The organism is Kitasatospora sp. NPDC048296, from assembly GCF_043201815.1.
Lineage (GTDB): Bacteria > Actinomycetota > Actinomycetes > Streptomycetales > Streptomycetaceae > Kitasatospora.
Genome location: NZ_JBICZB010000017.1, coordinates 1 through 57051, shown reverse-complemented (window position 1 = coordinate 57051; position 57051 = coordinate 1). Strand labels below are relative to the sequence as shown.

The 57051-nt window shown below is 72.3% G+C and carries 49 protein-coding genes and 6 pseudogenes (1 of these 55 only partly in view); 24 read left to right on the top strand and 31 right to left on the bottom strand.

What is annotated here, in order from left to right:
* From ACGF12_RS13315 to ACGF12_RS13300, 4 genes are all read left to right on the top strand, one after another.
* On the top strand, nt 1-2950 hold the 3' portion of the coding sequence (locus ACGF12_RS13315; RefSeq protein ID WP_393028413.1) for a HAMP domain-containing protein. It extends 617 nt beyond the left edge of the window; only the last 2950 of its 3567 coding nucleotides appear in the window; its start codon lies beyond the left edge, outside the window; the stop codon is at nt 2948-2950.
* Nucleotides 2951-2969: 19 nt separating this feature from the next.
* Nucleotides 2970-5228: a SpoIIE family protein phosphatase gene (locus ACGF12_RS13310; RefSeq protein ID WP_393028412.1), complete on the top strand. Its 2259-nt coding sequence runs from the start codon at nt 2970-2972 to the stop codon at nt 5226-5228.
* 224 nt (nt 5229-5452) lie between these two features.
* The gene (locus tag ACGF12_RS13305; protein ID WP_393028411.1) at nt 5453-5890 is read left to right on the top strand and encodes an ATP-binding protein; all 438 of its coding nucleotides are present in this window, start codon (nt 5453-5455) and stop codon (nt 5888-5890) included.
* Between the two features lie 116 nt (nt 5891-6006).
* Nucleotides 6007-6930 (top strand): SigB/SigF/SigG family RNA polymerase sigma factor, encoded by a 924-nt coding sequence (locus tag ACGF12_RS13300; RefSeq protein ID WP_393028410.1) that lies wholly within the window; start codon nt 6007-6009, stop codon nt 6928-6930.
* 63 nt (nt 6931-6993) lie between these two features.
* Here the strand turns inward: ACGF12_RS13300 and ACGF12_RS13295 are convergent, their stop codons facing one another.
* A complete protein-coding gene (locus ACGF12_RS13295; RefSeq protein ID WP_393028409.1) occupies nt 6994-7452 on the bottom strand; it encodes a hypothetical protein in 459 nt (152 codons plus the stop codon).
* Nucleotides 7453-7571: 119 nt separating this feature from the next.
* Nucleotides 7572-8150: pseudogene (locus tag ACGF12_RS13290) on the bottom strand (zinc-binding dehydrogenase); the annotation flags it as partial.
* On the opposite strand from ACGF12_RS13290, the pseudogene ACGF12_RS13285 reads away from it, so the two are divergent.
* A pseudogene (locus tag ACGF12_RS13285) lies at nt 8125-8196 on the top strand (hypothetical protein); the annotation flags it as partial. The pseudogenes ACGF12_RS13290 and ACGF12_RS13285 overlap by 26 nt on opposite strands.
* Nucleotides 8197-8273: 77 nt before the next feature.
* Here the strand turns inward: ACGF12_RS13285 and ACGF12_RS13280 are convergent.
* Nucleotides 8274-8612 (bottom strand): annotated as a pseudogene (locus tag ACGF12_RS13280) (alcohol dehydrogenase catalytic domain-containing protein); the annotation flags it as partial.
* Nucleotides 8613-8720: 108 nt separating this feature from the next.
* On the opposite strand from ACGF12_RS13280, the gene ACGF12_RS13275 reads away from it, so the two are divergent.
* Entirely contained in the window at nt 8721-9362 is a 642-nt protein-coding gene (locus ACGF12_RS13275; protein WP_393028408.1) for a TetR/AcrR family transcriptional regulator, read from the top strand.
* A 116-nt stretch (nt 9363-9478) separates the two neighbouring features.
* Here ACGF12_RS13275 and ACGF12_RS13270 read toward each other — a convergent pair whose 3' ends face one another.
* Nucleotides 9479-10417, bottom strand: a complete 939-nt coding sequence (locus tag ACGF12_RS13270; protein ID WP_393028407.1) for a hypothetical protein — start codon at nt 10415-10417, stop codon at nt 9479-9481.
* A gap of 286 nt (nt 10418-10703) precedes the next feature.
* Here ACGF12_RS13270 and ACGF12_RS13265 point away from each other — a divergent pair, with 286 nt between their 5' ends.
* Both ACGF12_RS13265 and ACGF12_RS13260 read left to right on the top strand, forming a co-directional pair.
* Nucleotides 10704-11432 carry a dienelactone hydrolase family protein gene (locus ACGF12_RS13265; protein WP_393028406.1) on the top strand — a complete coding sequence of 243 codons (729 nt, stop codon included), beginning with the start codon at nt 10704-10706 and terminating at the stop codon, nt 11430-11432.
* Nucleotides 11433-11538: 106 nt separating this feature from the next.
* On the top strand, nt 11539-11895 hold the full coding sequence (locus ACGF12_RS13260; RefSeq protein WP_393028405.1) for a hypothetical protein: 357 nt from the start codon (nt 11539-11541) through the stop codon (nt 11893-11895).
* 15 nt (nt 11896-11910) lie between these two features.
* On the opposite strand, the gene ACGF12_RS13255 is transcribed toward ACGF12_RS13260, so the two are convergent.
* Entirely contained in the window at nt 11911-12441 is a 531-nt protein-coding gene (locus tag ACGF12_RS13255; RefSeq protein ID WP_393028404.1) for a GNAT family N-acetyltransferase, read from the bottom strand.
* Here ACGF12_RS13255 and ACGF12_RS13250 point away from each other — a divergent pair.
* The 4 genes and pseudogenes from ACGF12_RS13250 to ACGF12_RS13235 form a co-directional block, all read left to right on the top strand.
* Nucleotides 12440-13081 (top strand): annotated as a pseudogene (locus ACGF12_RS13250) (FAD-dependent oxidoreductase); the annotation flags it as partial. The gene ACGF12_RS13255 and the pseudogene ACGF12_RS13250 sit on opposite strands and share 2 nt — an antisense overlap.
* 458 nt (nt 13082-13539) lie before the next feature.
* Nucleotides 13540-13740 (top strand): FAD-dependent oxidoreductase, encoded by a 201-nt coding sequence (locus ACGF12_RS13245; protein ID WP_393028464.1) that lies wholly within the window; start codon nt 13540-13542, stop codon nt 13738-13740.
* A gap of 189 nt (nt 13741-13929) precedes the next feature.
* Nucleotides 13930-15477 (top strand): long-chain fatty acid--CoA ligase, encoded by a 1548-nt coding sequence (locus ACGF12_RS13240; RefSeq protein ID WP_393028403.1) that lies wholly within the window; start codon nt 13930-13932, stop codon nt 15475-15477.
* Between the two features lie 258 nt (nt 15478-15735).
* Entirely contained in the window at nt 15736-17184 is a 1449-nt protein-coding gene (locus ACGF12_RS13235; protein ID WP_393028402.1) for a multicopper oxidase family protein, read from the top strand.
* Between the two features lie 4 nt (nt 17185-17188).
* Here ACGF12_RS13235 and ACGF12_RS13230 read toward each other — a convergent pair whose 3' ends face one another.
* Complete coding sequence (locus tag ACGF12_RS13230; RefSeq protein WP_393028401.1) at nt 17189-18202, bottom strand: 2-dehydropantoate 2-reductase; 1014 nt, start codon at nt 18200-18202, stop codon at nt 17189-17191.
* A gap of 25 nt (nt 18203-18227) precedes the next feature.
* Nucleotides 18228-19061: a class II aldolase/adducin family protein gene (locus ACGF12_RS13225; RefSeq protein ID WP_393028400.1), complete on the bottom strand. Its 834-nt coding sequence runs from the start codon at nt 19059-19061 to the stop codon at nt 18228-18230.
* 79 nt (nt 19062-19140) lie between these two features.
* Between ACGF12_RS13225 and ACGF12_RS13220 the strand changes: the two genes are divergently transcribed.
* From ACGF12_RS13220 to ACGF12_RS13200, 5 genes are all read left to right on the top strand, one after another.
* Complete coding sequence (locus tag ACGF12_RS13220) at nt 19141-19758, top strand: TetR/AcrR family transcriptional regulator (RefSeq protein ID WP_393028399.1); 618 nt, start codon at nt 19141-19143, stop codon at nt 19756-19758.
* Nucleotides 19759-20044: 286 nt separating this feature from the next.
* Nucleotides 20045-22651, top strand: a complete 2607-nt coding sequence (locus ACGF12_RS13215; RefSeq protein ID WP_393028463.1) for a TIM-barrel domain-containing protein — start codon at nt 20045-20047, stop codon at nt 22649-22651.
* A gap of 73 nt (nt 22652-22724) precedes the next feature.
* The gene (locus ACGF12_RS13210) at nt 22725-24968 is read left to right on the top strand and encodes an RICIN domain-containing protein (RefSeq protein ID WP_393028398.1); all 2244 of its coding nucleotides are present in this window, start codon (nt 22725-22727) and stop codon (nt 24966-24968) included.
* Nucleotides 24969-25382: 414 nt separating this feature from the next.
* Entirely contained in the window at nt 25383-26141 is a 759-nt protein-coding gene (locus ACGF12_RS13205) for a DeoR/GlpR family DNA-binding transcription regulator (protein WP_393028397.1), read from the top strand.
* Nucleotides 26142-26366: 225 nt separating this feature from the next.
* Nucleotides 26367-28181 (top strand): alkaline phosphatase family protein, encoded by a 1815-nt coding sequence (locus tag ACGF12_RS13200; protein WP_393028396.1) that lies wholly within the window; start codon nt 26367-26369, stop codon nt 28179-28181.
* A 231-nt stretch (nt 28182-28412) separates the two neighbouring features.
* Here ACGF12_RS13200 and ACGF12_RS13195 read toward each other — a convergent pair whose 3' ends face one another.
* From ACGF12_RS13195 to ACGF12_RS13180, 4 genes are all read right to left on the bottom strand, one after another.
* The gene (locus ACGF12_RS13195; RefSeq protein WP_393028395.1) at nt 28413-29600 is read right to left on the bottom strand and encodes a ferritin-like protein; all 1188 of its coding nucleotides are present in this window, start codon (nt 29598-29600) and stop codon (nt 28413-28415) included.
* Entirely contained in the window at nt 29597-31573 is a 1977-nt protein-coding gene (locus tag ACGF12_RS13190; protein WP_393028394.1) for a GMC oxidoreductase, read from the bottom strand. The genes ACGF12_RS13195 and ACGF12_RS13190 overlap by 4 nt, the downstream gene beginning before the upstream one ends.
* Nucleotides 31570-32205 carry a hypothetical protein gene (locus ACGF12_RS13185; protein WP_393028393.1) on the bottom strand — a complete coding sequence of 212 codons (636 nt, stop codon included), beginning with the start codon at nt 32203-32205 and terminating at the stop codon, nt 31570-31572. The genes ACGF12_RS13190 and ACGF12_RS13185 overlap by 4 nt, the downstream gene beginning before the upstream one ends.
* A 325-nt stretch (nt 32206-32530) precedes the next feature.
* Nucleotides 32531-32908 carry a winged helix-turn-helix transcriptional regulator gene (locus ACGF12_RS13180; RefSeq protein ID WP_393028392.1) on the bottom strand — a complete coding sequence of 126 codons (378 nt, stop codon included), beginning with the start codon at nt 32906-32908 and terminating at the stop codon, nt 32531-32533.
* A gap of 141 nt (nt 32909-33049) precedes the next feature.
* Here ACGF12_RS13180 and ACGF12_RS13175 point away from each other — a divergent pair, with 141 nt between their 5' ends.
* From ACGF12_RS13175 to ACGF12_RS13165, 3 genes are read left to right on the top strand one after another with little or no spacing between them, the layout of a single operon-like run.
* Entirely contained in the window at nt 33050-34018 is a 969-nt protein-coding gene (locus tag ACGF12_RS13175; RefSeq protein ID WP_393028391.1) for an NADP-dependent oxidoreductase, read from the top strand.
* A 30-nt stretch (nt 34019-34048) separates the two neighbouring features.
* Nucleotides 34049-34369 (top strand): NIPSNAP family protein, encoded by a 321-nt coding sequence (locus tag ACGF12_RS13170; protein ID WP_393028390.1) that lies wholly within the window; start codon nt 34049-34051, stop codon nt 34367-34369.
* 48 nt (nt 34370-34417) lie between these two features.
* Nucleotides 34418-34864 carry a heme-binding protein gene (locus ACGF12_RS13165; protein ID WP_393028389.1) on the top strand — a complete coding sequence of 149 codons (447 nt, stop codon included), beginning with the start codon at nt 34418-34420 and terminating at the stop codon, nt 34862-34864.
* 316 nt (nt 34865-35180) lie between these two features.
* Here ACGF12_RS13165 and ACGF12_RS13160 read toward each other — a convergent pair whose 3' ends face one another.
* Nucleotides 35181-36239 (bottom strand): PP2C family protein-serine/threonine phosphatase, encoded by a 1059-nt coding sequence (locus ACGF12_RS13160; RefSeq protein ID WP_393028388.1) that lies wholly within the window; start codon nt 36237-36239, stop codon nt 35181-35183.
* 703 nt (nt 36240-36942) lie between these two features.
* Nucleotides 36943-37527 carry a L,D-transpeptidase family protein gene (locus ACGF12_RS13155; protein ID WP_393028387.1) on the bottom strand — a complete coding sequence of 195 codons (585 nt, stop codon included), beginning with the start codon at nt 37525-37527 and terminating at the stop codon, nt 36943-36945.
* 645 nt (nt 37528-38172) lie between these two features.
* Between ACGF12_RS13155 and ACGF12_RS13150 the strand changes: the two genes are divergently transcribed.
* Both ACGF12_RS13150 and ACGF12_RS13145 read left to right on the top strand, forming a co-directional pair.
* On the top strand, nt 38173-38679 hold the full coding sequence (locus ACGF12_RS13150) for a DUF664 domain-containing protein (protein ID WP_393028386.1): 507 nt from the start codon (nt 38173-38175) through the stop codon (nt 38677-38679).
* Nucleotides 38680-38937: 258 nt separating this feature from the next.
* Nucleotides 38938-39045, top strand: a pseudogene (locus tag ACGF12_RS13145) (pirin family protein); the annotation flags it as partial.
* A 152-nt stretch (nt 39046-39197) separates the two neighbouring features.
* Here the strand turns inward: ACGF12_RS13145 and ACGF12_RS13140 are convergent.
* The 17 genes and pseudogenes from ACGF12_RS13140 to ACGF12_RS13060 all read right to left on the bottom strand — a co-directional run bounded on the left by ACGF12_RS13140 (nt 39198) and on the right by ACGF12_RS13060 (nt 53812).
* Entirely contained in the window at nt 39198-41192 is a 1995-nt protein-coding gene (locus tag ACGF12_RS13140; RefSeq protein ID WP_393028385.1) for an ABC transporter ATP-binding protein, read from the bottom strand.
* Between the two features lie 100 nt (nt 41193-41292).
* Nucleotides 41293-41781 carry an NUDIX domain-containing protein gene (locus ACGF12_RS13135; RefSeq protein WP_393028384.1) on the bottom strand — a complete coding sequence of 163 codons (489 nt, stop codon included), beginning with the start codon at nt 41779-41781 and terminating at the stop codon, nt 41293-41295.
* 50 nt (nt 41782-41831) lie between these two features.
* Entirely contained in the window at nt 41832-42311 is a 480-nt protein-coding gene (locus ACGF12_RS13130) for a GNAT family N-acetyltransferase (protein ID WP_393028383.1), read from the bottom strand.
* Between the two features lie 65 nt (nt 42312-42376).
* Complete coding sequence (locus ACGF12_RS13125) at nt 42377-42961, bottom strand: kinase (RefSeq protein WP_393028382.1); 585 nt, start codon at nt 42959-42961, stop codon at nt 42377-42379.
* Nucleotides 42958-43398 carry an NUDIX domain-containing protein gene (locus ACGF12_RS13120; RefSeq protein WP_393028381.1) on the bottom strand — a complete coding sequence of 147 codons (441 nt, stop codon included), beginning with the start codon at nt 43396-43398 and terminating at the stop codon, nt 42958-42960. The genes ACGF12_RS13125 and ACGF12_RS13120 overlap by 4 nt, the downstream gene beginning before the upstream one ends.
* Nucleotides 43399-43904: 506 nt before the next feature.
* Nucleotides 43905-44093 carry a hypothetical protein gene (locus ACGF12_RS13115; protein WP_393028380.1) on the bottom strand — a complete coding sequence of 63 codons (189 nt, stop codon included), beginning with the start codon at nt 44091-44093 and terminating at the stop codon, nt 43905-43907.
* A 121-nt stretch (nt 44094-44214) separates the two neighbouring features.
* The gene (locus ACGF12_RS13110; protein WP_393028379.1) at nt 44215-44370 is read right to left on the bottom strand and encodes a hypothetical protein; all 156 of its coding nucleotides are present in this window, start codon (nt 44368-44370) and stop codon (nt 44215-44217) included.
* Nucleotides 44371-44706: 336 nt separating this feature from the next.
* Nucleotides 44707-44901 carry a hypothetical protein gene (locus tag ACGF12_RS13105; protein WP_393028378.1) on the bottom strand — a complete coding sequence of 65 codons (195 nt, stop codon included), beginning with the start codon at nt 44899-44901 and terminating at the stop codon, nt 44707-44709.
* Between the two features lie 95 nt (nt 44902-44996).
* Nucleotides 44997-45752, bottom strand: coding sequence for a serine/threonine-protein kinase (locus ACGF12_RS13100; RefSeq protein ID WP_393028377.1), 756 nt, complete (start codon nt 45750-45752; stop codon nt 44997-44999).
* Nucleotides 45753-45886: 134 nt separating this feature from the next.
* Nucleotides 45887-47146, bottom strand: coding sequence for a sensor histidine kinase (locus ACGF12_RS13095; protein WP_393028376.1), 1260 nt, complete (start codon nt 47144-47146; stop codon nt 45887-45889).
* A complete protein-coding gene (locus ACGF12_RS13090) occupies nt 47143-47823 on the bottom strand; it encodes a response regulator transcription factor (protein ID WP_393028375.1) in 681 nt (226 codons plus the stop codon). Before ACGF12_RS13090 ends, ACGF12_RS13095 begins: the two co-directional genes overlap by 4 nt.
* Nucleotides 47824-47944: 121 nt before the next feature.
* Complete coding sequence (locus tag ACGF12_RS13085) at nt 47945-49480, bottom strand: protein kinase (RefSeq protein ID WP_393028374.1); 1536 nt, start codon at nt 49478-49480, stop codon at nt 47945-47947.
* 393 nt (nt 49481-49873) lie between these two features.
* Nucleotides 49874-50464, bottom strand: coding sequence for a glycosyltransferase (locus tag ACGF12_RS13080; protein WP_393028373.1), 591 nt, complete (start codon nt 50462-50464; stop codon nt 49874-49876).
* Between the two features lie 474 nt (nt 50465-50938).
* A complete protein-coding gene (locus ACGF12_RS13075; RefSeq protein WP_393028372.1) occupies nt 50939-51400 on the bottom strand; it encodes a 5'/3'-nucleotidase SurE in 462 nt (153 codons plus the stop codon).
* A 58-nt stretch (nt 51401-51458) separates the two neighbouring features.
* Nucleotides 51459-52454, bottom strand: a pseudogene (gene moaA, locus ACGF12_RS13070) (GTP 3',8-cyclase MoaA); the annotation flags it as partial.
* Between the two features lie 40 nt (nt 52455-52494).
* Nucleotides 52495-52941 (bottom strand): deoxynucleoside kinase, encoded by a 447-nt coding sequence (locus ACGF12_RS13065; protein ID WP_393028371.1) that lies wholly within the window; start codon nt 52939-52941, stop codon nt 52495-52497.
* Nucleotides 52942-53176: 235 nt separating this feature from the next.
* The gene (locus ACGF12_RS13060) at nt 53177-53812 is read right to left on the bottom strand and encodes an NAD(P)-dependent oxidoreductase (protein ID WP_393028370.1); all 636 of its coding nucleotides are present in this window, start codon (nt 53810-53812) and stop codon (nt 53177-53179) included.
* A 91-nt stretch (nt 53813-53903) separates the two neighbouring features.
* Here ACGF12_RS13060 and ACGF12_RS13055 point away from each other — a divergent pair, with 91 nt between their 5' ends.
* A complete protein-coding gene (locus tag ACGF12_RS13055; protein ID WP_393028369.1) occupies nt 53904-54560 on the top strand; it encodes a TetR/AcrR family transcriptional regulator in 657 nt (218 codons plus the stop codon).
* 22 nt (nt 54561-54582) lie between these two features.
* Here the strand turns inward: ACGF12_RS13055 and ACGF12_RS13050 are convergent, their stop codons facing one another.
* Nucleotides 54583-55074: an Lrp/AsnC family transcriptional regulator gene (locus ACGF12_RS13050; protein ID WP_393028368.1), complete on the bottom strand. Its 492-nt coding sequence runs from the start codon at nt 55072-55074 to the stop codon at nt 54583-54585.
* Nucleotides 55075-55235: 161 nt separating this feature from the next.
* Between ACGF12_RS13050 and ACGF12_RS13045 the strand changes: the two genes are divergently transcribed.
* Nucleotides 55236-56915, top strand: coding sequence for a histidine decarboxylase (locus tag ACGF12_RS13045; RefSeq protein ID WP_393028367.1), 1680 nt, complete (start codon nt 55236-55238; stop codon nt 56913-56915).
* Nucleotides 56916-57051: the final 136 nt, after the last annotated feature.

The following is a 57051-nucleotide window of genomic DNA, read 5'->3' as shown; positions in this document are numbered from 1 at the left end:
CTCCAACCTCACCGGCCAGGTCCGCTCGATGTCCGAGGTGGCGACGGCCGTCGCCCGGGGCGACCTCTCCCGGAAGATCACCGTGGAGGCGAAGGGCGAGGTGGCGGCCCTCGCCGACGCGATCAACACCATGGTGGACACCCTGTCGGCCTTCGCCGACGAGGTGACCCGGGTGGCCCGGGAGGTCGGCACCGAGGGCATCCTGGGCGGCCAGGCCCGGGTGCCGAACGTCGCCGGGACGTGGAAGGACCTCACCGACCACGTCAACTCCATGGCGGGCAACCTGACCAGCCAGGTGCGCAACATCGCCCAGGTGACCACGGCGGTCGCCGAGGGCGACCTCACCCGCAAGATTGACGTGGACGCGCGCGGGGAGATCCTTCAGCTGAAGACGACCATCAACACCATGGTGGACCAGCTGGGTTCCTTCGCGGCCGAGGTCACCCGGGTCGCGTTGGAGGTGGGCAGCGAGGGTCGCCTCGGCGGCCAGGCCCGGGTCGAGGGCGTGTCCGGCACCTGGAAGCGCCTCACCGAGAACGTCAACGAGCTGGCCGGCAACCTCACCCGGCAGGTCCGGGCGATCGCCGAGGTCACCAGCGCGGTCGCGGCCGGCGACCTGACCCGGTCGATCAGCGTGGACGCCTCCGGCGAGGTCGCCGACCTCAAGGACAACATCAACGCCATGGTCGAGTCGCTGCGCGAGACCACCCTGGCCAACCAGGAACAGGACTGGCTGAAGACCAACCTGGCCCGGTTCTCCGCCGCGATCCAGGCCCGGCGGGACATCCAGGCCGTCGCCGAGATGATCACCGACGAGCTCACCCCGCTGATCGGGGCCCAGTACGGCGCGTTCTTCCTCGCCGAGGAGGGCGACGGCGGCCCCGAGCTGGCCCTGATCAGCGCCTACGGCCGTCCCGCCGGGCAGGAGCTCCGGGTGCGGCTGGGGGAGTCCCTGGTCGGCCAGGCCGCCCGCAGCCGGCGGATCATCACCGTCGACGACCTGCCGCCCGGCTACGCCGTCATCGGCTCCGGCGCCGGAGCCGTCGAGACCCGCTCGCTCGTCGTCCTGCCCGTCATGCTGGAGGAATGGCTGCTCGGCGTCATGGAGTTCGCCTCCGTCCACTCGTTCACCCAGGTCCACCGCGACTTCCTGGAACGCTTCGCCGAGACCTGCGGCGTCAACATCGGCACCCTGCTCGCCAACGCCCGCACCGACGAACTGCTCGCCGAATCCCGTCGGCTCACCGCCGAATTCCAGGCACAGTCCGAGGAGTTGCAGGCCGGGCAGGAAGAACTACGGCGCTCCAACGCGGAGTTGGAGGACAAGGCCGCCCTGCTCGCCCAGCGCAACCGGGACATCGAGGCCAAGAACCTGGAGATCGAGCAGGCCCGCCAGGAACTGGAGGAACGCGCCCGGCAGTTGAGCCTCGCCTCGATGTACAAGTCCGAGTTCCTGGCCAACATGAGTCACGAACTGCGCACCCCGCTCAACAGCCTGCTCGTCCTCGCCCAACTGCTCGCCCAGAACTCCGGCGGCAACCTCACCCCCAAACAGGTCGAGTACGCAGGCGTCATCCACTCGGCCGGCACCGACCTGCTCCAGCTCATCAACGACATCCTGGACCTCTCCAAGGTCGAGGCCGGGAAGATGGAGACGGCTCCCGAGCCCTTCCCCGTACGGAAGCTGCTGGAGTACGTCGAATCCGCCTTCCGGCCGCTGGCCGACCAGAAGGGCCTGGCCTTCGAGGCGGTCGTCGACCGGAACGTCCCGGAACGGATCGTCACCGACCAGGCGCGGCTGCGCCAGGTGCTGCGCAACCTGCTGTCCAACGCGGTCAAGTTCACCGACACCGGGCGGGTCGAGCTGCGGATCGAGCGCGTCGAGGCCCCGAACCTGCCGCCCGAACTCGGCCGGGCGGACGCGGCGGTGGCCTTCCACGTCGAGGACACCGGCATCGGCATCGACCCCGACCAGCTGGACGCCGTCTTCGGTGCCTTCCAACAGGCCGACGGCTCCACCGCGCGGCGCTTCGGCGGCACCGGCCTCGGCCTGTCGATCAGCCGGGAGCTCGCCCGGCTGCTCGGCGGCACCCTCACCGTCCACTCCACCGCCGGGCAGGGCAGCCGATTCACCCTCCACCTGCCGCTCGCCGGGCCCGAACGCCCGGACGGCGCGGCCGAGACCGAGCTCGCCGTGCTGGTCGTCGAGCCCGACGCGCCGGCCCTGCTCACCCTGCTCACCCGGGCCGCCGTGGCCGCCTCGGGCAGCCCCCTCCCGGCCGCGCGGGTGACCAGTGCCGGGGACGCCGCGGAACTGCGCGCCGCGCTGGCCGAGGGCCCGTACCGCTGCGCCGTGCTCGACCTGGCGGGCTCCGCCGAGCTCGCCCCCGTACTGCTGGACGCCCTGGCGGACGGCCCCCCGGTCCTCGGGTACCGGTCCGGCCACACGCCCGGTTCGATCGCCGGGGTGGAGACCACCCGCGGCCTGGACGACCTGAGCGAGCGCGTCGTCCACCTGCTGGGCGGCCGCCGCCCCCACCCCGACCCGGGCACCGGGCAGGCGGGCGCGGCGCTCGCCGGACGGACCGCGCTGATCGTCGACGACGACGTCCGCAACGTCTTCGCGCTCGCCGCGGCCCTGGAACAGCACGGCCTGACCGTCCTGCACGCCGCCGACGGCGCCGCCGGACTCGGCCTGCTGCGGGCCCACCCGGAGACCGACCTCGTCCTGATGGACGTGATGATGCCCGGTCTGGACGGCTACGCCGCGATCGCCGCCATCCGGGCCGACGAGCGCTTCGCCCGCCTGCCGGTCATCGCCGTCACCGCCAAGGCCATGCCCGGGGACCAGGACAAGAGCCTCGCCGCCGGAGCCGACGACCACATCACCAAGCCGGTCGACACCACCCACCTGCTCGACCGGATCCGGTACTGGCTGGACACCTCATGACCGACCGGCTGGACCCCTCATGACCGGCGCGGACGAGCCGTCGGACGGCACCGCCCGCGCCCTCGCGGCGACCGTCCGCCGACTCCAGCGGGACGCCGAGCGGATGCGGGCGGAGGCCCGGGCGCGCTCCACCGTCGACCTCGCCACCGGCATCCTCGCCGAACGCCTGGGGGTGGTCCCCGCCGAGGCCGCCGCCCGCCTCGGCCGACTCGCCCGGGACGCGGGCGTCCCGGTGGTGGCCCTGGCCGCCGACCTCGTCGCCCTCCCCGACGACACCGTCCAGCCGCTCGCCGGGGCGCCGTGCTCCGGGACCGCCGTGACACCCGCCCTGGCCGCCCTGCCCGACCTGCAGCAGGCCGTCGACGCCGTCCTGGAGCAGACGGGGGAGGTGCTCGGCGTCCGGTCCGTGGCCGTGTGGCAACGGCTGCCCGGGGGCGCCCTGGCGCTGGCCGCGCACGCCGGCCTGTCCGCGGACGACGCGGCCGCGTGGAGCAGGGTGCCGCCGGGTGTCCCGACCCCGGCCCAGCGGGTCGTCGCGGGCGGTGCGGACCTGTGGCCGGGCGACCCGGGGGCGGAGGCGCCGTCGATCGGCGCCGGAGCGGACCGGGCCGTCCTCCCGCTGCTCGACGGCGGCCGTCGGCGCGGCGCGCTGGAGGTCCTGCAAGCCGCCCCCGCCGCCCCGCTCGGTCCCTCCCAGCGCCGCCAGCTGTACGCCCTCGCCGACCTCTGCGCGACCCTGCTGGGCACCCCGCCGGCCCCGGCCGCACCCGAGGCCGCCGCCGACCTCCTGGACGGGCTGCTCACCCCCGCGCTCCTGCTGGAACCGGTGCTGCGGGACGGGCAGGTGGTCGACTTCACGGTGGTCCGGGCGGCCGCGCGCTTCGAGGACCCGCTCGGCCGCCCCCCGGAGGCGTTGGAGGGCGGCTCGCTGCTGGAGAGTTACCCGGCCGCGGTCGGCGGCGGTCTGCTCGAACAGCTGGTGCGGGTGCACCGGACCGGCTCGCCGCTGCCCGCCGAACGCATGCGGCTGGTCTTCCGCGAGGGCGAACGCGCCCTGCCCGCCACCGTCCTGCTCGCCGCCGCCCCGCTGGGCGACCGGCTGCTGCTCGGGTGGCGGCTGGAGACCGATCGGGCCGACGAGGCCGAACAGACCGCTCTCCTCGGCCACGCCCAGCGGCTGGCCAGGGTCGCCGGTTTCGAGGAGTTCCCGCAGAGCCACCGGATCCTGTGGAGCGCCGGCCTGTACGAGCTGTTCGGCCTGCCGCCCGGCACCCCGCCCGTGCCGCTGGCCGGGCTCGTCGCGCACGCCCACCAGGACGACGTCCCCGCCGTACGGCGCCTGGTGAGCACCGTCCGGCACGGGCACCGGGCCTCCTCCGCGGTCTTCCGGCTGGCCCGCCCGGACGGCACCCTGCGGCACACCCGGGTGATCGCGGAACCGGTCCTCGACAGCGCGGGCCGGCTCACCGCGATCCGCGGCGCCTACCACGACGTCTCCGCCCAGCACTGGACCGAGGTCGCGCTCGGCGCCACCCGGGCCCGCCTGGCCGACAGCGAGCAGGAGTCGGCCGAGCGCGCCCAGCTGGCGCTGCGGCTCCAGCAGGCCATCCTGCCCGCCGCGCCGCCGCCGCTGGGCGTCACCGGCCTGCACGCGGCCGTGCGCTACCGCCCGGCCGCCCAGCGCGACCGGGTCGGCGGCGACTGGTACGACGTGCTGCCGCTGCCCGACAAACGGGTGCTGCTGGCCGTCGGCGACGTGGCCGGCCACGGTGTCGAGGCGGCCACCGGGATGGTGGCGCTGCGGCACGCCCTGCGCGGCCTCGCCGTCACCGGGGCGGGCCCGGCGCGGCTGCTGGAGTGGGCGAACACGGTGGCCCTGCGCGAGCCCGGCCAGGTCACCGCCACCGCCGTCTGCGTCCTGCTGGACCCGGTCGGCGGCGCGCTGCGCTGGGCCCGGGCCGGGCACCTGCCGCCGATCCGGCTCGGCCCGGACGGCGCCGAGGTGCTGGCGCTGCCGCACGGCATTCTGCTCGGCGCCCTGGACGACGCCCAGTACGAGGAACGCACCGCCCGGCTGGCCCCCGAGGACGTCCTGCTGCTGTACACCGACGGCCTGGTCGAACGCCGGGACCGCCCGGTCGAGGAGTCCGTCGACCAGCTGATCCGCGACGCCGGCGCCCCCGGCCCGGACCTGGAGGGCTACCTCGACCGGCTCCTGGAACTCAGCCCCGCCGACACCGACGACGACACCTGTCTGATCGCCGTCCAGACCGGGTGACCGCCCGGCGTGTCGGACCGGGCGGCTCGGGTAGGCGCGACTTAGCGAGGGCCGACAGCGGGACGGAGGGACGGAAGGGATCCCCGACGATGCCGCCGAGGTGACAGACGGCACCGCGCTCATGGATCGCACCGCTCACGGTCCGTACAGCTCACGGACCGCACCGCTCACCGACCGCACCGCTCACCGACCGCACGGCGAGCATGGAGACCAGGGAGCGAGGGATGCGCACGACCACGGCCGGGGCACGGTTCCCCACCACGGGACCGCCCCCGACCCTGCCCTGGGCACGGTGGCTGCCGCTCTCGGCACGGGCCGGAGTCGCCGCCGAGGCGCGCGCCTTCACCGCCGACTTCCTGGCCGGGGTGCCGGACCCGTTCGTGGTCGCCGACGCCGTCCTGGTGGTCTCCGAACTCGTCGGCAACGCCCTCCGCCACGCCGGCGAACCCGGCGCCCTGTTGCTGGTCAGAGGCCCCGGACGGGTGCGGATCGAGGTCAGCGACTCCAGCCCGAGGCCGCCGCTGCCCAGGCCCCCGCACGGCCCCGACGAACGCGGGGGCCTCGGCCTGTACCTGCTCGACCGGCTCGCCCTGCGCTGGGGCTGGCGACCGCTGGGGCCCGGCAAGACCGTCTGGTGCGAGCTGCGACTCCCGGAGGGCTGAGCCCCCGGTGTCCGCGGGCCCCTGGCGGGTAGGTACACCACAGGGCGGCCGGTGTACCGGCCGACCGCTCCCGCACCCTCCCCCCCGGGTGCCGCCCGCACGGGCAGGAGAAGCACGTGACCACCCCTCCCAGCAGAGTCCACCTCGCCGACCGGGAGGCGGCCGCACCGCCCCGCCAGCCGTCCGACCTCCCGCCCCGCCCCAGCGCCGCGGAGCTGCGGGTGATGGGCAAGGCGGAGGCACGCGAACTCAGCGACGCGCTCTTCCAGCGCCTGGGCGGTCTGGTCCGCGAGACCCACGCCTACAGCTACGTGCGCGGCACGATCATCGAACTCAACATGCCGCTGGTCCGCTTCATCGCGGCCCGCTTCCGGCACCGCGCCGAGGACATGGAGGACATCCTCCAGGCCGGCACGATCGGCCTGATCAAGGCCGTCGACGGCTACGACCCCGGCCGCGGCGTCGAGTTCGTCACCTACGCCGTCCCCACCATCGCCGGGGAGGTCAAGCGCTTCTTCCGGGACACCTCCTGGCCCGTTCGGGTGCCCCGCAGCATGCAGGAACTGCACCTGACCGTCGCCCGCGGTTCGGACCGCCTGGAGCAGCGACTCGGCCGCCTCCCGCACCCGGAGGAGATCGCGGAGGACCTCCACATCACCCTCGAACAGGTCACGGAGGGACTGGTCGCCGGCCAGGTCTACCGATCCGATTCCCTGGACGCACTACGGGAGGGCGACACCGACGAGACCGGCAGCGCGATGCTGGACCGGCTCGGCCACTGCGACCCCGGCATCGAACTCGCCGAGTTCCGCACCGCCGTCCGCCCGCTGCTCGCCGAACTGCCGCCACGCGAGCAGACCGTCCTCAAACTGCGTTTCTGGGACGGCTGGACCCAGTCCCAGATCGCCCGGCGGGTCGGTGTCTCCCAGATGCAGGTCTCCCGCATGCTCGCCACCACCCTGTCCCGGCTGCGCCGGCAGCTGGAGGACCGGGAGGCACCCGGCTGGCGGGACCCCTCGGAGGAAGCGGGACCGGCCTGACGCCGCCGGACCCCGTGGCGCCGGACCCCGGTCACCGTCGGCCGGCTCCGCAAGGGCGCGTGGCTACCCGGGTTCGGCGACGGCATGCCCGAGCCGCAGCCGTACCGCCAGCTGCGGCCCCTGCCGCTCCCGGCCCTCCTCGCACGCCGAGCAGAGGTCGCCGATCGTGCGCAGCATCGCCTCGACGTCCGCGGGGGTGCCGAGCAGCTCCGCGGTGATCTCGCCCGGCAGTACGGTCCGGCCCTCCAGCGGCGTGAGGCTGTGCACGTCGAAGGCCTGCGAGGCGCTCACCGCAGGGCCCGGCACGGGGATCGCCGAAACGCCGTCGGGCCGCGACTCGGCCACCGTCCAGATGCCCTCCGGGGTAAGGGTGGGGGGCGAGTCCCACACGTTGCCGATCCGGGTGAGCCCGCGTCCGGTGTGGGTCGGGAAGACGCCTTCGAGCAGGTCGAGGACGGCCTCCGCGACCTCGCGCGCGCCGTCGTGGAGGCGCACCAGCACGTGGCCGGCGGAAAGCGGCAAGCCCATCGGTTCCTCCGCCGATCGCTCCAACCCGTTCGGAGACCAGGTACGCACGGTGCACCGGCCGCCGCATCCTCAGCCGTGCCGCGCGCCGTGGGCGGCAGAGGGCCGTCGCGCGGCTACGGGACGATGACGACCTTGCCCGCGACGGTGCGGGATTCGGCCAGCGCGAGCGCCGCGGCGGCGTCGTTGAGCGGGAACTCGGCGGCGACCTGTGCGGTGAGCACGCCGTCGGCCAGCAGCGTCAGCACCCGGGTGAGGTCCTCGCGCAGTCGGGCGCGGAAGACGTCCGGGCGGCGGCGCTTGCCCGCCCAGAAGTTGTAGAAGTGCGCGGCCCTGCCGTTGGGCAGCGTGTTCCACAGCGCCAGCCAGGCGAACAGCTTCAGCACCGGGAGCCGTGAGTTGCCGTCCTCGTCCTTCGTGGCGGCGGTGCCGTAGGACACCAGCACCCCGCGGTTGCGCAGGAGTCGCCACGAATCCTTCAGCCCGGCGCCGCCGACGTGGTCGAACACCGCGTCCACGCCGTGCGGCGCGAGCTCCCGGATCCGCCGGTACACGTCCGGGTCGCGGTAGTCGACCGGGGTCGCGCCGAGCTCGCGCACCGTGTCGTGGTGCCGGGCCGACGCCGTGCCGATCACCGTGATCCCGGCGTGCCGGGCCAGCTGCACGAGCGTGGACCCGACGCCGCCGTTGGCGCCGAGCACCACGATCGTCCCGCCATCGGGCACCGCGGCGATCCGGTGCAGCATCTGCCAGGCCGTGACCCCGTTGACCACCAGGGTCTCGGCGGCGGCCGCCGTCACGCCGTCGGGCACGGCCACCAGGTCCGCGGCGTCGAGCAGCAGGAGGCTGGCCCACGCTCCGGTCTTGGTGACGGCGGCGAAGCGGCGTCCGATCAGCGCGGCGTCCACCCCCGGGCCGACGGTGACCACCGTGCCGACCACGTCGTACCCAGGCACGAAGGGGAAGGGCGGCTGGTCGTAGTACTTGCCGCGGCGCATCTGCTGCTCGGCGAAGGACACGCCGGTCGCGTCCATCCGCAGCACGACCTGGCCCGCGGCGGGGAGCGGGAGTTCGCGGGTGCGGAGCTGCAGGCCGCTGACGTCGACGGCGCCCGGCAGGACGACCTCGGTGGCGTGGGTGACGGCGGTGCAGTTCATGACGTACTCCGTTTCGGAAGGTTGCGGCTACGTCCGTAAAGTTACAGCCGTAACTCTACGGCGCACAAGAGCCTTGTGCCCGTAAGTTCTCGAATGTAAGTTCACGGCATGGACGACGAGCCGACCACGACACCGACCCGCCCCCGCAACCGCCGTGGGGAAGGCGCCAGGCTGCGCGAGGAGATCGTGACCGCAGCGGTGGAACTGCTGGACGAGACCGGCAACGAAGGTGCCATCACGCTGCGGTCCGTCGCCCGCCGCGTCGGGATCGCCGCGCCCTCGATCTACCGCCACTTCCCGGATCAACCGGCCATCATGCTGGCCGTGGTGAAGCAGGCGTTCGACCAACTGGAGGCGCAGCTGCGCGCCTCCGTGGACGCCGCCGGCGAGGACCCCCGGCGGCGCCTGGTCGCCCTCTGCCACGCCTACCTGGGGTTCGCCCAGGACCATCCCGAGCGCTACCGCACCATGTTCGGCGGCCTCTGGATGCCCGCACTGCAGGGCACCTCCGTGACGGCAGACGACATGGAGACCCTCGGCGACGCGTGTCTGGGCCTGATCTCCGAGGCGCTGGACGACTGCGTCACCGCCGGCTTGGCCGTCAGCTTCGACGTGTCCGCGGACGCGGTCGCACTGTGGCTGGGCCTGCACGGGCTGGCGCACCAGCGGGCCGTGACGGTCGCCTTCCCGTGGCCGCCGGACATCGCCGACCGCATCATCACCGCGCTGGCGCACCTCAAGGCCGAATGAGCCGGGCCGGGTGCGGCCGCGTCTCCCGATCGCCGCCGTACCCGCCGCCGCTCGGCCCCGGGGACGACGGAAGCGCGGGCCCGATCCGCTCGGACCCGCGCTTCAGCTCGACCCGATCAGCCGTGCGTGACGCACTTGTTGGCGCTGTTGGACCACAGGCCCTGGAGGTCGAAGGTGCCGGTGCTCAGGGTGACGTAGGCGTCGAGGTTCTGGCACTCGTCGCCGATCTCGCCGCCGCCGCCGTTCCAGCCGATGCTGGGCCAGAAGTCGGTGACGGTCTCGGCGTACTCGTGGGTCTCGGTGGACTCGATGCCGGAGAGCAGGCGGCCGTCGGTGAAGGTGGTGCAGGCACCGGCGCCGTTGTCGGGGATGTACGGCAGGTTGGTGTAGGCCAGGGTGCCGTAGGAGCTGCTGGTCTTGTCGTGCCAGGCGCAGAAGCCGGAGTTGGGGAAGCCGTCCGGGTGGGTGCCGGTGGCGGAGACGACCACGTACTGGGCGTTGAGGTTGGGCGCCTGGGTGGTGTTGCCGAAGTGGGCGGCGGCCTTGCCGGCCTCGGCGGCGATCTGGGTGGCGGTCGCGCTGGCGGGCGCGGCGGCGGAGTTGTCGAACCAGACGCCGGCCAGCGGGGAGGAGGCCGGGTGCTGGACGTGGACGCCCTTGGTGCCGCAGGTGGTGGTGCCCCTGGCGACGCCCTCGCAGTACTGGTTGAGGATGGTGCCCCAGGTGTCCTGGCTGCCGTAGAGGCCCTTGAACATGTTCTGCATGTCCGGGGCGACCCCGGCCGGGTCGGATGACCACTGCGAGCCCCAGAAGACCAGGTACACCTTCGGGGTGGGGGACACCACGCCCTGGGTGGCGCTGGAGCGCACCGACAGGGTGTTGTTGGTGGTCGCGGCCGACCGCTGGGCGGTGCCGGGGTGGAGCGGCTTGAGCCCGTAGTGGGCTGCGGCCGGGGCGGGTTGCGCCGAGGCTCCGGTGGCCAGCGTGGTGGTGCCGAAAGCGGCCAGGGCCAGCGCGGTGAGGGTGTGGGCGGCGGCCTTGAACGGCTTGCGCATGCGTCTGCTCCCGAGTGTGAGGGTGTGGGAGGTTTGTCCGTGCATTGTTTGAGCGCCGACACCTCACCAGCTCGGCCGCCGGCCGGTCCAGATGTCGGACACGGCGGGGGGAAGCCTTTGCCGTGGTCATACCAAGTCCTTGTCAGGGGACTTGAGGACGTGGGGACTTGGGGAGCCGGGGGGAGCCCGTGGGCCGGGGACGCCCCGGCCACCGGACTCCGGCGGGCCCGACGGATGGCACTACGATGCGCAGCGGCACGTTCCGGCCTATCCACGGGGGTTTTTGATGACGGGTCAGTGGCAGGAGCTGGGCACGCCCGGCGGGATCGAGGCGTATGTGCACCGCCCGGCGGGCGAGGCGCGCGGCGCGGTGGTGGTCTGCTCCGAGCTGTACGGGGTCAACGCGTATCTCCGGGGCGTCTGCGCCGAGTTGGCGGGCCTCGGCTACGTGGCGGTGGCGCCGGACTTCTACTGGCGCAACGCCCGCCGCACCGAGCTCGGGTACAGCGCCGAGGAGCGCGAAGCTGGTCTGGTGCTGATGCGCGCCCTGGACCGCGACGAACTGGTCGCCGACGCCGCCGAGGCGCTGGCCGCGGCCCGGGGCATGGCCGACGGGCACGGGGTGGCGTTCCTCGGGACGAGCATGGGCGGGCACATCGCCGTGCGCGCGGCCACCGAGCTGCGCTTCGAGCTGGCAGCGGTGTTCTACCCGGGCTGGCTGCTCAACTCCGGTTTTCCACTGGTCGGTCCGGTGCCGCCGCTGGAGACGGCCGAGCGGATCGCCGCCAACGGCGTGCACCTGCTGGGCTTCTGCGGCGAGCTGGACCACATCCTCCCGCAGGAGGAGTGGCAGGAGGCCGAGCGGCGGTTGACCGAGGCGAAGGTCGAGCACGAGCTGGTCACGTACCCGGGCGCCCGGCACGGCTTCGCGGCCGACCGCCCGGAGGACCACGACGCCGACGCGACGGCCGACGCCTGGCGGCGGGTGCACGAGGCGCTGGCCCGTCACCTGTAGGCCGGGGCCCGCGGAGCGGAGCAGCGGTGGACAAGCTGCTCCGCTCCATGGGCACGGGCGCGTGCGCGCGCTACGCTTCCCCGGCACGCGTCGACGGGGGATGACGATGGATGAGCGGTACACCGAGCCCAAGTACGCCACCGCGCTCAGAGCCGGTCTGGAACTGGTCGGCTGGATCGGGCTGCCGATCGCGCTCTGGCCGCACTCGATCCTGCTGGCGATCGGTGTGGACGTCCTGCTGATCGGCGTCCCGGCCGTCCTGCAGACCCCGGGCGACAAGTCGGGCACGGTCATCGCGGTGCCCGGCTGGGTCACCATCGTGATGGTGCTCGCCGAACTCGCCGGCGCCGTGACCGCCGCCTGGCTGCTGTTCCCGACCTGGGCGGCGGTGCTCGTCGGCCTGCTCGCGCTGACCTGCTGCGGCACCGAACTGCCGCGCTGGCGCCGCCTGCTGGCCGCCTGACGGGCGCGTTCGACGTCAGGCCCGGTCCGGGGCCCGGAAGTCCGGGTAGCCCAGGATGAACAGCCGCTCGGAGGGGTTGAGGCGGTAGGGGACGGTCTTGCCGGTGTCCGTGAAGCCGAGCCTGCGGTAGAAGGCCAGCGCCCGCCGGTTGTCCTCGTGCACGCCCAGTGTCAACCAGCGGACGTCGGTGTGCTCCCGGGCGTGGCGGATGCACTCGCGCATCAGCTCGGCGGCCGGGCCGGCGGGGCCGCGGTACTCGGGGGAGACGTAGACCGAGTGGACGTGGACGTGGTTGGGGATGTCCGGGAGCGGCTCGACTCCGGCGGTCCCGACCCAGTCCCCGGCCTCGTCGACGGCGACGAAGGTGGCGCACTCCGCGGCGGTGGCCTCGACGGCGGCCCGCTGCTGCCAGGCGTCGTCGGGGAGGGCGAGGGTGTCGTCGTAGGAGGAGCTGAAGGCCTTAGGCGAGTCGAGCAGCGCCTCCAGCTTGATCGAGCGCAGTTCCCGGTGCTCCGCGCCGGTCATCCGGCGTATCGCGTAGTACATGATCCGACTTTCGCACAGCCGGGGGCCTTGTCGCCGGGCCGGACCGGTGGCCGCTGGCGGTGACGGCGGTGACAGTTGTCACGTGGTTCCGGCCACAAAGATCACTGACCCGCGGTCAGGCGGGCGCGAAAGACTGGACGCCTACCGAGCAGGGGGAGAGGCAAGGATGAAGGCATTGGTGGCCGGAGCCGGGATCGGCGGGCTCTGCCTCGCGCACGGGCTGCTGGGGGCCGGCGTCGACGTACGCGTCCTCGAACGGGAGGACGACCCGCACAGCCGCTACCAGGGCTTCCGGATCGCCCTGAACGAGCACGGCCTGGCCGCCCTGCGCGCCTGCCTGCCGGAGCGGCTGCACACGCTGCTGGAGGCCGTCACCGGGCCGATGGCGGGGGAGCGGCTGGTGCTCGACCAGCGGCTCCGGGAGCTCCGCAGGCTCGGGGCGGTGGACGAGGGGGTCGCCACCGACCGGCACGTGCTGCGCCAGCTGCTGCTGGCCGGGCTCGGCGACCGCGTCGAGTTCGGCAAGCCGGTGGTCGGCTACGAGGAACGGGCGGACGGGACGGTCGAGGCACACCTCGGCGACGGCGGCAGCGCCGTCGGCGACCTGCTGGTGGGCGCGGACGGCGTGGGCTCGGCGGTGCGCCGCCGGCTGCTGCCCGCGGCCGAGGTGGTCACCGTCCCCGGCAACGCCGTCCTCGGGCGCACCCCGCTCACCGAGCGGTTCGCCGCGCTGGTGCCGGGCTTCGGCACCGTCGTGCACGGTTCCGGCGTGAGCATGCTGCTCGGCCGGATGGAGTTCCGCCGGCCGCCGCGGCGCGCGGCCGCCGAGCTCGCGCCCGACGTCCGACTCCCCGACACCGGGAGCTACTTGCGCTGGGTGGTGATGCTCCCCGGCCCCGCCGCGGTCGAGCCGGAGGGCTGGGAGGCCGTTCGCGGTGAACTGCTCGCCCTGCTGGACGGCTGGCACCCCGACCTCGTCGACCTGGTACGCGGCGCCGATGTCGTCAACAGCTCGCCCCTGACGGTCCGTTACGCCAAACCCGACCGCACTGGGACGGCATCCGCGGGGTCACCCTGCTCGGGGACGCGATCCACCCGATGCCGCCGAGCGGCGGCCAGGGCGCCAACACGGCCCTGCGTGACGCCGCGCTGCTCACCCGCTCGCTCGCCGCCGTCCAGCGGGGCGAGGCCGAACTCCCTTCCGCTGTCGAGGAGTACGAGCGGCGGATGCTCGACTACGGCTTCGCCGCCGTCGCCGAGAGCCTGGAGCGCCTCCCGGACTTCACGCCGACGCGCTAGCGGACGCGAGGCGCGGCAGCTGGGGCGGAGTTCGTGCGGGCGCGATCTCCGGCCGGGCACTGGTCGTGGTTCACCCGGGCGGCGATGATGACGCGAGTCCATCGACGTGTGACCCCCGCCCGCCCCGGGCCGGGCCGCAGGAGCGCCACCCCCGCGGCCGGGACCGGATCCACACCTTCGGAAGGCACCATGCTGAACCTGTCGGTCCTGCTTGAGGATTCCGCCCGCACGTACCAGAACCGCGAGGCCCTGGTCCTCGGTTCGACGCGGCTCACCTATGCCGAGGTCGAAGCGGCCGCGAACCAGGTCGCCAACCTGCTGGTGGAACGGGGGATCCGGCCCGGCGACCGGGTGGCGCTGAGCTGTCCGAACGTGCCGCAGTTCCCGATCGTCTACTACGGCATCCTCAAGACCGGCGCGGTGGTCGTCCCGCTCAACATCCTGCTCAAGTCCCGGGAGGTGGCCTACCACCTGCGCGACGCCGAGGTGAAGGCCTACTTCTGCCACAAGGGGACGCCGGGCCTGGCCGTCGGTGAGGAGGGCTGGAAGGCGTGGAACGAGGTCGACACCTGCGAGGACTTCTTCCTGATCACCGCCGATCCGGCCGCGCCCTCGCCGATCAGGGGCGCCGAGACCCTGGGCGCGGCGCTCGCCGGGAAGCCCCCGGTCTTCGACCCGGTCGCCACCGAGGCGACCGACACCGCCGTGATCCTCTACACCTCGGGCACCACCGGCCAGCCCAAGGGCGCCGAACTCTCCCACGCCAACACGATGATGAACGTGATGGCGTGCAACCGGATGTTCCGGAGCGCACCGGCCACCGACAGCCACGTCCTGTGCCTGCCGCTGTTCCACACCTTCGGCGCCACCATCCAGATGCACACCGGCTTCTCGACGGCGGCCACCCTCCACCTGATGCCGCGCTTCGACGCGGAGCAGGTCGTGCGGCTGATGAGCACCGAGGAGATCACCTTCTTCGCCGGTGTCCCGACCATGTGGTGGGGCCTGCTGGGTGCCCTCACCGACGCCGTCGACGTGGAGCGGATCGCCCGCAACCTGCGGATCGGGATCTCCGGCGGCGCCCCGCTGCCGGTGGAGATCATCAGCCAGGTCAAGGAGCGGCTCCACGTCCGGATCCTGGAGGGCTACGGCCTCTCCGAGACCTCGCCGGTGGTGACCTTCTCCGATCCGGACCGCGAGCCGCGCCCCGGCTCGGTCGGCGCCCCGGTCTGGGGCGTGGCGGTCAAGCTGATCAACGCCGACTGGTCGGAGGTCACCGGCACCGGCGCGGTCGGTGAACTCGCGGTCAAGGGCCACGGCGTGATGAAGGGCTACTACAACCGGCCCGAGGCCACCGGTGAGGCGATCAGGGACGGCTGGTTCCGCACCGGTGACCTGGCCCGGAGGGACGAGGACGGCTTCTACTACATCGTCGACCGGGTCAAGGACATGATCATCCGGGGCGGCTTCAACGTGTACCCGCGCGAGATCGAGGAGGTGCTGATGACCCACCCCGCGATCAGCCTGACCGCCGTCGTCGGCGTGCCCCAGGACCGTTACGGCGAGGAGGTCAAGGCCTTCGTCATCCTGAAGCCCGGCGCCGAGGCCACCCCCGAGGAGCTGATCGCCTGGGGCCGGGAGCAGATGGCCGGTCACAAGTACCCGCGCATCGTGGAGATCGTCGAGCAGCTGCCGATGACGGCCACCGGCAAGATCCTCAAGCGTGAACTCAAGTGACGGGCCGTCTCCTGCCGGTGCGGTGTGCCTTCCGGAGGGGCTTGCCCATGTGATTTAGATTGCCCGGACATGAGCGAAAATGTCGGAATCAGCCGTCGATCGGTGCTCAAGGCGATCCCCGCAGCGGTCCTCATGGGGGCCTCGTGCGGAATCCTCGAGCACCGACGCGCGGTCGCGGCGACGGCCAGGACGCGACCGCCGTTCCCGCAGCCCGTCGACGTACGGACCCCGCGAGCGGCGCCCGGCCGGGCGTCCGAGGTGCTCGAGCAGACGCTTGACGTGCGCTTCACGGACCTCTCCGTCCCCGGCTACGGGCCGGTCACCACCCGCACCTACAACGGGGCGATCCCGGGGCCGACCCTGCGGCTGCGCGGCGGGGACACCCTGCGGCTGACCCAGGTCAACGGCCTACCGCCGAACCAGCCCTACGACGGCGACCACAACCGGCCGCACGACCCCAACAGCTTCAACCTGCACACCCACGGCCTGCACGTCTCCCCGTCCGGGGACGCCGACAACGTCCTGCGCGCCTTCGCGCCGCGTACGGCCGACGAGGTCGACGCCGGCGCCCCGGAGCCGCAGTACGTGACCACCATCGACATCCCGGCCGACCACCCGGCCGGCACCTACTGGTACCACCCGCACCTGCACGGGGCCACCGCCGTACAGGTCGTCGGCGGGATGGCCGGGGTCCTGATCGTCGAGGGCGACGTCGACGAGGTGCCCGAGATCAAGGCGGCCGCCGACCTCGTCGTCTGCGTCAACGAGCTCAGACTCAAGGACGGCAAGGTCCCCGACTTCACCTCGGGCAACGCGCTGGCCGCCGTTCCGGCCACGCTCACCGTCAACGGCGAGGTCAACCCCACCATCGCGCTGCGCCCGGGCGAGGTGCAGCGCTGGCGGCTGGTGGCCGCGACCGCGTTCACCGCGCTGGGGCTGCGGCTCGCCGGCGACGGGAAGTCCCTCACCTTCCACCAGATCGCGCAGGACGGCGTGACCTTCCCGGCCGTGGTCGCCACCGACACGGTGAGCCTGGCCATGGGCAACCGCGCCGACGTCCTGGTCCGGGGCGGCGAACCCGGCACCTACGAGCTGCGGGCCGACGGGGTGTCGAAGCCGCTGCTGACGGTCGAGGTGGCGGGGGAGCCCGTCGAACCGCCGATGGGGCTGCCGACCGCGCTGCCGCCCGGCAGGCCCTTCCTCGCCGAGGGCGACCTCACCGACCCTGACGCCGACCGCGAGGTGGTCTTCCACGTCGACCAGGGCGTCTTCGGCGGGTCCTTTCCCAGCGCCTACCGCGTGCTGGGCACCCGGGCGACGCCCGCGGCCGACCCCGACGGCGACCAGACCCGGGACCCGGCGTACGGCCTGTTCGACCCCGGCTACGTCAACCACACCCTGCCGCTCGACACCGTCGAACGCTGGACCGTCCGCACCGACGAGACCAGGCCCGCCTTCAACCACCCCTTCCACCTGCACACCAACCACGTCCTGGTCACCCACCGCAACGGCGAACGGCTCGACCCGCCGGTCTGGCAGGACACCATCGGGCTGGCCGGCGGCCAGCCCGGCGACGAGGTCACCTTCCTGGTCAAGTACGAGGACTTCACCGGTCGTACGGTCGCCCACTGCCACCAGCTGCAGCACGAGGACCTCGGCATGATGCAGACCGTCGAGTACGTCGCGCCCCGGCTGCCCGGCCGGTAGGGCCTCAGCCCCCGAGCTCGGCCAGCAGCTCCCGGCCCGACCACGGCCGCGCGCCGCCCGGACCGGCCCGCTCGGCCTCGCGGACCAGCGCGACCAACCGGGCGTTGGCCGGGGCCGACAGGCCGTGCCGCCCGGCCAGCGCGATCACCTCGCCCTGGAGCGAGTCGATCTCGGTCGGGCGGCCGCGCTGCAGGTCCTCCCACATGGACGAGCGGGCCCGGGCGTCGATCCGCAGGCCGGCGGCGGCCAGCCTGCGGAACAGCGCGTCGGGCAGCCCGAGCACCAGGGGCGTCCAGCGCGGCGGGACCGGGCCGAGCCGGGCGGGCGCGATGCCCGCAGCCCGGAAGGCGGCCAGCGCCTCCCGCTGGCACCGGGCCAGGCAGGCTCGGTACGCCCGGGCGCCGAGCTGCTCGCGCAGCGGCAGCCCGGACAGCGCGTTCACCGCGTTGTTGAGGTTCATCAGCAGCTTCGCGGCCTGCACCGCCGGCATGTCCGGGCGCAGCGTCAGGTTGAGCCCCCCGGCCCGGGCCGCCGCCGCGAACGGGCGGGCCGCCGGGGCGTCCTCGACCATCAGCGCACCGCCGCTGCCCTGGTGGACGGCGGCCGTTCCGCTGCGCACCACGTTGTACGGGACCATCCCGGCGAGCACCCGGTGGCCCGGCAGCTCCGCCCGCAGCACCTCGGCGTTGTGCAGGCCGTTCTGGAAGCTGATCACCACCGCACCGGGCGCCAGGTGTTCGGCCAGCTCGCGGGCGGCGAGCCGGGTGTCGGCGGACTTGACGGTCACCAGCACGTAGTCGGCCCGCTCGGCGCCGGCCGCGTCGGTGGCCGTGGTCAGCTCCCGTACCCGGCGGCGGGCGTCGCCGGGGCCGGTCAGCGTCAGCCCGTCCCGTTCGACGGCCGCCATCGCGGCCGGCCGGCCGATCAGGGTGACCTCGGCGACGGCTGCCAGCATGCCCCCGAGGTGGCAGCCGATGCTGCCGGCGCCGAAGACCGCGATCCGCGGTTCCTGGTTCATCCGTGGCGTCCCAGCGCTGACCCGGTCAGCCGACCAGGTCGGGGTCGCTCGCGCTGATCTGCTCGAACAGCGGCTGCGCCTGGAACCAGCCGGCCAGGTGGCTGCCGACCTGGCCGCGGGTGATCAGCGCGGTCTCCCGGTCGATGAGTTTCGGGGTGCCGGCCGCCATCGCGAGCAGCTGGGCCTGGCAGGAGCGCTCCATGGTGACGAACCACCAGACCGCCTCGGCGACCGTCTGGCCGACCGTCAGCAGTCCGTGATTCTGCAGGATCACCGCCTTGTGGGCGCCGAGCGCGGTCGCGATCCGCTTGCCCTCGTCGACCTCGTTCACCACGCCGCGGTAATCGCTGTACAGCCCGTGGTCCTCGAAGAAGGCGCAGGCGTCCTGGGTCAGCGGGTCCAGCGGGATGCCGAGGCTGGAGAAGGCCTTCCCGTGCAGCGAGTGGGCGTGGGCGGCCGCGATCGCGTCCGGGCGGGCCGCGTGCACCTGGGAGTGGATCACGAACGCGGCCCGGTTCACCGGCCGGTTGCCGTGCAGCAGGGTGCCCTCGTGGTCGACCAGGATCAGGTCCGAGGCCTTGATCATGCTGAACGGCATGCCGAAGGGGTTCACCCAGAAGCGGTCGGGGTGCTCGGGGTCGCGCACGGTGATGTGCCCGGCCACCCCCTCGGAGAAGCCGAATCGGCCGAACAGCCGGAATCCGGCAGCGAGTTGTTCCTTGCGGTAGTGGCGTTCCTGCTCGACCGAATCGAAGCCGGGCGGCAGCGGCAGGGTGACGCCGGCCGGCAGCGGTCCGACGACGGCGGCGAGTGAGGCGGGCAGCGGGGTGCCGGCCCCCGAGGGCGTGGGGATGCTCATGGCCCCAGAAGATACAATGATGTATCCGATACGCCAATGCATCCGATTGGCGTTTTTCGAGTGAACCGGGACGCCTTCGATGCCCAAGGGTGAGACCAAACGACGCCCGCGCACCCGCGCGGCCCTGCTCCAGGCAGCACTGGAGACCTTTGCCGAGTACGGGTTCCGCGCCGCCGCCATCGAGCAGATCTGTGAGCGGGCCGGCTACACCCGTGGCGCGTTCTACTCCAACTTCAGCAGCAAGGAGGAGCTCTTCCTCGCGCTGTTCGACGCCCACAGCGAACGGGTCGTCCGGCAGATGACCGAACTGGTCGACTCGATCGACGCCGAGGGCCTCACCGTGCAGGCGCTGGCCGACGTGCTCTGCGAGATCGAACCAGCCGAACGCGACTGGTACCTGGTCACCACCGAGTTCACCCTGCACGCCATCCGCGACCGACAGGCCGCCTGGGTGCTCGCCCAGCACGATGCCCGGCTGCGCGCCCAACTCGCCCGCGCCCTCACCGACCACCTGGCCCGGGCCGGCCGCACCCTCACCGTGGACGCTGACGAACTCGCCCGCCTGCTGATCGCGATCCGAGAGGGCGGCCTGGCCCAGAGCTACGTCGAGCCGGACCAGTTGCCCCCCGGCCGGCTCGAACAGCGCTTCCTGGAACCGCTGTTGACGGCGCTCACCACGGAGTTCCGGACGCCCTGACGAGTCGGCTCGGCCGGGTCGGTCGGAAGGGGTCGGCGCCGTCGGCCCCGGCGTCGGGGAGCCTGAGTGCTGTGTGAAGCTGTGTAATTCAGTTCAGTAACAAGCATGTTCGGACAGCATCCTGCGCTGTAGTGTGCATGCTTAACCATTGAGTGAGCAGAAGTGAACTGGTAGGGTCCTGCGCCGCACACCGCCCCGCCCTTCCCTGAATGGTGGCATGCCCATGCTCATTGTCAGGCGCTTACGCCCACCCCGCCCCCGAGCCATCCTGGTCGCCGTGGTCGCCATGCTGTGCGGCCTGCTCGGCACCGCCCCCGTCGTCCACGCCGCGACACCCCCGAGCGGCGCGCTCTCGACCGCCCATCGGGCCGTCACCTGGCAGTCCCCGACCTATCCGAGCGGCTCGGTCCCCGATCCCAAGCACTGCCCGAGCGCCGCCGCCGACCCGCAGGGCAAGGTCTGCGACCGCTTCAACCTCACCGTCGACGTCCCCGCCGGGTACTGGAAGGACAACCCCGACGGCGGCGTCCCGGTCTCCATCAGCTGGCCCGACCCGGCCATGGAGTTCGACCTCTACGTCTACGACAGCACCGGCCGGAAGGTCGCCGAGGACTCCTCGGGCGCCGACCCCGCCACCGCCGTGATCCCCGATGCCTCCGGGACCTACCAGGTCCTGGTCGTGCCCTACAACGTCACCAACTCCTCCTACACGGCCACCGCCCTGCTGACCCAGCCCACCACGGTCGGCGACGCCACCGGCATCGCCCGCGACGGCGACGGCTACCTGATCCAGGCCGGCACCGCCAAGGCCCGGGTCGACTTCACCACCGAGGACACCTTCCGCCTGCAGTTCGCCCCGGACGGCACCTTCACCGCCCCGCCCGTCGGAGAGATGATCGCGACCGCCCCGCCCGTGCTGAAGACCGTCCGGCAGAGCGACGAGGGCGACTACTGGGCGATCAGCTCCGAGCACCTGACGCTGCGCGCCTACAAGCACCCGCTGCGCTTCGCGCTCTACGCCGAGGGTGACAGCAAGCCCGTCTGGCAGGAGACCCGCGGCCTGACCTGGACCCAGGACGCGACGGCCCAGACCCTGGCCCGCGGACCGCAGGAGCAGTTCTACGGCGCCGGCGAGCAGAACGGCTCGTTCTCGCACCGCGGCCGGACCGTCCACGCCGCCAACGACTACAACTGGAACGAGGGCGGCTTCAACAACTCCCAGCCCTTCTTCCTCTCCTCGGCCGGCTACGGCGTCTTCCGGCACACCTACGCCCCCGGCACCTACACCTTCGGCGACCCGGTCACCACCGCCGAGCGCGAACGCCGCTTCGACGGCTACTACTTCTACGGCCCGGACCTGAAGAAGGTCATCAGCGCCTACACCGACCTGGTCGGCAAGCCCTTCATGCCGCCGGTCTACGGCCTGGAACCGGGCGACTCCGACTGCTACCTGCACAACGCCAACCGCGGCGAGCGGCACACCCTGGACGCCCTCAAGGTCGCCGACGGCTACACCGCCAACCAGGACCCGCTGGGCTGGATGCTGGTCAACGACGGCTACGGCTGCGGCTACGAGAACCTCCAGCAGACCGGCCAGGGGCTGCGCGACCAGCACGCCCAGCTGGGCCTGTGGACCTCGACCGGCCTGCCCAACCAGAACGAGGAGGTCAAGGCAGGGGTCCGGGTGCGCAAGCTGGACGTCGCCTGGGTCGGTCCCGGCTACAAGTTCGCCCTCGACGGCTGCCAGAAGGCGTACGACGGCATCCGGCAGAACAGCGACGCCCGCGGCTTCGTCTGGCTGCCGGTCTCCTGGGCCGGCGCCCAGCGCTGCGGCGTGCTGTGGAGCGGCGACCAGAAGGGCACGTACGACTACGTCCGCTGGCAGATCCCCACCTACGCCGGGGCCACCATGTCCGGCATCGCGTACGACACCGGGGACGTCGGCGGCATCTTCGGCAGCGACCCCAAGGTGGAGACCCGGGACCTGGAGTGGAAGACCTTCATCCCGACCATCATGACCATGGACGGCTGGGCCGCCACCGACAAGCAGCCCTGGCGCGCCGGCGAACCGTACACCTCGATCAACCGGCGCTACCTGCAGCTGAAGGAGCGGCTGCTGCCCTACCTGTACACGCTCGCCGCCCAGGCCCACCAGAGCGGCGTCGGCGCGGTGCGGCCGCTGGTCCTGGAGTACCCGGACGACCCCAACACCTGGGGTGACGCGGCCAAGTACGAGTTCCTGAGCGGCAAGGACTTCCTGGTCGCCCCGGTCTACGACGACTCCGCCACCCGCAACGGCATCTACCTGCCCAAGGGCACCTGGGTGGACTACTGGACGGGCAAGACCTACCAGGGTCCGACCACGCTCAACGGCTACCAGGCGCCGCTGGACACCCTGCCGCTCTTCGTCCGGGCCGGTGCCGTCGTGCCGATGTGGCCCCAGGGCACGCTCTCCTGGCAGACCCGCGACACCACCCGGCTCGACTACGACATCTACGCCCAGGGCTCGTCCTCCTACACCCTGTACGAGGACGACGGCACCACCCGCGGCCATGAGCAGGGCGCGTCCGCCACCCAGGACGTCACGGTCCGTTCGGTGGGCCGGGGCCACGGCATGACCACCGTCGAGGTCGGGCCGAGCGTCGGAGACTACACCGGCAAACCGGCCGCCCGCGCCTACGAGTTCACCGTGCACACCGGCGCCGGGCCCGGCGCGGTGCTGCTCGACCACCGGCCGCTGGACGGCTTCGGCTCCCAGGCGGAGCTGGACACGGCCGGCTCGGGCTGGTGGTACGACGCGGCCGCCGGCGTGGTGCACGTGAAGACGCCGCAGCAGTCCACCGGCAGCGCCTTCTCGCTGCAGCTGGCCGGCGCCGGCCCCATCGCCGGCTGAGACCGCCCACTCACACGGGGGACGGGGGCCGGCGTCCCCGTCCCCGCTCGCCCGACCACCCCTGGAGGAGCACGTGTTCCCTCGCCCACCCCGGCGCGCCCCCCGAAGACTCGCCGTCGCGCTGACGGCGGCGCTCGCCCTGCTGGCTCCCGCCTCCGCCGCCCTGCCCGCCGCGGCCTCGCCGTCGGCCGACCCCGCCGGCGCGGCCTACACCGTCACCGTCGGGGCGCCCGTCCCGTACACCCACCCGACCGACACCCCGGCCGTCCCGTACCTCGACAAGGACGGCGGCTTCTGGTTCCAGCAGTCCGCCGCGCTCTACGGCAAGACCGACCCGCGGTACTGGGACTTCTTCACCGGCACCGACTTCGACACCGCCACCCGGTCCGCCGCCGTGAGCGACGCCGTCAACCCGGCCGACCCCACCGACCGGAACAACGACACCACCGCCCGCTGCAACAACAGCCCCACCGGGCGCGAGGCGACCTCCGCCGGGGCCGGCAGCGGGTACGCGCAGAAGAACTACTGCGACCTGTCCGGCGTCTGGGTCGACCCGGACACCGGCGACTGGTACGGGCTGGTGCACAACGAGTTCACCCCGCAGCCCTTCGGCGACGGGCTCCACTACGACGCCATCGACTACGCGGTCTCCACCGACCAGGGCCGGACCTGGACGATCAAGGACCACGCCATCACCTCGCCGTACAGCACCCAGCGCGGCGACAACGGCCAGTTCCCCAACGAGACGTACTACTACGGCGACGGCGACCAGCGGCTGCTGACCGACACCGCCTCCGGGTACTTCTACGTCTTCTACGGCTCCCGGGTCGTCGACAAGAGCAGCGGCTGGAAGGCCTTCTACTCGCACGTGGCCCGCGCACCGATCTCGGCGAAGATGGCGCCCGGCTCCTGGCAGAAGTGGTACGACGGCTCCTGGTCCGAGCCCGGCGCCGGCGGACGGGAGAGCAATTTGGTGCCGGTCGACTCCAGCAACAGCACCGGCTACACCCCGGCCGCGGACGAGTACGACCCGGCCAACCCGGGGACGTCGGCCCAGCAGATCGCGGCCGGGACGATGCCGCCGACCTCGCCGCTGTTCGTCATGGACGTCACCTACGACGCCGACCTCGGGCTGTACATCGGCGAGCCGCAGGCCGTCGACCAGAGCGGCAACGCGCCCCAGCAGTACTACGCCACCGCGGACCTCGCCACCCAGAAGTGGTTCCCGCTCGGCGACACCGGCGGCTACCACACCGCCTCCTGGTACCGCTGGTTCCTCGACGGCGCCAACCGGACCAGCTCCGCGATCGTGGGCCGGACCTTCCGCAGCTACTGCGCGTTCGGCTGCTCCGGCGGCTCCTCCGGCGAGTACGTGAACGTCACCATCGACCCCGCCACGCCCGTGACGCCCCCCGTCGACGTGAGCCGGGCCTACCGGATCGCCAACGGCGACGGCCGGGTGCTCGCCCAGGTCCAGGGCGGCTCGGACACCACCTCCGTCCCGGCGGCGACCGGATCCGCTCTGGAGTCCTGGACCTTCGCGGCGAACGGCGACGGCTCCTACCGGATCGCCAACACCGGTACCGGACAGCTACTCGGCGTCAACTCCTCGGCGCGCAGCGGTCGTTCCTGGGGTGCCCGGCCCACCGTCGGTGCCGCCGCGGCGGGCGGCCCGAGCGTCGGCCAGCAGTGGTTCCTCATCCCCGGCAAGGCGGTCGACGGCACCGGGACCGGCGCGCTGCGGATCGTGAACCGCTACAGCGGGCTCGTGCTCGGCCTCTCCGCGACCACCGACAGGCTCACCGAGACCACCCCGAACCGGAGTTGGACCGACACCAGCGGCAGCGCCGTCGGCGGCGGGCGCACCGCCGCCGAGCAGACCCTGACGCTCACGGCCACCGGAGCGGCTCCGCTCGACGGCACCCGCACGGTGACGGCCGCCGGCCAGGCACTGGACGACCCGGGCCACTCCACCAGCCAGGGCACCCAGCTGATCACCTGGCGGCCGAACGGCGGACCGAACCAGAACTGGCTCTTCACCCGGCAGGCGGACGGCAGTTACCAGATCTCCAACGGCGAGTCGAAGCTCTGCCTGGACGTCAGCGGCGGTTCGACCACGGTCGGTGCGAAGGTGATCCAGTGGGCCTGCACCGGCGGCGCCAACCAGCGGTGGACCGCCACCCAGGTGCCGGGCGGCTACACGCTCGCCTCGCGGAAGAGCGGCCTGCTGCTGACCACGGCCTCGACCGGTGACGGCGCGCTGGTCACCCAGCAGCCCGACACCGGCTCGGCGCTCCAGCACTGGGCGATCGGCTGATGAACCGGGCGCGGGGCCGTGGAACCGTTTGCGCGGGCCCCGCGCCCTGCCCCCGGGCGGCCCCGCACCACCCCCACGATGCGGGGCCGCCCGACCCCTCCCGGTCCACGGAGAGGTGATCCAGGCATGACGACCGCCGCACCCGGGCCGGCTGCTCGTCGACCGGTGGTGACCGAACGCTACGGCCGGGTGTGCAGGATGGATCAGCCCTGGGTAGCCGCTGTGACGAATAGTCGGCAATGCTCACACATAAGCATCAGGTGCGCAGGTTTGCGCACTCCAGGGAGCGTCATGAGCCACGTCGAGCAGGAGATCGCCAGTCGGCCCGCGTCCTGGCGCCGGGCCCTGAGTCCGGGCCGGCCTTAAGTGAACATGGCAAGTTCAGTCATCTTTGGTCGGGGCTAAACTCCGTCCATGCTCAAAGCTGATCGCGCCGCCCTGATCCTGTCCCACATCGCGGAGGTGGGCAGTGCCGACGTGCACGCGCTCGCCGATCTGCTGGCGGTGTCGGGCGCGACGGTCCGGCGCGACCTCCAGGAACTGCACGACCAGGGGCTCCTGCACCGTACCCGGGGCGGCGCGGTGACGGGATCGGTGAACCTCGAACTCCCCCTGCGGCACCGCAGTGAGAAGCAGCAGGAGGAGAAGCGCCGGATCGCCCGGGCGGCCGCCGAGCTGGTGCCGGAGGGCGCCGTGGTGGGCCTGACCGGCGGGACCACCGCCACCGAACTGGCCCGGGTGCTGGCCGAGCGGGGCAAGGTCACCGTGGTCACCAACGCCGTCAACATCGCGGCCGAGCTGATCGTGCGTCCGGAGGTCCGCCTGGTCGTCATCGGCGGCATCGCCCGCTCGGCCAGCTACGAACTGGTCGGCCCGGCCGCGGACAGCATGCTTGAGCGCTACCACCTCGACCTCGCCTTCATCGGCGTGGACGGCCTGACGGTGCGGGAGGGCTGCACCACCCACGACGAGATGGAGGCCCAGACCGACCGCGCCTTCCTGCGCAGCGGCGCCCGTACGGTCGTGCTCGCCGACCGGACCAAGATCGGCCGGGTCACCTTCGCCTCGATCTGCCCGCTCACCGCTGTCCACGACCTGGTGACGGACTCCGGGATCTCCGACGAGCAGGAGCAGGCCATCGCCGACACCGGCGTGCGGGTGCTCAAGGCCTGAGCGGCCGCCTCACCGCCCCGCTCCGGCCGGGGAAGGGGGTGCGGACAACTCCTCCGGCAACTCTTCCGGCAACTCCTCCGGGCCCGAACGGCCATGGGCGAGCGCAAAGTTGTCTGGTCAAGTTCGACCGGCGTTCTTCCGCCGGACAGCGCCGACCGGTACTTGTGTCCCACTCATGGTGAACAGCCATGGCACTCACCCTCACCACAGGACGAGGTACCCCCCATGCGACTGCGCTGGAGCCCCCTCGGCGGGCTGCTCGCCACCCTCCCCCTCCTCGGCGGGCTGGTCGTCGCCGCCCCCACCGCCGCCAGTGCGGCGGGCGGCAGCGGCAACCTGATCGTCAACGGCGACGCGGAGGCCGGTGGCTACTGCACCAACGACTGGAGCGCCGCCAGCACCGTTCCCGGCTGGACGGTCCAGGCCGGCGGCATCAACGTGATGTGCCACTCGGTGGGCTCGTTCGGCCTGCCGAACGACGGCAAGGCCCCTGGCAAGGCCTTCTTCGGCCCGGGCAACTTCGGCGACGGCGCGATGTCGCAGACCGTCGACGTCTCCTCGGCGGCCACCGCGATCGACGGCGGCGGGGTGCACTACAACCTCGCGGGCTGGCTGGGCGGCTGGACCACCTACGGCGGCTACGTCGCGGTCAGCCTGCACTTCCAGGACGCGGGCGGGGCCCCGCTCGGCGCGACCGCCAAGCTGCCCACCGTCTCCGCCACCGACCGGGGCCTGAGCACCAAGTTCCTCTCCCGCAGTGCCACCGGCGCCGTCCCGGCCGGGACCCGGTCGATCCAGGTCGAGGTGCAGTTCCTGTCCACCTCGAACGAGACCGGCTACCTGGACAACCTCTCGCTCACCCTCGACACCCCGGTCGCCGCGCCCGCGCCGCTGACCCCGCCCGCGTCCGCGGTGCCGGGCTACGACCACGTGTTCACGGTCATGATGGAGAACACCGACTACTCCCAGATCATGAACGACCCGACGGACACGCCGTACATCCACAGCCTGATGTCCCAGGGCGCCACCCTCACCGACTCCCACGGCGTCTACCACCCGAGCGACGAGAACTACCTCGCCGTCGCCGGCGGCGACACCTACACCAAGGGCGCCACCTACTGGCCCAACATCAACTCCCCGCAGCGCCACCTCGGTGACACCATCGAGGACGCCGGCAAGACCTGGAAGGCCTACGAGCAGGGCATGGGCACGCCCTGCAACACCAACAAGAACTACGACAGCTCCTACATGCCCGACGATGCTCCGTTCATCAACTACACCGACATCAGCGGCAATCCGGCCCGCTGCGCGGCGCACCTGTTCGACACCTCGCAGCTGACCACCGACCTGCAGTCGGCAGCGACCACGCCGAACTTCTCCTGGATCGCCGCCGACGACTACTACGACGGCGAGGCCTCCGGCAACGGCAGCGCCACCAGCCTGAAGACCCAGGACGGCTGGCTGCAGCAGACCCTCGCCCCGGTGCTGTCCTCCCCGGCCTGGACCCAGCAGCGCTCGCTGCTCATCCTGACCTGGGACGAGAGCGAGAGCGAGGGCTACAACCACCTCGCCACCGTCCTGGTCGGCTCGCAGGGCACCGTCCCGGCCGGCACCAGCAGTCCGCTGCACTACGACCACTACGGCATCGGCCGCACCATCGAGTCCGCCCTCGGCCTGCCCGGGCTGACCGGCAACGACACCTACGCCACGCCGCTGAACGCCGCCTTCGCCCCCTCCACGGCCACCGGCCCGACGCTGACCGGCGACCTCAACGCGGTGGCCAACGGCGGCAACGTCACCCTGCAGTACGCCCTGCCGACCGCCGCCCAGGCCGGCCCGAAGAACTGGGTCGGCATCTACCCGGCGGGCGTCACCCCCGGCTCCCGTGCCGCTCTGACCTGGTCCTACACGCCGAACCAGAGCGGCGCCGTGACCTTCTCCACCGGCAAGCTGAACGGCGCGGGCAGCTACGACGCGTACTACCTGGCCAACGACGGCTACTCGGTGCTGGCCGGGCCGTTCCGGCTGACCGTCGGCTGACGAGGCCGCCGCGGCGAATGACCGACGGCCCGGTGCGGTGGGGTCCGAGCGGACCCACGGCACCGGGCCGTCGCGCGCGAACTTCGGGTCGGGCGCGCGCCGGCTGAGGGGCGGTAGGTTTCCGATCATGGAACGTCAGATACGCGCCCCCCGACCGCTGCACGCCCTGCTCGACCGCCTCGGCGCGGAGGTCCCGGCCTCGGAGCGCCCGCGCAAGGCGGTGGCCGGCGGTCAGGCGAAGGCCTCGACGGAGTCGGAGGCCAGCGCGGACAGGTCGATCGGTTCGCCCGCTTCGAGTGCCGACGCCTGGATGTTGCGCCGGACTTCCTCGGCGGCGAGGTCGTCCTCCCGATCGGTGATCTGGAAGGTGGCGCTGGCGAAGCGGCCTTGGGCGGCGTACTTCGGGTCGGGATGGGGGTTGCGGTAGAGCTGTTCGGCGCGGTCGCGCAGCTCCAGCATGGTGGGGATGGCGAGCGCCATGTCCCGGGGGCGGCCGTTGAACGCGGAGTTCAGATAGCCCAGCAGGACGGCGTAGCGGGCGTTGAACGCCACCGCCCGCTCGTACACCGCGCTGGTCCTCTCGTACTCCTTGTAGTCGGAGACCTTCGAGTCGCCGTGGATCGGGTAGGCGTCGTCCCAGGTGACGTCGAGCAGCGGGCCGCTGGGCTGGTCCTTGGGGCGGTCGTCGGGCCCGTAGCTGCGGCCGGTGTAGATCTCGTTGAAGCGGAAGTAGTGGGCGAGTTCGCGCTGTTCGCCGAAGAGGCGGTCGTTGCTGTTCCAGATGCTGTCGCCGACGCCTTCGCCCTGCTCGGTGATGGTCTCCAGCGCTTCGAGCGCCGAGCCGCGGCCGTCGATGGGGAAGACCTCGCCGCCGGAGTTGTAGAAGTCCTCCGGGCCGACCTGGCGCACGGCGTCCCCGGTGAAGACCTGGTCGTGGCCGAGGTCACTGATGAGGTGCTCCAGACCGGCCCGGATGGTGTCGTAGAACTGGCCGATGGAGGTCCAGCCGGAGCCCGGTTCGGCGCCCGGTGTCATCGACTTCGGCTGTTCGATCCGCAGGAAGGTCCTGAGCGCGTCGGGGGAGAAGTGCTGGAGACCGATCCTCGGCACGCTGTCGCCGCTGAACGGCAGTTTGGCCGGGTACTCGGCGACGACGCGGGAGTCGACCACCGGGCTGCCGCCGACCGCGTTGAGCAGGTTGGCGACCAGCGTCAGGTGGAGCATCTCCTCCAGCAGGACGGCGCGGATCGCGTAGTACGCGGTGCGGTTGGTGCCGGGGCGGATGGTGTACATCCCGGTCATGTAGACCGGGACGGTCAGGTGCTCCACCTCCAGCGCGGCCTGCAGGTACGTGCGCAGCTCGGGCAGGGTCCTCGGGACGCCGAAGCCCGCCTTGTCCAGTTCGAGGGCGGTGATCACGCCGGTACCTCCGTGTCCGTCGCGTCCCCTGCGGTGCCGCGCAGGTCGGCCGGCCGCCGGTCGAGGAGCAGGTCCTTGTGGATCTGTTCGGCGCTGCGCAGGGCGAGGGCCAGCATGGTGATGGTGGGGTTGCTGGTGCCGATGGAGGGCATGCTGCCGCAGCCGACGGCGTACAGGTTCGGATGCTCCCAGGTGCGCTGGTACTGGTTGACCACGGAGTCGGTCGCGGAGCTGCCCATGATGTGCGTACCCGCGCCGTGCCCCGCGCCGCTGTAGGCCAGGTCCAGCGTCTCGCCGTCGAAGGTGTGCACGAAGTGGCCGAGCGGGGGCACACCGTCGCGCGGGGAGTGGTCGGTGTAGTCGGTGGCGCCGAGCCTGCGGAAGATCTCGCGTGCGACCAGCCGGGCGGCGAACAGCCCGTCCCTGGTGTGCTGGTCGAGGTCGTAGGTGATGACCGGGCGCAGGTTGCCCATGGCGTCGCGGTAGCGCGGGTCGATGGTCACCCGGTTGCCGGGGTTCGCCGACTGCTCGACGGCGATCTGCAGTTGGAGCTGACGGCCCAGGGCGGAGCCGAGCAGGCGGCGAAGCTCCGGCCCGAACAGGCCGTCCTTGCGCACGTCGCCGTTCCGGTCCCCGCCGATGCCGAGGGCGGTGGCGACGTTGCTCATCGGCGCGCCGGTGGCCCAGCCCCAGCCCCAGTTGCCGATCTCGATCCGGAACGGCGCCCGTTTGGCGCGCCCCTCGCCGAAGCGGAAGGCCTCCCAGCCGGAGGTGTGCCCGGGCCCGCGGAACGGTCCGACCGGCCCGCGCTTCTCGTCGGCGAGCGCCCAGTTGAGGATGGTCGGGTGGTCCATCAGGTTGCGGCCGACCTGGTCGCTGCCGTTGGCGAGCCCGGAGAACAGCAGCAGCCGGGCGTTCTCGATGGCATGCGCCGCCAGCACCACCATGTCCGCCTCGACCACGTACGAGCGGCTGACCGGCGAGGCCGGGTCGGTGTACGTACGGAACTCCACCCCGCTCACCCGGCCGCCCCGGGTCGCGCCCGCCAGCCGGACCCGGGTGGCGACGCAGCGGGTGGCCACCGTGATCGTCTTCGCGAAGCGGGCCTGCTGGCGCAGCGGATGGGACTTGGCCTGCACCGGGCAGATCGGCACGCAGCTCGCGTTGCCGACGCAGCGCTCACCGTAGTTCGGCAGGCCCACCGCGCTCTCCGGCCGGTACGGGACGGGGGAGTACTTCGGGTCCGGGGTGGAGTTGCGGGCCTGTGGCAGGCTCCTGACCCGCAGCTCGTACGGCTCGCTCGTGAGGTCGTCGACGATCGTCGTGCCGTCGAGGGTCTTGCAGTACTGGTCGATGTAGCTGGCCGGGATCTGGTGCATCGGGTAGACGTAGTCCGGGTCGGTGACGACCTCGATCGCCCGCTGGTCGTCCGCGTTCCCGGCCACGCCGATCTCGAACTCGGCTCGGGCGTACCAGGGTTGCAGCTCCTCCGCGCTGATCGGCCAGCTGCGCCCGTACCGGTACTTCTCGGTGGCGAAGTCCTCGGCGTGCATGCGCGGTACCGCCCCGAGCCAGTGCATCGCCGTGCCGCCCAACTCCCGCAGGTAGTCGGTACCGTAGGGGAGCATGCCGTTCTGGACGAAGTAGCCGTTCGCGGTGAACTCCGGCCGGCCCGGCTTCGGATCACGCACCGGCGCGAGGTCGAGGACGTCCGGGTAGGGCGCGGCGACGCTGCGCCGGTAGGCGGAGTTGGGCACCTTGGCGACGGCGGAGTGGTAGGTGGAGAGCGAGCCCAGGTAGCCGGGCCAGGTCTCGGTGCCGCCGTTGCCGGCCTCCAGGATCAGGACGTTCCACCCCAGGTCGCCGAGCTCCTTGGCGATCAGGCTGCCGGACCAGCCGCCGCCGACGATGACGACGTCGTAGCGCCGGCGGACGGCCTCGTCCGCGCTGACGGTTCCGGCGGTCCCGGTCATGCGTGCTCCTCACGGGTGGCGGGCCCGGCAGAGGTCGGGACGGCGGACGGCGGGATCTGACGCCAGGGGCGGTAGCCGGGTAGCAGGTGGTCGGGCACGGCGTCCAGGGCGACCTCGGACTCCAGACCCGTGCGGCAGACGAACTCCTCGCCGAGGCCCAGGTCCCGGCGCAGCCCGTCCGTGGTGGGCTGGGCCGGCGGCTTGACCGCCCAGGTGCCGAAGCCCGGCGGCTTCGCCCCGGCCGGATGCCCGTGGAACGTCCGCCACACCAGGCCCTCCACGTACGCCTCCGGCGCGACCACGAACTCCTCGTTGGCCATCTGACGGCGCAGCGCCGCGTGCGCGGCCGGCGCCAGCCGCGGCCAGGCACCGGTCAGCCACATGTACGCCAGCGCCCGGGCCACCTCCAGGTGGACGGGCGACAGGTCCTGCGGGCCGCCGCGCTCCGAGACGGCCACCGACCACGCGGCCCGGAACTCCGCGAACGCGGCCGGGCCGACCTGCTGTCGGGCGGTCTCCAGATAGCGCTCGGCCATGCCGGTGGCGTACAGGTCGAACGCGGGGAAGCCGGTCAGGGGCACACAGAGGTCGACGAAATCCTCGACCTCCTGCGTCACAGCTGGAACCGTCATCACGCTCCTCTCTCGCGGGGGGAGTCCGCCCGGACCGGGGGTCAACTGCCCCCGGTGGAACAGTTCTCGGGCGAACCATCCGGCATCATCACCCACCCGCCCGGCGCAACCCCGGCTGTGCCGGGCCGCGCGCCCGGTTCCACCCGAACGGGCGCCGACCATCCCCGAGGCGCGCCGGCGCGGTGCTGGGCACTGGCGGGATGGGCGTGGGTGCGCCAGGCCGCCGTCGACAGTCGGGCCAGTGCGGCGGCCAGGAGTCACAGCACGGCGAGGTCCGTGCCGGCCGCAACGGCGGCGATTCGCGGGGCCAACTCGCCCTGGCCCGCTACTGATCGACCGGCTCGGGCCGGAAGGCGTGGTCGATGTTCTCCTCGACCCAGTTGCGCAGGTGGTTGAGGGGGACGGCCGCGCTCCGGCCGAGGGGGGTGAGGGAGTACTCGACGTGAAGGGGGACCGCGGGGTAGACGGTGCGGTCGACGAGGCCGGCGTCCTCAAGGCGGCGCAGGGTCTGGGTCAGGACTTTGGGGCTGACGCCCTGGAGCTTGCGCTGGAGCTCTCCGAAGCGCTGGGGTCCGTCCTCGAGGGCGCCGATGGCCAGTGCGGACCACTTGTTGGCCAGCAGGTCGAGCAGTGCGCGGCAGGGGCACTGGGCGGCGTAGACGTCGTGATGGGAGTGCTGGCCGCTGGGGCAGCTGGTCGTCATTTCCTGCGCTCCTCACCAGGTTACTTCCCAATGGGAAGTAATAGACCTTGATGGTAACTATACCCCCGGGGATAGCGTCGTCGACGTCAACGGGAGGGCCGCCAACGGCCTTCCGCAGAATCCTCTTTCAGGAGATGACGCATGTCCGCAGACACGATGCGCGCGGTGGTCCAGGACGGTTTCGGCGGCCCGGAGGTGCTGCGGGTCCAGCAGGTGCCGCGCCCGACGCCGCTGCCGACCGAGGTGCTGGTGCGGGTGCACGCCGCCGGGATCAACCCGGTGGACTGGAAGACCCGCGGTGGAACCGGCATGGCGGGCCTGCTGGGTGAGCCGCCGTTCACCCTGGGCTGGGACGTGTCCGGGGTGGTGGAGGAGGTCGGCTTCGGCGTCACCACGCTGAAGGTCGGCGACGAGGTGTACGGCATGCCGTGGTTCCCGCGCGTCGCGAACGCCTACGCCGACTACGTGACCGCCCCGGCCCGGCAGTTCGCCCGCAAGCCGGCCGCCCTCGACCACGTGCACGCCGCCGCCGTGCCGCTGGCGGCGCTGACCGCCTGGCAGGCCGTGGTCGACACCGCCGACGTGCAGGCCGGCCGGCGCGTGCTGGTCACCGCCGCCGCCGGCGGGGTCGGCCACTTCGCGGTCCAGTTCGCCCGGCACCTGGGGGCCCACGTGATCGCCACCGCCAGTGCCGCCCGCCACTCCTGGCTCAAGGAACTCGGCGCGGACGAGGTCATCGACTACACCACCACCCGCTTCGAGGACGCCGCCGCCGACGTCGACGTCGTCATTGACCTGGTGGGCGATGCCCATGACCGGACCAGCACCCGCTCGCTGAAGGTGCTGCGCCCCGGCGGCCTGCTGGTCGCGATCCCGGCCGGGGTCTCCCCGGAGCTGGCCCAGGCCGCCGAGGCGGCCGGCGTGCGGGTCACCCCGTTCCTGGTCGAGCCGGACGGCGCGGCGCTGACGACGATCGCCGGGCTGATCGACGCCGGGAAGGTCGCCGTCGAAGTGGAGGAGACCTTCCCGCTGGAGCGGGCCGGCGCGGCCCACGCCCGCGGTGAGGCCGGCCGCACCCGCGGCAAGCTCGTCCTCACTGTCGCCAACTGACCATCCCAGCAAGCGTTTTGGAGTGACACCGTGTACTACGAGATCCGCCGCTACCAGGCACGGCCCGGACGCCGGGAGGAGTGGGTGCGCTACATGGAGGACGTGGTCATGCCGTTCCAGGCCTCGCTGGGCATGGATGTGACCGCCTCGTTCGTCGATGCCCAGGACGAGGACGGCTACGTGTGGATCCGCCGCTTCGAGGACGAGGCCCAGAGCGAGGCCCTGTATGCGGCGGTCTACCAGCACGACCGCTGGAAGAACGAGATCGGCCCGGTCGTCCACGGCCTGCTGATCCCCGAGAGGTCCGTCGTCACCCGCGTCACTCCCACCCCGGCCTCGCCGCTGCGGTGACCCCGACCGCTGCGCGCCGCCGCACGGCACAGCAACGAAGGAAGCTTCATGAACACTGACACGCTCCAGAAGTCGGCCCCCGCCGCCACGATCACTCAGGCCGCCTCCGGTGCCCTGATCGCGGCGGTGCACGCGGCCGCCGCCCGGATCGGCTTCACGGCTGCCGTCGCCGTCACCGACCAGGGCGGCCACCTACAGGCCTTCGACCGCGCCGACGGCGCACCCTTCCTCACCGCCGAGGTCGCGCTCGACAAGGCCTGGACCGCGGCCTCCTTCCACACGTCCACCCACGCGTGGAACGACTACCTGGCCGACCCGCGGATCGCACCGCTGGCCGGCCACCCACGCCTGATGGCGGTCGGCGGGGGATACCCGATCATGGACCACGGCCGGTGTGTCGGGGGACTCGGCATCTCCGGCGGCAGCTACGAGCAGGACCAGCAGGCAGCGGAGGAGGCCCTGACCGCCCTCGGGTTCGAGCTGCCTGTCGGCTGAACGCTCGTCGACCACCGCCGTCCCACGGGTCCGCCCCGGGCCGACCGCCGCGGTCGGTCCGGGGCGGTTCGCCGCGGCTGCCCTGCGAGAGCTGTTCGAGCCGGTCGGACGCCTGAACCTGCCCGGCGTCGATCCATGCGCGGCGTCGATCCACGCGCGGTGGCCGTCGCCACCGGTAGCGCCGGGACCAGCCTCCTGCCCGACATCCCGCCCACACCCCGGTGAAGCGGAAATGCGGCTGTCGCGCCCGGCTCGGACCCGACGGCACCTCGAACGAGTTCCGGCACCTGGAACCTGCGCAGGTCAGAGCCTCGTCTCAGGCTCGGCGGCTTGGGCGCCGCCGGGCGACGAGGGCGGCGATGTCGTCGTCGAGCTCGCCTCCGCTGTAGGCGATCAGGTCGCGGTGGAGGTGGTCGAGGAGCTGGTGGGGCGCCTCGCCGCTCCACGAGCGGACGCGTTCGGCGAGGGGGTAGAAGGCGCCGGAGCGGTCGCGGGTCTCGGTGACCCCGTCGGTGTACAGCAGGAGCTGGTCTCCTGGATGGAAAGGGGCGAGATCGACGTGGTAGCCGTTGCTCACCAGCATGCCCAGGTTGAGCGGCGGCGAGGGGGCGGCGGGCTGCAGCTTCCGGACCCCGCCGCGGTGCAGCAGCAGTGGGGGCGGGTGGCCGCAGGTGACGGTCCGGACGACCGGTTCGTTGTCCGGGATCTCGACGAGGAGCGCGGTGATGAAACGTTCAGCGATCTCCGAGCCCGGGACTCCCGGGTACTGGGAGGCGTGGCGGCTCATGCTCGTCTCCAGGCGGTGCGCGAGCTGGGGCAGGTCGGGCGCGTCGTGGGCGGCCTCGCGGAAGGCGCTGAGTAGCGCCGCGGCCGTCTGCACCGCGAGCAGGCCCTTGCCGCGTACGTCGCCGATGAGCAGCCGTACGCCGTGCGGGGTGCGTATCGCCTCGTACAGGTCGCCGCCGATCCGCGCCTCCGCCGCGGCGGCCAGGTAGAGGCTCTCCAGTGTGACGTGCCCGAGGTGGCGTGGTACCGGATGCAGCACCGCGAGCTGGGCGGCCTCAGCCACCGAGCGGACCTGGATCAGCTGGTGGGCGCGTCGGCCCAGCAGGCGGTTGAGGACGACGGCGAATGCCGCGATCGCCGTGAGGGAGGCCAGCTCGGAGTAGGCGGTCGCATCTTGCAGCGCATGGAAGTCCACCATGAGGCCGACGAAGATGGCGCACGCGCCCACTCCGGTGAGCACGGTTCCCCACAGGGGCAGCAGCGCGGCGGCAGCAACCATGGCTGTGGCGAGGAAGGCGTCCGGCCTGACATCGCGGGGCGTGAAGAGGCCGATGAGCAGGCCGATGAACAGCAGCAGAGCAGGCAGCATGCGCAGCAACCTGGCCCGCGCACCAGTGCTGTGCGGGACTCCGCGTTTCTCACCGCGTTCCTCAGGAGACCTCGCCACCGTGCCGCTCCCCGGTGTCACGCAGATCGATCGACAGCCTGGGCTCGGAAGCCAGGCCTCCGATTTGGGTCATTTTATCGCCGTTCGCCCGTAGCCCACGAGCCAACCGCTTCTCGCCGCCACCCGTCTTCCGCGTCGACACTCGCGACCTCGTCGACCTCGCCCTCGGCCGCAGCACCATCCGCGACCGCTTCACCGGAACCGCGATCCTGCCTCTGCCGGCTGCTCGCGACCTCGGCCACGTCGCGGCATCCAGACGATCACGCCGTCGTCGGCGACGGCCACCCGCGGGGAGACCGTACGGTATGCCCAGCCGGCCGGCGAGCCGACTGCCGGAGAGCGCTCAGCGGGCGCTGCGAAGCAGCCGCCGCATCGGCCCGGGGCGGGCGTGGCCGGCCTGTGCGGCCGTTCTTCCGCTCGACGTCGGACAGCAGTCCAAGCACGAAGGCTCGGTACGCGGTACGCGGCTCCACGCGCTGTTGATCACCTGCCGATGGTCCCGCCACCTGCCGCGATGCCCGTCGCTCACCGGCAGGAGCGGCTCCAGCCGGGCCCGCTTCGCGTCCGTCGGATCACCGCGACCCGTCATACCAGGCAAACGATCCGATGATCGGAGGGGCGCGGCCTAGCCGATCGCGATGACGGGGTGGTCGGCGGGGTCGATCCACTGCATCGTCCGGGCCATGAAGGCGGCGGGGACGGCGACGCAGCCAGCGGTGGCGCCGGCTTGGGGGCCGAGGTCGTGGAGGAAGATGCCGGCGCCGCGGCCCTTCACCACGGGGGAGCTGTTGAAGTCGATGACCAGGACGTTGTCGTACTGGACGGGGTAGTTGATGAGGTGTTCGCTGCCGAGGGGGCCCTGTTCGGTGAGGTGGAAGCCGCCCTCGGCGTCGGTGCGCATGCGGTTGTAGTAGGCAGAGGAGGGGTCCTGGACCCACCAGTCGTGCGTGGTGACGTGGTGGTAGGGCATCCTCGTGCCCGGGTCCTGGGAGATTCCGAAGGCCTGGGTGATGGCGTAGGTGCCGGTCGGTGTGGTCCCGGTCCCCTGGACGCGGCTGAGGCCGTCGTGCACGCCGCCGGACCCGACGCGCGCGTCGGTGGTGGAGTCGAGGGACCGCCAGACGCCGTCCTGGCGAACCCACAGGATCACGGTGGCGCGGGTGCCGTCCGCCTTGACCGTGATCACCTGGTCGGCCTGGCCGGCTGCCACCGGAACGGGGAACGGGCCGTCGTCGGCCCAAGCCCTTGGGGCGGGGCCTGCACCGGTCAGTGTGACGGCGACACCGAGCGCGAGGGCCACGCTCACGCAACGGAGTGCCGAGCCGCGGCGGTCGGCGGGGAGGGTCCGGGAGACGGCCATGGAGGGGCCCTTCTGGTGTGGACGACACGGGCGAAGCGGGACGGCCCGCGGCGGGCGAAGACGGAGGTTCCATCGCATGCCATCGGGTGGTGCTTTGGTCGGCCGTCCCCACCCGGGGTCCCGACCACGCCAGGGCCATGATCGGCTCGCCGGGGCAGCCGCGCCAGCACCGACACCGCCGGGCTGTGGACGCGGTGGAGGGGTGGACGGCACCGCACGCCGACGGGCCGGGAGTGTCTGCAGGGCCGAGACGAAGGCAAGCCGGATCGTCTCCCGCCCAGCCACCGCCCAGGCCTGATCCCGGACGCGGCCCGCCCCGGTCGCGAGATCATTGACCGTACAGCTCGGCACCCGCCTCGGAGGCTGCCCGGGCAACGGCGCGTCCGGCCCGGGTGGCCGGGGCTCCACGGGCGGGACACAATCGTCGGGGCGGCGCGTGACCCGCCACGCCGCCGGTGGGGCGGGGTACTCGACCGGGAGGCGACTGTGGCCGGTGTGACCAGCACCGATCTTCTCGTGGACGCGTTCGACCGGATCCGTGACACGGTCGCCGACGTGGTCGACGGCCTGACCCCCGAGCAACTGGCGTTCCGGGTGCAGGACTCGGCCAACTCGATCGCCTGGCTGGTCTGGCACCTCACCCGGGTGCAGGACGACCACCTCGCCGACGCGGCCGACCGTGAACAGGTGTGGACCGCTGACGGCTGGGAGGGCCGGTTCGCCCTGCCGTTCGCCGCGTCGTCCACCGGCTACGGGCACCGACCCGCGCAGGTCGCCAAGGTCACCGCCACCGCCGACCTCCTCGTGGGCTACCACGAGGCCGTCCACGCACGGACCGTCGACTACGTGCGCGGCCTCGACAACCGGTCCCTCGCCCGGATCGTCGACGAGTCGTGGCAGCCCCCGGTCACCCTGGGGGTGCGTCTGATCAGTGTGATCGCCGACGACCTCCAGCACGTCGGCCAGGCGGCCTACGTACGAGGCCTGCTGGCCCGGCGCTGACGGCCCGCGACCCCTTGCCGGGGGCGGCTGCGGGGATCAGGGCCGGTACGACGGCTGCTGCGCTACATCCAGGTGGAAGCGATCTTGCGCCACGACGGCCGGCCGCCACCTGCCCCCGGTGGCAAGGTAATTCCCAAGGCGCCGCGTCTCGGGTGCGCCGTTGACCACCACGCCTCGCAGCGACTTCGAGATCCCCGAGCACCGCTGAACCGCCGGTCATGTGTGTGGTAGGGCTGGAAACCCGGCCGGGTGTGGCTGATCGTCATGTGGTGGGACTTCATCGGGCGGTCAACGGCTGATATCACACAGGCTCGCGAGGATTGGATGTGTACTAGCCGTTTCGGTGAGGTCCACGGTTGCGACGGGCGCGCTGGATGTGCTCAGTACCGTGGCCCAGCAGGTCGTCCCACGAGGTGGCGGTGGGCTGACGGCTGTGGCGTCTCGGGCGGGGTCGGTGCGCGCACTGGCTTCTCCCTGCTGGTCGGATGGGCTCGGATCGGGGCTACGGGATGAGCGGGTCAGGCGTTGGTGGTGGTCGGGGCGGTTTGGTGGGGCAGGCGGTCGCCGAGGTCGTACTGGGCGGCTTGGAGGAGGTAGGACTCGCGGTAGCGGGTGGCCGGCTCCCGGGTCATCAGCTCGGTGTGGGTCCCCTGTTCGATGAGGCGGCCGTGGTCGAGGACGAAGATGTGGTCGGCCTTGGCGGTGGCGCCGAGGCGGTGGGTGATGAGGATGACGGTGACGCCGAGGGCGGTGAGTTGGCGGATCTGTTCGAACGCCTCGACTTCGGTTTCCGGGTCCATCGCGGACGTCGGCGCGTCGACCACCACGAGGGCGGGAAGCCGGCCGTGGACGTCGGGCGTGGTGAGGCGCAGGTGGGTGCGGGCGAGGGCGACCTTCTGCCACTGGCCGCCCGAGAGGCCGACGCCGCCTTCGAAACCCTTGGCGATGAGGGTGTCCCAGCTGCGTGGTAGCTCTTCGATCACCGGGTGGAGGTCGGCGTAGTCGGCGGCGGTCTCCAGTTGCGGTTGGTCGCAGGCGACTTCGGGGCGGCCGAGGAGCAGGGTGGCGCGCAGGGTGAAGGACCAGCGTTGGAAGTTCTGGGCGAGCAGGGCGACGCTGCTGAAGAGTTGGTCGCGGTCGGCGGTAGCGGTGTCGATGCCGTCCCACCGGACGCGGCCGTGGTGTGGCTGGTAGACCCCGCACAGGATGTTGGCCAGGGTGGACTTGCCTGAACCGTTGGCTCCCACCAGGGCGATGACCTTGCCCCGCGGGATCGTGAGGGTGACCTTGTCGAGTGCTGGGGTGCCGCGGCCGTCGTAGGTGTAGGAGACATCCTCGACGGTGATCGTCTCGGGGCGCTCGGGTAGTGGTGTGCCGCCGGTGGGGATGGCCCGGCGGTGGCCTTCGCGGCGCAGCTGGTCGAGGTCGCGGACGAACAGCGACTCTTCGTAGAGCCGGTTGATCTGGGAGACGAGGCCGCCGATGCTGGCCGAGCCGGTGCGGATGGCCACCACGGCGGTGCCGGCGGCGGCGAGTGGGATCGCCCCGCTCATGACGAGGGAGCCCAGGAGGGCGAATGCGCCGACGGTGGCGGCGCCGGCCAGGGCGGCGGAGAGCAGGTCGGTGCGGGCCCGGGCCCCGGCGAGGCGGGCCTGCTCCTGTTCGGCGGCGCGGGCCATCTGCTCGTAGTGGTGGAGGATGAACGGCCCGCAGGCGTGCACCCGCTGCTCGGCTGCGGAGTAGGGGCGGATCAGCATGTCCGCGAGCAGGGTGCTGGCCCGGTTGTGCTGGAGCCAGGCCCTGGTGGAGGCGTAGTGGCGGCGGGCGGTGCGTACCGCGCCCCAGCCGCGCGGGGCGGTGATCAGCACCAGCATTGGCAGCAGGGCGGGGTGCAGGACGGACAGGACGCCGGCGGCGGAGACGAGGCCGAAGGTGGCGGTGAGGACGGAGGCGGCCTGGCCGATGATGCTCTGGAGGGACATCGCGCCCCAGCGGGCGCTGTCCACCTCGGCGAGGAACGCCGGGTCCTCGATGGCCTCTAGTTCGGAGCGGCTGACGATGCCGAGGAACTCGATGGTGGCCCGGCGGAAGACCGCCGGCTCCAGCCGCCCTCCGGCCCAGCCCGAGGCCGCGGACAGCACCGAGGAGAGTCCCGCGATCACCCCGACCGCCACGATCGCCGGCGTCGCGGCCCGCAGCACGTCGGCGACATGGCCAGGGGCGAGCAGTGCGGCCAGCGCCTGGTTGGTGGCGATCAGCGCGAACGCGGCGGCCAGGCCGCGCAGGACCTCGGCGCCGACCAGGGTCAGCAGCGCCGCGCGGTCGGCCTGCCACGCCATCCGCCCGGCCAGCCGCAGGAAGTGCGGCATCTGCCGCGCCACCGCCCAGAACGTCACCTTGCCGCTGGCCATCTCGTGCTTGGCCCAGCCGTAGTCGTAGCGCATCGGCCCGCCGAACAGCAGCTGCTCGCTGTCCGGCACCGGTTCCGTCGAAGTCTTGGGTGCGCTGGTCACATAGTCCCTTTCGCAGAGGGGGAACGCGGTGGTCGGGCGCCAGTGCCGTCAGGGTTCGGCGTAGCCGTGGGGCGACCGGTGCGGCCCGGGCGGGCGCCGGTCACGTCTCGACGAGCTGCCGTTGTCCGGAGGCGGGGTCGAATCCGTGGGTGGAGAACGCGGGTCCGCCGGCGAGGTACGCCTCCACCGCGGCCTTGGAGGTCGGGAACATCGGGCTGGGCAGGACGTCGGCGGCGGGGTGCCAGCGCACCTCCAGGTGCTTGTCCGGCTCGACGTTGACCAGCTCGCCCGTGAACTTGCTGGTGGCGAAGACGAACAGCACGAACCCGCCGCGCCCGTCCCAGCCCTCCTTGACCTGGATGGTGTGCACCAGACGCAGGTCGGACGGCCGGGCGATGAGCCCGGCCTCCTCACGCAGCTCCCGGGCGGCAGCCTCGGGGATCTCCTCCCCGGGGTCGACCTTCCCGCCGGGGATCGTCCATGCGGGCCCCGGCGTCCAACTGCGCTGCGCGTAATGAACGGTGGCGATCCGGTCGGTCGTCAGGTCGTGGGCGATGACGCAGACCGACAGCCTGCTCGTCTCGTGCATCAGGGTGCTCCTCGTTGAAGTGGAAGGCCGGGAGGGCGGAGTCGCGGGGGTCAGCCGGTCCATCCCGGTGAGGTGGAGCGCAGCGCCATGAAGCCGTCGACGGGCTCGAAGCCGAGGCTGCGGTAGAGCGGGGCGCCGGCGTCGGCGGCACGCAGTTCGATGGAACAGCCACGCTGCTTGATCGCGGTGACCAGCGCGCTGGTGACGGCACGGGCGAGGCCCTGGCGGCGGTGGCCGGGGTCGGTGACGACCGTATGGATCCTGGACCACTGCCCGGTCGGGTACGTGGGGCCGCAGTAGCCGCGATAGATGATGCCGATCGCACAGGAGGCGAGGCTGCCGCCGGGGCCGTCGGCGACGTAGGCGAGCAGGTTGGGGTCGCTGCCCAGGCGCCGGCGCATGTCGTCGCGGAAGGTTGCCCGCCACTGGCCGGTGACCGGTTCGCCGGTCAGCACGGTGACGCGCAGCCGAAGCAGCTCGTCGGCGTCCTGCGGCGTGGCAGGGCGTACACGCGGATCGGGTGCGGACACTCCGGTTCTCCTCGTCAGCGGGTGAAGCGGTCAATGGCGTGGACACGGCGGTCGAGCAAGTGCTTCTAGCTGTCGCGCGCGGGCAACTCCGAGAGCGCGGTCTCGCGCATGATGCGGTCGACCGTGTCGAGGAGGGTGCTGTCGCTGCCGATGACGGTCTCGATGCCGCCCGGGAGAAGGTCGTGCTCGCGGTACCAGTCGCGCTGTTCCCGCTCGGTGACGGCCGCCAGGAACTCGCGATCGGCCTTCGAGGCGTGCCGGACCAGCGTTTCGCCGATCGGGACGTCGAGGTAGTAGCAGCGGGTGACGCCGCGATGGTCGCCCACCAGGCGTTGGAGCATCTCGCCGTAGTGACCGGCGTACAGGATGCCTTCGATGACGACGTGGTAGCCGGCGCCCAGCGCGTACCGTGCCACGGTGTCGATCAGGCCGATGTTCGCGCCGCCGGGCCGGTCCCGCTCGCGCAGCACGATGCGGCGGAGGTTGTCCTGTGCGACCACGGCCAGGCCCCGACCGAACCGGTCCCGGATCCCTGCTGCTACCGACGACTTGCCCGACGCCGAGTTTCCCCGAACGACAACGAGCCTGGTGTCCGCGCTCCCTGCAGGCGCCCCGGCGGCCGGGAGCCCCGGGTGGCTCGTGGTGCTCATGCCGGCCATCCGACGACGGACAGCGGGCGGCCGGCGGTGATCTGCGCGAGCGCGTCCGCGGTGTAGCTGACAATCGGCTCCGGAAGCCCGTTCAGCGGCCAGAAGCTGAGGGCGGCGCACTTGTCCGGTTCGCGGTTGGTGATCTTGCCGGTGTATACGCGGGGGGAGAAGAACAGCTGGAGGCGTCCGGCGCCGTCGTCGGCATCGAGGTGGTGGAGGGTGTGCACCAGGTCGAGGTCCTCCTCCTGGATGGTGATGCCGAGTTCCTCGTCGGCCTCACGGGCCATGCCGGCCAGGACGGACTCTCCCGCTTCGAGGTGGCCGGCTGGAGCGTGCCAGTGGTGGGAGGCGAAGGCGGTGTTGGCGCGCTGCCCGAGCAGCACCCGGCCGTTCTCGATCAGGACCAGGTGGACTCCGACAACCAGCGTGTGCGGCACGGGACGTCTCCTTCCAGGGGCGGGAGGGAATCGGTGTGGGGGTAGCCGGTTCAGGGCATGGCGAAGTTGCGATCAAACTGGTGATCGTTTGTCGTACGTGAGTGCATGGATAGGTGTCCCACCGTAGGCGGCCCGGCGGGGCTGCGTCGGCGTGTCGTGGCAGAAGCCACACGATCCGGTGAACGGCCTCAACTCGTCATACTGGTAAGGCGGTTACGGGTTGAACAGGGCAGTGTGCCACGGTGCACCGACATTGATCGCGCCATGCTCGGCGGGAGGCGGGAGGCGGGAGGCGGGAGGCGGGAGGCGGGAGGCGGGAGGCGGGAGGCGGGTGGTCACGGTCGCGCCGGGGAGCCGACTGGGCGAGGCGGGATGACGGGCCGGTGGGCCGTTCCGGGCGAGGCTGACGGCCAGGGCGGCCGTCGCGCGTTCGGCCCCGGCCGAGGCGTCAGGGGTCCAGGAGACGAGGACCAGCAGGACGCCCCGGGAGGAGGTGGCGCGGTTGATCACCGGACGCTCACCCGTCGCAGGGCCGGAAGCGGCTGGGTCTGGCCGTGGTGCGGTCTCTCCCAGGGGAAGACGGCCCATTCGTTGACGGTCCAGGCCCACCGATCGGGCTTCTGCGTGCAGCCCCGGTTGCGGAACAGCGCCGCCGACATGATCACGGCGCCGTCGTCGAGCCGGACGCGCAGCACGTCGGTGACGGCGGCGAAGGTCGCTCCGGCCGGCGATGTCGTCGACGAGGAGCACCGTCCCGGCCAGGCGTTCGGGAAACGTGTCCGTGAGCAGGACCTCGACGTCGCCGGTGGCCTGCTGCTACGCGGCGTCGCTCTTGTTGTGCCGGGCGGTGACGGCGTGGAAGGGCACTTTGAGGTAGTCGGCCATGAGGCGGGCCGGTTTGGTCCCGCCGGAGGCGATGCCGATCACACAGGTGACCTCCGGGTCGGTCCCGACGACGGACTCGGCGATCATCCGGGCCGCGTCGAAGCACTGAAAGTACGTCGGCGCGAACGGGACGTGCTGCGCGAAGACGGTCAGCTGGTCGGCGTACTGCTCAGCGCCGTGGCGCAGGAACGTCCCGGCCTGGTCTGGGCTCCCAGCAGGTGCGCTCTGCCGCGCGGGGCTTGGGCGGCACGGAGTGCTTGGCCGGGTCGGTTGCGGAGGCCCGGCCAAGCGGCAGGGTGAAGGTCCTCCCCTTCTGCGGCTGGGCGTAGTCCATCGGCACCGCCAAGGTGGCGCACCGGAGGTCGCCGCAGGCTGTCCAGGCGGGCCGCTGCTGGTAGAACGCCCGTAGCACGACGGGTCGGCCTACTCGGTCGCCTTCGGCGGGGGCTGGGCGCCCGGGGTGGTCGCGGCCTGGTCGGGGTGCTGGTCGCAGCCGGCGAGCGCGGCCACCGTCGCCGCGGCGACGGCCAGCGCGGCGAGCTGGCGCAGGCCGGGACGCTGCCCGGAACGGGCCTGCGGGAGTCGGGTGTTGTCGGTGCGGTGGGTGAATCGGCGCATGGCTGTGAGGTCGTTTCTGGTCGGGTGGTCGGTGTGGACCGACCATGGCGTACGTGTCCTGAGGATTCGATGAGGGCGGCCGCGCGGAGTGCGGCTCAGTTCTGCGGGGCAGCTTCGGCCGCGATCACGTCGTGGAGCAGTCGGGCGAGCCGGGTCTCGTTGAGCCGCTGCGCCGGGTCGCGGGCGAGCAGGGCGTCGATGACCGCGGCGAGGGGGTTCTGGAACGGGTGGTCCTGGATGCAGGCGTGGAGCAGCATGCCCAGGGCCCACAGGTCGGAGGCGGGCCCGGCTGCGCCGCCGTCGAACCGTTCCGGCGCCACGTTCGTTGGCTCGATGCCGAGTTCGGGAGGGGTGCTGAGGGTGGCGAGGTCGAAGCCGGTGAGTACGGCGGTACCGTCCGGGCGGATCAGGACGTTGCCCGGTCCGACGTCCCGGTGCAGGACGCCGGCCGCGTGCGAGGCCCGCAGGGCCGCGAGCACGTCGAGGCCGACGTGGGCGGCGGCCGCGGGGGAGAGCGGGCAGTGCTCGACGACGTCCCGGAGGGATTCCCCGACGATCAGGTCCATCACCAGCCACGGGTGCGGCCGGTGGTTCAGGACTTCGCGGACGGTGGCGAGGTTGGCGTGCTCGATGCGGGCCAGGCCGCGTGCTTCGCGGAGCAGCCGTTGGCGTGCCAGATCGGTGGGGCCGGGGCCGGACGAAGTGGGGGAGCGCAGTTCCTTGAGGGCCACGCCGCGCTCCAGGGCCAGGTCGTGGGCCTTCCACACCGTCCCAGCGGCGTTGAGCCGTTTCAGGAGCGTGAACCGTCCGGCCACGAGATCCCCGACGGCGTTTGCGTTGTCCTCGGTCATGAACCTGTCCCTGCCGTGCCCTGCGATCCCCGTGGACGGGGATCGCAGGGCACCCCACGTGTCGACTTCCTGGGGAAGCGTGCCCGAGGCGACCTGAGGATTCGATGAGGGACGGCGGTGCTCGGCGGCTCGGGCTACTTCTGCACGGGCAGGCGCAGGACGAAGCGGGCGCCGCCGCGGGCGCCGGTGGAGACGGTGAGCGCGCCGCCGTGGGCGTGGGCGACCCAGGCGGCGATGGACAGGCCGAGGCCGGTCGAGCCGGCGCCGCTGTGGAAGCGCTCGAACAGGGAGCGTGCCTGCTCGGGCGGGATGCCGGGTCCGGCGTCGTCGACGGCGACGCTGCCGTCCGCCGTTACGGTGAGCTGGACGTCGGCCGGTTCGCCCGGGGCGTGGCCGTGTGCGAGGGCGTTGCCGAGCAGGTTGGCGACGGCGCGGCGCGCCAGCCCGGCGTCGGCGAGGATGACCACGGGGGCGGCCGCCACGGTCACCCGGTGTCCGTCGGCCGGGGTGTCGGCCACGACCGTTTCGACGAGCTGGTCGAGGCGCAGCGGCTCCACGTCGAGCGGGACGGCGCCGGCCGCCAGGCGGGCGCGGGTGAGCAGGTCGTCGACCAGCTCGCCCATCCGGTTGGACTGGCGCAGCGTACGGCGCAGCACCTCGTCGCGGTCCGCCTCGCCGCGCAGCCCGGTCTCGGCGAGCAGCCGCAGGGAGGTGACGGGCGTACGCAGGTCGTGGGCGGCGTCGGCGAAGAACGCCTCCTGCTGCTCGATCGCGGTCAGCGCCGGGCGGACGGCCCGCCCGGCGAGCCAGCGGCCGGCCACGGCGGAGGCGGCGATGAGTGCCGCGCACACGCCGGTGAGCAGCAGGGTGAACCGGCGGTGGCCGTCGACGTTGCCGGAGACGTCGGAGGCGGTGACCAGAACGCCGTCCGGGCTCTGCGGGGTCGTTCCGAAGAACGGCTGGGCGTACAGCCGCAGTGGGTGGCCGTTGGACGCGTGGGCGGTGGCGTGGGTGGGCTGTCCGGACTGGCCGGCCTCGGCGGCGACCGACCGCACGGCGGCGTCCGGCATGGCCAGGCAGGGCCGGTGCGGGACGGCGGTGACGGTCAGCTGGTCCCAGCCGCCGGTGAGCAGGGTCACCGGCGGGCAGTCGTACGCCCCTTCCTTGGGGTCGGGGTACTGGAGCGCGCCCTGGTCGTCGTTGCTGAGGCCGAGCACCGCCTCGTTGCCCCACAGGGCCAGGTCGGTGTCGGTCTGCGACCGCCACGAGTCGTCGTCGGCGCGGACGGCGAGGACGGTCATGCCGATCAGGCCGATCGCGCTGACCAGGGCGAACAGGACGGCGGTCCGGCGGCGCAGCCGGGCGAGCCGGCCGGCCGGGGTCGGCGGTCTCACCCTTGCGGCTCCGGGTTCTGCGCCTCCAGCCGGTAGCCGACGCCGCGCACGGTGTGGATCAGGGGCGGGTCGCCGAGCTTGCGGCGCAGCTGGGAGACCAGGACCTCGACCACGTTCGAGTTGGGCTCGGTCAGCTCGTCCCAGCAGCGCTCGACGAGCTCGGTGCGGCGTACGGCCTCGCCGGGCCGGGCGGCGAGTGTCTCCAGGACGGCGAACTCCTTGACGGTCAGGGAGAGCAGGACGCCGTCGCGGTGCACGGTCCTTCGTGCAGTGTCGATCTCCAGGTCCGCGCAGCGCAGGGCCGGCGGACGGGTGGCGGTGGAGCGCCGGCCCAGGCTGCGGATCCGGGCCACCAGCTCCGGCACCGCGAAGGGTTTGACCAGGTAGTCGTCCCCGCCGGTGTCGAAGCCCTCGACCCGGTCGGCGACGCTGTCCCGGGCGGTGAGGAAGAGCACCGGGACCGTTCGGCCCTCGCGCCGCATCCGTCGCACGTACTGCGCGGAGTCGCCGGAGGGCAGCGTCCGGTCGAACACGGCGCAGTCGTAGTCGGTGACGAACAGTGCCTCGTCGGCGGCCGGGAGGTCCGCGGCGACGTCGACGGCCAGGCCGGCTCCGCGCAGGGCTGCGGCGACGGCGAACCGCAGGTCGTCGTCGTCCTCGACCAGGAGTATTCGCATGCCGGGCAGGATAGCCCGGACCTGCGGCGACGCAGGTCGGGAGGGCCCGGTCACCGCTGCGCATCGCGCAGGCAACATGGGGATTGCGGAGGACGGTGTCCTTCGAACCGGCCGGTCCGGTTCAGGAGTTGCGGGCGGTGGGGGACGCGGCGCGATCGTCGGGGCGGCGGCACGTCGCGGGGTCCGGGGCGGGGGCGGCCTCGCAGAGGTAGCTCCGGTCGGCGCGGTTGTTGCTGAGGTACCGGCCGGAGCACTGGTCGGGACCGTACTTGGCGCAGTAGGCAAGTGCCTCGTAACCGCTCGCGAACTCGCCGGGAGCACGCACGATCCAGTACCCCGAGGGCAGCGACGCCCAGTTGTCGCTGTCGACGAGGGTGGCGCCGGGCACCTGCTGCTGGAGGGCGGCGAGTTCCTGGTCCCGCTCGTCGGAGTCGGTCGTGTGCGGGATCTCGGACAGTTGGGCGATCCAGTCGCCGGAGCCGGGGCTCGCAGGTCCGGAGCCGGGGCTCGTAGGTCCGGAGCCGGGGCTCGTAGGTCCGGAGCCGGGGCTCGTAGGTCCGGAGCCGGGGGAAGGGGCGGTACCAGCGGGGCCGTGCCCCAGGCTCGGCAGGGCGAACGCGGCAGTCGCGGCGACGGCGGCGCCCGCGACGCCGGCGAGCACGATGGGCAGGCGGCGGCGTCCACGACGGGGCGCGGGTTCGGAGGCTGTGAGCGGATGTTCGGTGGCGGGGTCCTCGCTCGGTATCGCCACGAGTGTCGGCGTCTCGACGAACGTCGGCGGACGCGCGATCACGATCGTGTTGGCCTCGCTCCCGGCCACGTTCGCCTCGCTGCAGGCCACGGCTTCGAGCAGCACGGCCAGCCGGGGCGCGTCCGGACGGTCCGCGGGCTCCTGGGCGAGCAGGGCTTCGAGTACCGGCGCGAGCGGGCCGGCCTGCGACGGTGATGGGGGCGGCTGTTCGCAGACGGCGAGCAGGGTCGGCCAAACCGAGTCGCGCTGCACCGGGTTGCCGCCCTCGACGCAGACGTAGAGGAGCATGCCCAGCGACCACAGGTCGGAGGCGGGGCCGACCAGATCGCCGCGGATCCGCTCCGGTGCCATGTACTCCGGTGAGCCGACGATGTCGCCGGCCATGGTGAGGGTCTGTGAACCCTGGATGGTCGCGATGCCGAAGTCGGTCAGCACGGCGGAGCCGTCCGGGCGGATCAGGACGTTTCCCGGCTTCACGTCCCGGTGCAGGATGCCGGCCGCGTGGGAGGCCCGCAGGGCGCCGAGCACGTCCAGGCCGATGCGGGCGGCCTGGACGGGGGTGAGCGGGCCGTTCCGAAGGATCTCGTGGAGGGAGTGGCCGACGATCAGTTCCATGACCAGCCAGGGGTGGGGCTGCTGGTCGAGGACCTCGTGGACGGCGACCACGTTCGGGTCGTCGACCCTGGCGAGGGCCCGCGCCTCCCGCAGGACCCGTTCCCTCGTGTGGAGCGACCGGCCCGGATCCTCGGTGGCGGGGGAGCGCATCTCCTTGAGCGCGACCTCGCGTTCGAGGAGCAGGTCGCGGGCCCGCCACACCGTACCCATGCCGCCGGCGCCCAGCCGCGCCAGGAGTTCGAACCGTTCGGCAACGACGTCGCCGACCGAGTGTTCCCGCATCCGGGTCATGAAACCGATTCCTTGCGCCGCGCACCTCCGGCCCCGTCCCGAAGAACCGGCGGTACACGGTCCGTGTTCGCTGTCTGCTGTTCGGGGACCTCGGGAAGCTTGCCCCGGGGAACCTGAGGAATTGATGAGGCGCCTTCGGCCGTGACGTCAGGAGCGCTTCTGGGCGGGGACGCGCAGGAGGAAGCGGGTCCTGCTGCGGGCGCTGGGGGCGACGGTGAGCGAACCGCCGTGCGCGGGGGCCACCCAGGCGGCGATCCAGGTCGATGTGGAACGGACGGTGCGTAGCTGCGCGTCGCCGCCAGGGTCTAAAGGCAGGATGGTCGGCGGGTGCAGAGTCCGTCGCCAGTGGTTCCACACTGGCGATCGGGTACCACGGCGACCCGCTTGGCCGCCTCAGGACGTGGCGGCGACCAGGTCGAGGGCGATTCGTTCGGCGCCGTTCACCTCACGGGCCGGTGCCGCGACCGCTCGGGCCGACGCTCCGGTGGAGCCCTTCAGGACCTCGGCCAGAGTACGGGCGACGGCGTGCTTCTCGGCTTCGGCCACCACCACGGTCGGGCAGGCGGCGGCCCGCAGGTGGACGCGTTGGTCGTCGAGGTCGCGGACACCGGGCACGGCGACGGCCGGCACGCGGGAGCGGACCAGTTCCTGCACGGTGTTGTACCCGGCGTGGGTGATCGCGGCGTCGGCGTGCCGGTAGACGTCGTAGGCGGGCCCCAGATACGGGCGGACCCGCACCGGCCCGGGTATGCCGGGCGGCACGAGGACGGCCCCGTCGAAGTGCGGGCCGGTGAGCACCAGGACGTCGACGGCGGCGCAGCCATGTCGGCGTGCGTACTCCCGTACGCCGTGCAGCGCGGCCGTCAGGAAGCCGGGTGCGTCGTCGTGGCCACCGCCTCCGGCGACCACAGCGATCCGCAGGGCGCCGGTGTTGTCGGGCCAGGGCGAACAGTCGTCGAGTAGCGGGCGGACGACGTGGGGCACCCCAGCACACGCACCCCGTGGACGGTCTCCTCCCGCTCCGGCTCGCCCACCAGGTAGATCGTGCCGATGGCGGGCGCGTGGTGGGCCACCCGTGCGGGCGGCTCGGGGCGGTTGCGCCGGAAGCGGTGCACCAGGAACTGGGGCAGCCCAACCGGGCGGCGTGGTCGTACAGCTCCCGCTGCACCGTCACGTCGTGCAGCACCACGTCGTCGGGCCGCAACACCCGGGCGACCATGACCTCGGCGAGGCCGTGGCCCACTGCGGGACCGGTGCCGTGCAGGGGCTCGCCGATCAGGCTGTCGGCATCGGTGGGCAGGACGGTCTGGGCGAAGCCGTAGTCGTCGATCAGCCGCTGGGCCCGCTCGGTCAGCAGCAGGGAGTCCCAGCCCAGCGTGCGCAGTTCGCTGTGCACGGCGATCTGCCGGGAGACATGGCCCAGCCCTCGGCCCCAGGTGAAGGAGACCACGCGGCCGTTCACAGAGTTTCCCCGGCAGCGAGCGGAATCGGCGCGGGCACCGGCATGGCGGCGGGCAGGTTCAGCTCCGAGTCGCGTCCTCGGTGAGCCCTCCCGGCGGTGTGGCCGGGAGGTGTGACACTCGGCAGGACGAGATCGAGAGCCTGCAGCGCCGTGCCCCAGTGGTTGGACGTGCCCAGGGTCAGGGAGGCGCCTTGGCAGGCGGTCGTGACGATCAGCGCCGGTCGGGCGGCGACCGTGTGGACGGGGACGTCGTCCAGGCCCTCCACCGAGCTGGTGCGGGTGGGCACCGGCCCGTCGAGGGCGACGGCGCGGCTGGTGCCGCTGCCGTTTTCGTCTCGTTCCGGAGCCGCGACCACCACCTGGAGACCCGCTCTCCGGAGGTGGGCCGCCAGGTGTCGCAGCCCCTCTTCGGCCACCCCGTCGTCGTTGGTGACCAGCACGTGTGTTGTCGCCGACATGTGGAACGCTCCTTCCCCGGGCGCAGGCGCTCGGGCGTCGGCCCGTAGTGATGCGATGTCAGCCGCCGATCATGGACATGCTGCGGTCGGGCCGGACGAAGTCGGGGTGGTTGATCTTGTGCCCGGGCCACTTGTGCCACAGCGCCTCACGGATCAGCCCTTCCAGTTCGGCGTCGTCGGCACCCGAGCGGAGCGCGGCGCGCAGGTCGGTCTCCTCCAGCGCGAACAGGCAGACGCGGAAGGCTCCTTCCGCCGTCGTCCGCATGCGGTTGCAGCTGTCGCAGAAGGGCTTCGTCACCGACGGGATGAAGCCCAGGACTCCGGGCGCGCCGTCGGCGAAGCGGTAGGAGGTGGCTGGCTGCGGCGTGTCCTGGGCGACGGGGGTCAGGCCGTAGACCGCGGAGACGGCCGCCAGCGTCTCCGCGGCCGGGACGACCTTCTCCCGTTCCCAGGTCCGCTCGGCGTCCAGCGGCATGTACTCGATGAAGCGCACGTCGTAGCCGCCTTCTCGGGCCAGGCGGGCGAAGTCGACGGCCTCGTCCTCGTTGGTGCCGCGAATGACCACACAGTTGATCTTGACTGGGTCGAAACCCGCGTCCCGGGCCGCCTCCAGCCCCGCGGCCACCTTGTCGAAGGCGTCCCGGCGGGTCATCTCGGCGTACCGGTGCCTCAGCGGGGAGTCGCAGGACACCGTGATGCGGCGCAGCCCCGCCTCCCGCAGGGGCCGGGCCAGACGGTCCAGCAGCAGCCCGTTGGTGGTGACGGAGACGTCCGCCCCCTCCAGTGCGCACACGCGTGCCACGATCTCGGGCAGTTCCCGACGGACGGTCGGCTCGCCTCCCGTGATCTTGAAGTCGCGCACCCCGAGGGAGTGGAAGAGGCGGGCGAGCCGGTCGATCTCGTCGACGGTGAGGAGTTCCTCCTTCTCCAGCCAGGGCAGCCCTTCGGCCGGCATGCAGTGGGTGCAGCGCAGATTGCACCTGTCGATCACGGAGATGCGAAGGTCGCCGCCGACCCGGCCGAACGTGTCGACGAGCGGCCCCTGGACGGGGGCGGGGCCCGGATTGCGCCAGTCAACCTTGGTCTTGGCCGTATCAGTTGATCCTTCGTGGGGTGAGGCTGGTGCGCGCCGGGAGCAGTTCCTCGAAGCGCGCCAGCACCTGGTCGGGGTTCATGTCCGAGGTGTCGAGGTGATGAACCGGGATCCGCGCGGCGAGCTCCTCGGCCACGTCCTCGAAGCACTGGGCCACCAGTGACACGTAGGAGCTGGTGAACGAGCGCTCCAGGACGCGGTTGCGGCGGCGGAGCCGGCGCATCAGCACGTCGGTACGGGCGGTCAGATGCACTACCGCCTCGGGTGGCGGCAGCGCGGAGGTGATCAGGTGGTGGTAGCGGTAGTACGTCTCGTACTGCTGGGCGCTCAGGGCGCCGCTCAGCCGGAGCGCCTTGGCGTAGGCCAGTGAGCTGTGCACGTCCTGGTCCATGACGCCCGTGTCGTTGGTGCGCAGGTTCTGCAGGACGCGCAGCAGCAGGGTTTCCATCTGGCAGAAGAATCCCGAGGCGTCGTCGCCGCGCAGATAGCGGGTCAGGGGCGATGGCGACGGCGCGGATCGCGGCCGCCGCGAACCGGCGGGCCCGATGGGGCCGGGTTCCTGGTCCACGAAGGTAGGGAGGAACGGTACGCCTGACAAGGGGCCAGGACGCATCAACTCCACTTGCCGGACACATCCGTGGAGGAATCGTGGAGTCACCTCCGGGGGCAGGCCGCCGCCCGGGTCAGGAGCTGACGCCGACCGCGTGCCGGAAGCTCGCCGGGTCGGTGACCAGGTCCAGCATGGCCCGCGCGACGTCGGCGCGGGGGACGGTGGAGCCGGCCGGTCCGGATTCGACGGCGTGCCGGTAGTGGCCCCGGCCGGGCCGGTTGGTCAGCCGCGGGGGCCGGACGGCCGTCCAGTCCAGGTCGCTCTCGCGCAGCACGCGCTCCATCGCCTCCAGATCCGTGTACACCTCCCGGAGGGCGGCCCAGAGCAGGGGGCCGAACACCTTCGCGGCGAGGAGGGGCTGCCCGGCCCCGGAGCGGTTGAGCGGTGCGGCGCTGACCACGAGGATGCGGCGCACCCCGACGGCCGTCATGGCGGTGGCCGCCGCGCGGGCGGAGGTCGAGGCGGGCTTGAGGGGGTCGGTGCGGCCGGCCTGGCCGATGCCGGAGAGGACGGCGTCGGCGCCCTCGATCACCGGCTCCAGCGACGCGGAGTCGAGGGCATCGGCCCTGACCACGGTCAGGCGGTCGTGGTGGACGGGCAGTCGGGCCGGGTCGCGGACCGCGGCCGTGACGTGGTGCCCGTCGGCGAGGGCGAGGGCGACCAGGTGGCGGCCGATGCCGCCGGTGGCGCCCAGAACGGTGAGTTTCATGACCCCTCCCAGGGGGTGGGTGAGTGCCCACTTCCTTCTTCTCCCGATGGTGGGTGAGTACTCACCCACCTGTCAAGGTAGGCTGGTGCCCATGACGAACGAGGGGACGCAGCGGGGAACCGAGCCGCTGACCGGGGGCGCGCTGACCCGGGCACGGGTGCTGGACGCCGCAGCCCGGCTGATCGGCACGGTGGGGCTGGTCCGGGCCACCACCAAGGAGATCGCCCGGGAGGCCGGCTGCTCGGAGGCGGCGCTGTACAAGCACTTCCGGGACAAGGAGGAGATCTTCGTCCGCGTGCTGCGCGAACGCGCCCCGCGCCTGGCCGCCGCCGTCGCCGAACTGCCCGACCGGGCCGGGGCGGGCACGGTGCGCGAGCACCTGGAGGCGGTGGTCGAGGTCGCCGTGCCGTTCTACCGGCAGTCGTTCCCGATGGCCGGCGGGCTGCTCGCCAGCCCCGAGCTGCTCGCCGCGCACCGCCGCAAGCTCGACAACGCCGGTCCGCACCACGTCAGTTCACGCCTGGCCGACTACCTGCGCGCCGAACAGCGGCTGGGGCGGGTCTCGGCCGCCGTCGACCCGGACGCCGCCGCGATGCTGCTGATCGGCGCCTGCTTCCACCGTGCCTTCCTGGAGGTCTTCTACGCCGGTGAGGGCCCCGCCGAGGCCCTGCGGCCCGTCGCCCTGGCGGACTTCGCGAGCGCGACCGTCCGGGCCCTGCTCGGCGGCATCGAGGCGGCGGAGGCCTGAGCCCGCGAGGCGGTCCGAGTGGTCAGTGCCCCGGGGCGAGGTAGCAGCGGCCCGGTATCTGTTCGAAGATCAGGTTGGTCCGGGTCTGGGCGACCGCCGGGTGGGTGGTGAGGTGGTCGACCACGAAGTCGCGCAGCGCCTCGGGGCTCGCGACGCCGACGTGGAGCAGGTAGTCGTCGGAGCCGGCCATGTGGAAGACCGCCAGGACGCCGGGCAGATCGGGGGCGGTGCCGCGGAAGCTCTCGTTCTGCTCGCGGGTGTGGGCGCGTAGCCGCACCGAGATCATCGCCTGGAGCGGCAGCCCGATCGCGGTGGGGTCGAGTTCGGCGCGGAAGGCGCGGATGATGCCGCGCTCCTGGAGCGCGCGGACGCGGGCCAGACAGGTGGACGGGGCGATGCCGACGGCGGCCGCCAGGGCGTTGTTCGGGAGGCGGGCGTTGTCGGCCAGGGCGCGGATGATCGCCCGGTCCACGTCGTCGAGGGGCGCTCGCCGGGCCTGCGGATTGTTCGGCATGCCTGCCAGGATTCCAGCCCGTTCCGCAGATTCGCAAACCTGATCGGGGTTGGGTCGAATGTTCTTCGGAGGAGCTTCCCCACGGGCCTGGAAAGTTCCATCCTTGCCGCTGGCGACGAACGTCCGTCGCCGTCCGCAGCAACCCCCGGAGTGCCCCGCCCATGAGCCCGACCGCGTCCGCCGCCCTCGCGCCGACCGCAGCCCCGACGGCAGCCCCGACCACCGTCGACCCCGGCCCGGAGCTGGACGGCCGCGACTTCGCGCTCCCCGCGGGCGGCCTGGACGACGCGCAGCGGCTGCGCGCGCTCGACACCGTGGACGAGTACCTGACGCGCAAGCGCAAGCACCTGGTCGGCTACCAGGCCACCCAGGACATGCAGGGCACCGCGCTGGACCTGGCCCGGTTCATGCCGAACAACATCAACAACCTCGGCGACCCGTTCCAGAGCGGCGGCTACAAGCCCAACACCAAGGTGGTCGAGCGGGCCGTCCTCGACTACTACGCCAAGCTCTGGCACGCCGAGCGCCCGCACGACCCGGCCGACCCGGAGTCCTACTGGGGCTACATGCTGTCCATGGGCTCGACCGAGGGCAACATGTACGCCCTCTGGAACGCCCGCGACTACCTGAGCGGCAAGGCGCTGATCCAGCCGCCGGCAGCCCCCTTCGACGCCGTGCGCTACGTCAAGGCCGACCCCGACCGACGGAACCCGAACGCCCACCACCCGGTGGCCTTCTACTCCGAGGACACCCACTACTCCTTCGCCAAGGCCGTCGCCGTCCTGGGCGTGGAGACCTTCCACGCCGTCGGCCTGGAGAAGTACGCCGACGAGTGCCCGCTGACCGACCCGGTCACCGGCCTGCGCAGCTGGCCCACCGAGGTCCCGTCCCGCCCGGGCCCGTCCGGGCTGCCCTGGGACGGCCCCGGGGAGATAGACGTCGACGCCCTCGCCGCGCTGGTCGAGTTCTTCGCCGCCAAGGGCCACCCGATCTTCGTCAACCTCAACCTCGGCAGCACCTTCAAGGGCGCCCACGACAACGTCCGCGAGGTCTGCGAGCGGCTGCTGCCGATCTTCGAGCGGTACGGCCTGGTCCGGCGCGAGGTGGTCTACGGCACCGACCCGAAGACAGGGGAACCGCTGGTCGACCTGCGCCGCGGCTTCTGGATCCATGTGGACGGCGCGCTCGGCGCCGGCTACGCGCCGTTCCTGCGGCTGGCCGCGGAGGAGCCGGCGAAGTACGGCTGGACCCCGGAGGTGGAGCTGCCCGAGTTCGACTTCGGCCTGCGGCTGCCCACCGCCGAGCACGGCGAGGTCGACCTGGTCTCCTCGATCGCGATGAGCGGGCACAAGTGGGCCGGCGCGCCGTGGCCGTGCGGCATCTACATGACCAAGGTGAAGTACCAGATCTCGCCGCCGTCCCAGCCGGACTACATCGGCGCGCCGGACACCACCTTCGCCGGCTCCCGCAACGGCTTCTCGCCGCTGATCCTCTGGGACCACCTGTCCCGCTACTCGTACCAGGACCAGGTGGACCGGATCCGCGAGGCCCAGGAGCTGGCCGCCTACCTGGAGCGGCGTCTGGTCGCCATGGAGCGGGAGCTCGGCGTCGAGCTCTGGCCGGCCCGCACCCCGGGCGCCGTCACCGTGCGGTTCCGCAAGCCGAGCCCCGAGCTGGTGGCCAAGTGGTCGCTGTCCTCGCAGGACGTGCTGATGGTTCCGGGCGACGAGGCCACCCGGCGCAGCTACGTGCACGTCTTCGTGATGCCCTCGGTCGACCGGGCCAAGCTCGACGCCCTGCTGGCCGAACTCGCCGAGGACCCGGCGATCCTGGGGCGGTAGGCGGCTGTCGGAGCCCCCGGGCCGGCTGAAGCCCCCCGGCCGGTGGCGGTTTCTAGGGGTCGTTGCAACACGTGGTCGGTTTGATCAGGCCGCGATGAGTTTATGCAGGCGCTCGGCTGGGGTTTCCCAGCCGAGC

Coding starts and splice junctions, on each gene's coding strand:
- ACGF12_RS13310 (WP_393028412.1), top strand. CDS start 2,970: ATGACCGGCGCGGACGAGCCGTCGGACGGCACCGCCCGCGCCCTCGCG.
- ACGF12_RS13305 (WP_393028411.1), top strand. CDS start 5,453: ATGCGCACGACCACGGCCGGGGCACGGTTCCCCACCACGGGACCGCCC.
- ACGF12_RS13275 (WP_393028408.1), top strand. CDS start 8,721: ATGGACGACGAGCCGACCACGACACCGACCCGCCCCCGCAACCGCCGT.
- ACGF12_RS13270 (WP_393028407.1), bottom strand. CDS start 10,417: ATGCGCAAGCCGTTCAAGGCCGCCGCCCACACCCTCACCGCGCTGGCC.
- ACGF12_RS13265 (WP_393028406.1), top strand. CDS start 10,704: ATGACGGGTCAGTGGCAGGAGCTGGGCACGCCCGGCGGGATCGAGGCG.
- ACGF12_RS13260 (WP_393028405.1), top strand. CDS start 11,539: ATGGATGAGCGGTACACCGAGCCCAAGTACGCCACCGCGCTCAGAGCC.
- ACGF12_RS13255 (WP_393028404.1), bottom strand. CDS start 12,441: ATGTACTACGCGATACGCCGGATGACCGGCGCGGAGCACCGGGAACTG.
- ACGF12_RS13245 (WP_393028464.1), top strand. CDS start 13,540: ATGCCGCCGAGCGGCGGCCAGGGCGCCAACACGGCCCTGCGTGACGCC.
- ACGF12_RS13240 (WP_393028403.1), top strand. CDS start 13,930: ATGCTGAACCTGTCGGTCCTGCTTGAGGATTCCGCCCGCACGTACCAG.
- ACGF12_RS13230 (WP_393028401.1), bottom strand. CDS start 18,202: ATGAACCAGGAACCGCGGATCGCGGTCTTCGGCGCCGGCAGCATCGGC.
- ACGF12_RS13225 (WP_393028400.1), bottom strand. CDS start 19,061: ATGAGCATCCCCACGCCCTCGGGGGCCGGCACCCCGCTGCCCGCCTCA.
- ACGF12_RS13220 (WP_393028399.1), top strand. CDS start 19,141: ATGCCCAAGGGTGAGACCAAACGACGCCCGCGCACCCGCGCGGCCCTG.
- ACGF12_RS13215 (WP_393028463.1), top strand. CDS start 20,045: ATGCTGTGCGGCCTGCTCGGCACCGCCCCCGTCGTCCACGCCGCGACA.
- ACGF12_RS13205 (WP_393028397.1), top strand. CDS start 25,383: ATGCTCAAAGCTGATCGCGCCGCCCTGATCCTGTCCCACATCGCGGAG.
- ACGF12_RS13200 (WP_393028396.1), top strand. CDS start 26,367: ATGCGACTGCGCTGGAGCCCCCTCGGCGGGCTGCTCGCCACCCTCCCC.
- ACGF12_RS13190 (WP_393028394.1), bottom strand. CDS start 31,573: ATGACCGGGACCGCCGGAACCGTCAGCGCGGACGAGGCCGTCCGCCGG.
- ACGF12_RS13185 (WP_393028393.1), bottom strand. CDS start 32,205: ATGACGGTTCCAGCTGTGACGCAGGAGGTCGAGGATTTCGTCGACCTC.
- ACGF12_RS13180 (WP_393028392.1), bottom strand. CDS start 32,908: ATGACGACCAGCTGCCCCAGCGGCCAGCACTCCCATCACGACGTCTAC.
- ACGF12_RS13175 (WP_393028391.1), top strand. CDS start 33,050: ATGTCCGCAGACACGATGCGCGCGGTGGTCCAGGACGGTTTCGGCGGC.
- ACGF12_RS13165 (WP_393028389.1), top strand. CDS start 34,418: ATGAACACTGACACGCTCCAGAAGTCGGCCCCCGCCGCCACGATCACT.
- ACGF12_RS13160 (WP_393028388.1), bottom strand. CDS start 36,239: ATGCTGCCTGCTCTGCTGCTGTTCATCGGCCTGCTCATCGGCCTCTTC.
- ACGF12_RS13135 (WP_393028384.1), bottom strand. CDS start 41,781: ATGCACGAGACGAGCAGGCTGTCGGTCTGCGTCATCGCCCACGACCTG.
- ACGF12_RS13125 (WP_393028382.1), bottom strand. CDS start 42,961: ATGAGCACCACGAGCCACCCGGGGCTCCCGGCCGCCGGGGCGCCTGCA.
- ACGF12_RS13110 (WP_393028379.1), bottom strand. CDS start 44,370: ATGATCGCCGAGTCCGTCGTCGGGACCGACCCGGAGGTCACCTGTGTG.
- ACGF12_RS13105 (WP_393028378.1), bottom strand. CDS start 44,901: ATGCGCCGATTCACCCACCGCACCGACAACACCCGACTCCCGCAGGCC.
- ACGF12_RS13100 (WP_393028377.1), bottom strand. CDS start 45,752: ATGACCGAGGACAACGCAAACGCCGTCGGGGATCTCGTGGCCGGACGG.
- ACGF12_RS13090 (WP_393028375.1), bottom strand. CDS start 47,823: ATGCGAATACTCCTGGTCGAGGACGACGACGACCTGCGGTTCGCCGTC.
- ACGF12_RS13085 (WP_393028374.1), bottom strand. CDS start 49,480: ATGACCCGGATGCGGGAACACTCGGTCGGCGACGTCGTTGCCGAACGG.
- ACGF12_RS13075 (WP_393028372.1), bottom strand. CDS start 51,400: ATGTCGGCGACAACACACGTGCTGGTCACCAACGACGACGGGGTGGCC.
- ACGF12_RS13065 (WP_393028371.1), bottom strand. CDS start 52,941: ATGGAAACCCTGCTGCTGCGCGTCCTGCAGAACCTGCGCACCAACGAC.
- ACGF12_RS13060 (WP_393028370.1), bottom strand. CDS start 53,812: ATGAAACTCACCGTTCTGGGCGCCACCGGCGGCATCGGCCGCCACCTG.
- ACGF12_RS13055 (WP_393028369.1), top strand. CDS start 53,904: ATGACGAACGAGGGGACGCAGCGGGGAACCGAGCCGCTGACCGGGGGC.
- ACGF12_RS13050 (WP_393028368.1), bottom strand. CDS start 55,074: ATGCCGAACAATCCGCAGGCCCGGCGAGCGCCCCTCGACGACGTGGAC.
- ACGF12_RS13045 (WP_393028367.1), top strand. CDS start 55,236: ATGAGCCCGACCGCGTCCGCCGCCCTCGCGCCGACCGCAGCCCCGACG.